This window comes from Paraburkholderia susongensis, from assembly GCF_900177725.1.
Taxonomy (GTDB): domain Bacteria; phylum Pseudomonadota; class Gammaproteobacteria; order Burkholderiales; family Burkholderiaceae; genus Paraburkholderia; species Paraburkholderia susongensis.
On sequence record NZ_FXAT01000001.1, the window covers coordinates 514451 to 572121 of the forward strand.

49 protein-coding genes and 1 pseudogene (2 of these 50 running past the window's edge) are annotated in these 57671 nt (G+C 63.9%); 25 read left to right on the forward strand and 25 right to left on the reverse strand.

The features are described 5' to 3' along the window. The 5 genes from B9Z01_RS02335 to B9Z01_RS02355 form a co-directional block, all read right to left on the reverse strand. A protein-coding gene (locus tag B9Z01_RS02335) for a GH92 family glycosyl hydrolase (protein ID WP_143808784.1) crosses the window boundary here: on the reverse strand, positions 1-277 show its start. Its footprint begins 2642 nt before the window's first position; only the first 277 of its 2919 coding nucleotides appear in the window; it begins with the start codon at positions 275-277; the stop codon falls past the left edge of the window. A 517-nt stretch (positions 278-794) separates the two neighbouring features. After that, positions 795-1634 carry a competence/damage-inducible protein A gene (locus B9Z01_RS02340; protein ID WP_085480642.1) on the reverse strand — a complete coding sequence of 280 codons (840 nt, stop codon included), beginning with the start codon at positions 1632-1634 and terminating at the stop codon, positions 795-797. 21 nt (positions 1635-1655) lie between these two features. Further along, on the reverse strand, positions 1656-2489 hold the full coding sequence (locus B9Z01_RS02345) for an EI24 domain-containing protein (protein ID WP_085480643.1): 834 nt from the start codon (positions 2487-2489) through the stop codon (positions 1656-1658). A gap of 203 nt (positions 2490-2692) precedes the next feature. Further along, entirely contained in the window at positions 2693-3691 is a 999-nt protein-coding gene (locus B9Z01_RS02350) for a sterol desaturase family protein (protein WP_085480644.1), read from the reverse strand. Positions 3692-3729: 38 nt separating this feature from the next. Next, on the reverse strand, positions 3730-4749 hold the full coding sequence (locus tag B9Z01_RS02355; protein WP_085480645.1) for a YVTN family beta-propeller repeat protein: 1020 nt from the start codon (positions 4747-4749) through the stop codon (positions 3730-3732). Positions 4750-5357: 608 nt separating this feature from the next. On the opposite strand from B9Z01_RS02355, the gene B9Z01_RS02360 reads away from it, so the two are divergent. Further along, a complete protein-coding gene (locus B9Z01_RS02360; RefSeq protein ID WP_244195906.1) occupies positions 5358-7265 on the forward strand; it encodes a YadA family autotransporter adhesin in 1908 nt (635 codons plus the stop codon). Between the two features lie 244 nt (positions 7266-7509). Here the strand turns inward: B9Z01_RS02360 and hrpA are convergent, their stop codons facing one another. After that, entirely contained in the window at positions 7510-12048 is a 4539-nt protein-coding gene (hrpA, locus tag B9Z01_RS02365; RefSeq protein WP_085480646.1) for an ATP-dependent RNA helicase HrpA, read from the reverse strand. Positions 12049-12071: 23 nt separating this feature from the next. Here hrpA and argA point away from each other — a divergent pair, with 23 nt between their 5' ends. The 3 genes from argA to proP all read left to right on the forward strand — a co-directional run bounded on the left by argA (position 12072) and on the right by proP (position 16072). Further along, the gene (gene argA, locus B9Z01_RS02370) at positions 12072-13460 is read left to right on the forward strand and encodes an amino-acid N-acetyltransferase (protein WP_085480647.1); all 1389 of its coding nucleotides are present in this window, start codon (positions 12072-12074) and stop codon (positions 13458-13460) included. Positions 13461-13580: 120 nt separating this feature from the next. After that, entirely contained in the window at positions 13581-13853 is a 273-nt protein-coding gene (locus tag B9Z01_RS02375) for an oxidative damage protection protein (protein ID WP_026228676.1), read from the forward strand. 755 nt (positions 13854-14608) lie between these two features. Beyond that, positions 14609-16072 carry a glycine betaine/L-proline transporter ProP gene (gene proP / locus B9Z01_RS02380; protein WP_085480648.1) on the forward strand — a complete coding sequence of 488 codons (1464 nt, stop codon included), beginning with the start codon at positions 14609-14611 and terminating at the stop codon, positions 16070-16072. Between the two features lie 172 nt (positions 16073-16244). Here proP and B9Z01_RS02385 read toward each other — a convergent pair whose 3' ends face one another. From B9Z01_RS02385 to B9Z01_RS02430, 10 genes and pseudogenes are all read right to left on the reverse strand, one after another. Beyond that, the gene (locus B9Z01_RS02385) at positions 16245-16748 is read right to left on the reverse strand and encodes a metallophosphoesterase family protein (protein WP_085481153.1); all 504 of its coding nucleotides are present in this window, start codon (positions 16746-16748) and stop codon (positions 16245-16247) included. Between the two features lie 25 nt (positions 16749-16773). Continuing rightward, positions 16774-17580 (reverse strand): hypothetical protein, encoded by an 807-nt coding sequence (locus B9Z01_RS02390; protein ID WP_085480649.1) that lies wholly within the window; start codon positions 17578-17580, stop codon positions 16774-16776. Positions 17581-17582: 2 nt separating this feature from the next. Further along, positions 17583-18158 carry a TMEM175 family protein gene (locus tag B9Z01_RS02395; RefSeq protein WP_085480650.1) on the reverse strand — a complete coding sequence of 192 codons (576 nt, stop codon included), beginning with the start codon at positions 18156-18158 and terminating at the stop codon, positions 17583-17585. 130 nt (positions 18159-18288) lie between these two features. Continuing rightward, positions 18289-18693 (reverse strand): cupin domain-containing protein, encoded by a 405-nt coding sequence (locus tag B9Z01_RS02400; protein WP_085480651.1) that lies wholly within the window; start codon positions 18691-18693, stop codon positions 18289-18291. A gap of 22 nt (positions 18694-18715) precedes the next feature. Then, on the reverse strand, positions 18716-20116 hold the full coding sequence (locus tag B9Z01_RS02405) for an FAD-containing oxidoreductase (protein ID WP_085480652.1): 1401 nt from the start codon (positions 20114-20116) through the stop codon (positions 18716-18718). A gap of 327 nt (positions 20117-20443) precedes the next feature. Continuing rightward, positions 20444-20632, reverse strand: a complete 189-nt coding sequence (locus B9Z01_RS02410; RefSeq protein ID WP_085480653.1) for a hypothetical protein — start codon at positions 20630-20632, stop codon at positions 20444-20446. 300 nt (positions 20633-20932) lie between these two features. Then, positions 20933-23284: a putative bifunctional diguanylate cyclase/phosphodiesterase gene (locus B9Z01_RS02415; RefSeq protein WP_085480654.1), complete on the reverse strand. Its 2352-nt coding sequence runs from the start codon at positions 23282-23284 to the stop codon at positions 20933-20935. A gap of 200 nt (positions 23285-23484) precedes the next feature. Then, complete coding sequence (locus tag B9Z01_RS02420; protein WP_085480655.1) at positions 23485-24282, reverse strand: SH3 domain-containing protein; 798 nt, start codon at positions 24280-24282, stop codon at positions 23485-23487. A gap of 670 nt (positions 24283-24952) precedes the next feature. Beyond that, positions 24953-25213, reverse strand: a pseudogene (locus tag B9Z01_RS36030) (ArsR family transcriptional regulator); the annotation flags it as partial. A gap of 90 nt (positions 25214-25303) precedes the next feature. Further along, positions 25304-26752 (reverse strand): aminotransferase-like domain-containing protein, encoded by a 1449-nt coding sequence (locus tag B9Z01_RS02430; RefSeq protein ID WP_085480657.1) that lies wholly within the window; start codon positions 26750-26752, stop codon positions 25304-25306. Positions 26753-27010: 258 nt separating this feature from the next. Between B9Z01_RS02430 and B9Z01_RS02435 the strand changes: the two genes are divergently transcribed. Next, positions 27011-29362, forward strand: coding sequence for an FdhF/YdeP family oxidoreductase (locus B9Z01_RS02435; RefSeq protein WP_420814640.1), 2352 nt, complete (start codon positions 27011-27013; stop codon positions 29360-29362). 29 nt (positions 29363-29391) lie between these two features. Here B9Z01_RS02435 and B9Z01_RS02440 read toward each other — a convergent pair whose 3' ends face one another. Together B9Z01_RS02440 and B9Z01_RS02445 are read right to left on the reverse strand one after the other, a co-directional pair. Then, positions 29392-29907: a M48 metallopeptidase family protein gene (locus B9Z01_RS02440; protein ID WP_085480658.1), complete on the reverse strand. Its 516-nt coding sequence runs from the start codon at positions 29905-29907 to the stop codon at positions 29392-29394. Between the two features lie 94 nt (positions 29908-30001). Beyond that, a complete protein-coding gene (locus B9Z01_RS02445; RefSeq protein ID WP_085480659.1) occupies positions 30002-31132 on the reverse strand; it encodes an MBL fold metallo-hydrolase in 1131 nt (376 codons plus the stop codon). A gap of 84 nt (positions 31133-31216) precedes the next feature. On the opposite strand from B9Z01_RS02445, the gene B9Z01_RS02450 reads away from it, so the two are divergent. Next, a complete protein-coding gene (locus B9Z01_RS02450; protein WP_085480660.1) occupies positions 31217-31831 on the forward strand; it encodes a TetR/AcrR family transcriptional regulator in 615 nt (204 codons plus the stop codon). A 72-nt stretch (positions 31832-31903) separates the two neighbouring features. Here B9Z01_RS02450 and B9Z01_RS02455 read toward each other — a convergent pair whose 3' ends face one another. Further along, positions 31904-32395: an Lrp/AsnC family transcriptional regulator gene (locus B9Z01_RS02455; protein WP_085480661.1), complete on the reverse strand. Its 492-nt coding sequence runs from the start codon at positions 32393-32395 to the stop codon at positions 31904-31906. Between the two features lie 114 nt (positions 32396-32509). Here B9Z01_RS02455 and B9Z01_RS02460 point away from each other — a divergent pair, with 114 nt between their 5' ends. From B9Z01_RS02460 to B9Z01_RS02490, 7 genes are all read left to right on the forward strand, one after another. Continuing rightward, the gene (locus tag B9Z01_RS02460; protein ID WP_085480662.1) at positions 32510-33544 is read left to right on the forward strand and encodes a histone deacetylase family protein; all 1035 of its coding nucleotides are present in this window, start codon (positions 32510-32512) and stop codon (positions 33542-33544) included. Positions 33545-33646: 102 nt separating this feature from the next. Beyond that, on the forward strand, positions 33647-34780 hold the full coding sequence (locus tag B9Z01_RS02465) for a branched-chain amino acid ABC transporter substrate-binding protein (RefSeq protein WP_085480663.1): 1134 nt from the start codon (positions 33647-33649) through the stop codon (positions 34778-34780). Positions 34781-35043: 263 nt separating this feature from the next. Further along, the gene (locus B9Z01_RS02470) at positions 35044-36108 is read left to right on the forward strand and encodes an ornithine cyclodeaminase (RefSeq protein ID WP_085480664.1); all 1065 of its coding nucleotides are present in this window, start codon (positions 35044-35046) and stop codon (positions 36106-36108) included. A 193-nt stretch (positions 36109-36301) separates the two neighbouring features. Next, positions 36302-36535 (forward strand): hypothetical protein, encoded by a 234-nt coding sequence (locus tag B9Z01_RS02475; protein WP_085480665.1) that lies wholly within the window; start codon positions 36302-36304, stop codon positions 36533-36535. Positions 36536-36562: 27 nt separating this feature from the next. Next, positions 36563-37534: an aliphatic sulfonate ABC transporter substrate-binding protein gene (locus B9Z01_RS02480; protein WP_085480666.1), complete on the forward strand. Its 972-nt coding sequence runs from the start codon at positions 36563-36565 to the stop codon at positions 37532-37534. Beyond that, a complete protein-coding gene (locus B9Z01_RS02485; RefSeq protein WP_208625833.1) occupies positions 37503-38486 on the forward strand; it encodes a lysozyme inhibitor LprI family protein in 984 nt (327 codons plus the stop codon). Before B9Z01_RS02480 ends, B9Z01_RS02485 begins: the two co-directional genes overlap by 32 nt. A 173-nt stretch (positions 38487-38659) precedes the next feature. Further along, positions 38660-39946 (forward strand): hypothetical protein, encoded by a 1287-nt coding sequence (locus B9Z01_RS02490; RefSeq protein WP_143808788.1) that lies wholly within the window; start codon positions 38660-38662, stop codon positions 39944-39946. Between the two features lie 48 nt (positions 39947-39994). Here the strand turns inward: B9Z01_RS02490 and B9Z01_RS02495 are convergent, their stop codons facing one another. After that, positions 39995-40708 carry a hypothetical protein gene (locus B9Z01_RS02495; RefSeq protein ID WP_143808790.1) on the reverse strand — a complete coding sequence of 238 codons (714 nt, stop codon included), beginning with the start codon at positions 40706-40708 and terminating at the stop codon, positions 39995-39997. Beyond that, entirely contained in the window at positions 40686-41588 is a 903-nt protein-coding gene (locus tag B9Z01_RS02500) for a LysR family transcriptional regulator (protein WP_085480670.1), read from the reverse strand. Before B9Z01_RS02500 ends, B9Z01_RS02495 begins: the two co-directional genes overlap by 23 nt. Positions 41589-41724: 136 nt before the next feature. On the opposite strand from B9Z01_RS02500, the gene B9Z01_RS02505 reads away from it, so the two are divergent. The 10 genes from B9Z01_RS02505 to B9Z01_RS02550 all read left to right on the forward strand — a co-directional run bounded on the left by B9Z01_RS02505 (position 41725) and on the right by B9Z01_RS02550 (position 52445). Beyond that, positions 41725-43053: an MFS transporter gene (locus B9Z01_RS02505; RefSeq protein WP_085480671.1), complete on the forward strand. Its 1329-nt coding sequence runs from the start codon at positions 41725-41727 to the stop codon at positions 43051-43053. A 90-nt stretch (positions 43054-43143) separates the two neighbouring features. Beyond that, on the forward strand, positions 43144-44124 hold the full coding sequence (locus tag B9Z01_RS02510) for an amidohydrolase family protein (RefSeq protein WP_085480672.1): 981 nt from the start codon (positions 43144-43146) through the stop codon (positions 44122-44124). Positions 44125-44139: 15 nt separating this feature from the next. Then, positions 44140-45423: an amino acid permease gene (locus B9Z01_RS02515; RefSeq protein ID WP_085480673.1), complete on the forward strand. Its 1284-nt coding sequence runs from the start codon at positions 44140-44142 to the stop codon at positions 45421-45423. Between the two features lie 261 nt (positions 45424-45684). Continuing rightward, entirely contained in the window at positions 45685-46668 is a 984-nt protein-coding gene (andR, locus tag B9Z01_RS02520; protein ID WP_085480674.1) for an anthranilate 1,2-dioxygenase regulatory protein AndR, read from the forward strand. 208 nt (positions 46669-46876) lie between these two features. Then, positions 46877-47827, forward strand: a complete 951-nt coding sequence (locus tag B9Z01_RS02525; protein WP_085480675.1) for a PDR/VanB family oxidoreductase — start codon at positions 46877-46879, stop codon at positions 47825-47827. A 25-nt stretch (positions 47828-47852) separates the two neighbouring features. Continuing rightward, entirely contained in the window at positions 47853-49178 is a 1326-nt protein-coding gene (locus tag B9Z01_RS02530; protein ID WP_085480676.1) for an aromatic ring-hydroxylating dioxygenase subunit alpha, read from the forward strand. Beyond that, positions 49178-49711, forward strand: coding sequence for an aromatic-ring-hydroxylating dioxygenase subunit beta (locus tag B9Z01_RS02535; RefSeq protein ID WP_085480677.1), 534 nt, complete (start codon positions 49178-49180; stop codon positions 49709-49711). The genes B9Z01_RS02530 and B9Z01_RS02535 overlap by 1 nt, the downstream gene beginning before the upstream one ends. Then, positions 49711-50352 (forward strand): cysteine hydrolase family protein, encoded by a 642-nt coding sequence (locus B9Z01_RS02540; RefSeq protein WP_085480678.1) that lies wholly within the window; start codon positions 49711-49713, stop codon positions 50350-50352. Before B9Z01_RS02535 ends, B9Z01_RS02540 begins: the two co-directional genes overlap by 1 nt. After that, positions 50349-51173 carry an SDR family oxidoreductase gene (locus B9Z01_RS02545; protein ID WP_085480679.1) on the forward strand — a complete coding sequence of 275 codons (825 nt, stop codon included), beginning with the start codon at positions 50349-50351 and terminating at the stop codon, positions 51171-51173. Before B9Z01_RS02540 ends, B9Z01_RS02545 begins: the two co-directional genes overlap by 4 nt. A 48-nt stretch (positions 51174-51221) precedes the next feature. Beyond that, on the forward strand, positions 51222-52445 hold the full coding sequence (locus B9Z01_RS02550; protein WP_085480680.1) for a dienelactone hydrolase family protein: 1224 nt from the start codon (positions 51222-51224) through the stop codon (positions 52443-52445). Between the two features lie 17 nt (positions 52446-52462). Here the strand turns inward: B9Z01_RS02550 and B9Z01_RS02555 are convergent, their stop codons facing one another. Together B9Z01_RS02555 and B9Z01_RS02560 are read right to left on the reverse strand one after the other, a co-directional pair. Next, positions 52463-53764 (reverse strand): MFS transporter, encoded by a 1302-nt coding sequence (locus B9Z01_RS02555; protein WP_085480681.1) that lies wholly within the window; start codon positions 53762-53764, stop codon positions 52463-52465. Positions 53765-53939: 175 nt separating this feature from the next. Then, complete coding sequence (locus B9Z01_RS02560) at positions 53940-55115, reverse strand: M20 aminoacylase family protein (RefSeq protein WP_085481155.1); 1176 nt, start codon at positions 55113-55115, stop codon at positions 53940-53942. Between the two features lie 116 nt (positions 55116-55231). On the opposite strand from B9Z01_RS02560, the gene B9Z01_RS02565 reads away from it, so the two are divergent. Continuing rightward, entirely contained in the window at positions 55232-56182 is a 951-nt protein-coding gene (locus tag B9Z01_RS02565; RefSeq protein WP_085480682.1) for a LysR substrate-binding domain-containing protein, read from the forward strand. Between the two features lie 48 nt (positions 56183-56230). Here B9Z01_RS02565 and B9Z01_RS02570 read toward each other — a convergent pair whose 3' ends face one another. Further along, a complete protein-coding gene (locus tag B9Z01_RS02570; RefSeq protein ID WP_085480683.1) occupies positions 56231-56428 on the reverse strand; it encodes a tlde1 domain-containing protein in 198 nt (65 codons plus the stop codon). Beyond that, positions 56428-57201, reverse strand: a complete 774-nt coding sequence (locus tag B9Z01_RS02575) for an IclR family transcriptional regulator domain-containing protein (RefSeq protein WP_085480684.1) — start codon at positions 57199-57201, stop codon at positions 56428-56430. The genes B9Z01_RS02570 and B9Z01_RS02575 overlap by 1 nt, the downstream gene beginning before the upstream one ends. 143 nt (positions 57202-57344) lie before the next feature. Here B9Z01_RS02575 and B9Z01_RS02580 point away from each other — a divergent pair, with 143 nt between their 5' ends. Further along, positions 57345-57671: the 5' end (the start) of a shikimate dehydrogenase family protein gene (locus B9Z01_RS02580; protein WP_085481156.1), read on the forward strand. It continues 483 nt past the right edge of the window; the window shows 327 of its 810 coding nt (coding positions 1-327); the start codon lies at positions 57345-57347; its stop codon lies off the right edge, out of view.

The following is a 57671-nucleotide window of genomic DNA, read 5'->3' on the forward strand; positions in this document are numbered from 1 at the left end:
CGCTGCCCGCCTGCCCTGCCGGCACGGGATTCGGGGAGTCGCTCGCCAACGTGCCGATGAGCGGATTGACGTATTGGGTCAGACGCATGTTGCCGTGATCGGCTGCGGACGCTTGCGCGCTGTCGTTTGCAGCGCTCGCGCCCGACTGAGCCGCGTCATGAAGCTGGTCCGCCGCCACCGCAGCAGAGCCGGCCTGACTGCCCGGGCCATCTCCTCCGCAACCTGTCAAAGCACCAATAATGGTCAAAGCAACCGAAAGACGGCGTATATCTATCACGGCTGTCTCCTTAGCATTGTTTAGTTAACAGAATTATCCATCGGCAACAGGGTCATTGACCGCAAGCCATGCTATAGAGCCGTTCCAGACGCGTCAATCGATTATCTATTGCGACTTAAGTTTATTTTGTTTTACTAAACAAACTAAAATGCTTACCAAAAATAATAATTAATTGGTTTGATTGAGCCAATGAAATACACCGGATCGGCAAGCGCGATCCGAATATGCATAACGCATTTTATTTGGCGAAAAACCGGAAATGAGATGAATGCCGCGATCGAATGGAATCGATGTCAATCCACAAGAAGCAGCGGCTATTGGACGGAGTTGCGAGGAAGCGGCGATGGTTCCTCGCAATTGCCCGCAGCCCTCGTCATGGGGATGGACGAGAGCCGGACTGTCGTGTTCGCACTGCGTGCGCGTTGATACCGATACAGCGGCGCACGCGCACCGTGCGCGGGATCCGCACGTCCAGGCGCGCGTACGGCACGGCGCGGCTCAGGAGAGCCGCCGCCGCTCAGTTGCGCGGCTTGCCCACGGACGCCGCCGCCACCTCCGGCTCGACGATATCGCCGCCGAGCAGATGCACCCCTTCGCGCAGTTTCACGAATGCCGCGGCCACGGCTTCCGGCTCGCCTTTCACGCCGAGATCGATGTGATGCCGCGCATAGACGCCGCCGCGCTCCGCGTCGCCGACGCTCGGCAGGCTGAATACGCGCACACCCGGAAAATCGCGTTCGATTTTCTCCATCAGCGGCGCGAGGCGCGACTCCGGCAGCTCGAACACGAGCAGCGACTTCTCCGCATGCGGCATCGCATGATGCAGATGCGCGTACTGCGTATCGAGCACCCATTCGATCATCGGCCAGGCCATCACCGGAAAGCCCGGCACGAAATGATGCTGACGGATCGAAAAGCCCGGGATCTTGTTGTAGCCGTTCGGAATGATCGCGGCGCCCTGCGGATACGTGCCCATGTTCAGGCGATGCCGGTTTTCGGGCGAGTTCAGATCGAGCGGCGTCGGCGAATTCGCCGGATACATGTCGCGAATGCGCTCCTGGATCAGCTTCGCGGCCTCCGGGTGCAGTTCGAGCGGCACGCCGAGCGCGGCAGCCGCGCACTGGCGCGTGTGATCGTCGGGCGTTGCGCCGATGCCGCCCGTCGAGAAGACGATGTCGCCCGAGGCGAACGTGCGCCGCAGCGTCGCCGTGATGCGCTCGGGGTCGTCGCCCACGTACTCCGCCCAGCCGAGCGGCAGCCCGCGCGCGCCGAGCAATTCGATGAGCTTCGGCAGGTGCTTGTCGACACGTCTGCCCGACAGGATTTCATCGCCGATGATGATGACGCCAAATGCCATTGCCGCCTCTTCTGTTTGATCTCAATAGGGAACCGGCGCGGTCTGACGCGCGCCGCCGTGCTCTTCCGCCCGCATGCGCTGCAGCGCGCGCAGGCAGTAATAGCCGAACCACAGCGCCGAGAACACGAGGATGAACGCGTAAATCCAGATCGTCACCGCGGTGATGACCGGGAACAGCACGATCAGCCACACCGACGACGCCCACAGCAGCGTAGGCAGCGAACCCAGCAGGCCGCTCGCAATGCCGATCAGAAGCAGCGGTAGCCGATAGCGCCGCACCAGCTCGCGCCGCTCGTCGCGCGTCGCGTGCAAGGCCAGCGCGTCGTAGCTCATCAGGCGGTAAGTCAGCCAGCCCCACAGGAGCGGGGGAATCAGCGCGAAGAACGGCGGCACGAGCCACAGCGGCAACGTGACGATCAGCAGCACGAGACACACGAGCGTGGTCCACAGCGCCTGGCCGAGGCTACCGTACCACGTTCCGCCGTGGCGCATTTCAAGGCTGGCGAACTGGCGTGCCGCGAGAAAGCGGATCACGGCCGGCATCGACAGCGTGGCGATCAGCAGCAGCACCGTGACGACGATCAGCGGAATCGCCATCGCGATCACGATGAACGGTGCAATGACCGCATGCAGCGCCGAAAAACCGAGCCAGTCGAACAGATGGTAGAGCGTGACGGTGAACGACCAGTCGTCGAGCCACGTGCGGGTCGCGCCCGTGAGCGTCTGCCAGGAAAACCACAGGATCACGCCCCAGCCGACCGTCGCGACGATGAACGGTTTGAAAGTCAGCCAGAGCATGCGCGGGTGGAACGTGCTTGCGAGCGCGCGCCCGAACGAGCGCAACAGATCATTCATGCGAGCCAATGCCTGCGAACGAAACGATGGTAGGGAAAACGCGCCGCGCGCGGGCCGGACATGCTGGGGCACGGGAGCGTACACACGAACGTGCACAGGATAAACCAGGGGACGCGCCGCCGGGGGAAGCTGGCGGCGTGGCAAAGCGCATGCTCAACCGGGCTTGAATGGAATCAGGCGGGTTCAAGCTGGTTCAAGCGGACTCAAACCGCGGCCGCATCGTTGCCGGACTCGCGGCGCTTCGGCGTCAGGCGCCGCGCGATGCGCACGACCGCAAGCCAGTGCTGCGCCCAGAAGCCCTCGCCATAACGACGGCCTTCGAGCTGGTCGCTAATGCCGGTGGGCTCCATCTCGCGGCTCCACGAGACGCTGCGAAACAGCATGTCCCACCACGGAAACAGCACGCCGAAGTTGCAGCCGTACTTGAGCCCCTGGTGACCGTAGCCGATCGCATGATGACGGCGATGGAACGTCGGGCTGACCAGCAGCCGCTCGCCGAGCCAGCCGTAGTAGAGCCGGATGTTCGCATGCTGCACGCTCTGCGCGAGGTTCGTGATCGCGACGAGCACGACGAACTGCGACGGCGGCACGCCGATCACGAGCGCGATCACCGCGAAGAACGACGCCTGCAGCAGATCGTCGAGCAGATGATTGCGGTCGTCGGACCAGAGCGACATCTGCCGCTGGCTGTGATGCACCGCGTGCAGTTCCCACCACACGCCGATGCGATGCTGCCAGCGGTGATACCAGTAGCCGGCGAAGTCGAGCACGAGAAGATACATCACGAACGTGACGAGCGGCTGCGTGGTCACGCCGGGCCATAGATTGTCGAAGTTGACATTCGCGATGCCGTGCATGCGCAGCCAGCCCTGCACGTTGTCGAAGAACGGTTGCAGCGCGAAGAAAAAGAACAGATTGAGAATGCCGAGCTTGGCGATCCACGTGTAGAGCACGTCGACGCGCACCGCCTTGCGGTTGTCCCACCGCTCGACGGGACGCAGCGCCTCGAGCGGGCGCAGGATCGCGTACATCGCCAGCACCTCGAGCACGCCGACGATGACCCAGTACAGGCTGTCGTACGTGTCTTCGTCGTAGTCCATCAGGTTGAGGCGGTACAGCAGCGGCTGCACCACGTCGACATACAGCCACGTCTGCAGGGTCGAGACGAAGCTGTCGAGCGAAGAAAAAATCAGATGGAACATGGTGCTGGTCTGGTTACTTCATCCGGTCACGACGCCGCTCAGGCTCCGTTCGGCGCCGTAACCGGCGCACGATTGAAGAAATAGATGCCGTGCGGCGAGCGGCCCACCGCAATGGTCTGGATCAGCTTGCGCGTGTTCAGGTCGATGATGCCGACGTGCTTCGCGAAGCGGAACGTAACCCACAGATAGCGTTTGTCGGCGGAAAGTTCCATGTCGTCCGGCCCCGGCATCAGGCCGGTAATGTCGCCGACGTTGGTGAGCGTGTCTTCGTCGATGATGCTGATCGTGCTCGCCACCCGGTTCGACACCGCGACATGCCGGCCGTCGTCGAGCGAGCGGAAATTGTGCGCGCCCTTGCCCGTGTGGATGGTCTTGACGACCTTCTGGTTGCGCCAGTCGACCACGGCGACGTAATCCTCGCCGGTCATGCCGACGAGCAGGTACTTCTCGCCCGGCGTCATCCACAGGCCCGCCGGCACCTTGCCGACCTTCATCTTCCACTTCACGGTTTGCGTAGGCAGGTCGATCGCGGCGAGCTCACCCGACACCTGCAGTGTGACGAACACCGTTTTGCTGTCGGTCGTGAACGCCATGTGGCTCGGCATGACCGCGAGCGGCAGGCGCGACGCCAGCGTCATCTGGTTCTTCTGGCTGTCGTAGTGATAGATGTCGAGACGATCGAGCCGCAGGCCGGTCGTGACGAGCCACTTGTGGTCGGGCGAAAAGCCGATCTGATAGGGGTCTTCGATGTTCTCGACCCAGCGTTGCACCTGCCCCGACTTCGGATCGACGAACATCAGGTTGTTCGACACCGAATTGGCGACGATCAGCGAAGAATTGTCCGGCGTGACCATCAGATGGTGCGGCTCCTTGCCGGTGGGCACGGTGCCGACGACCTGGTGGCTGTTCTCGTCGATCAGGCTCAGCGTGGCTTCGCCGGAATTGAGCACGATCACGTTATTAGCGTGAGCCGCGGGAGAAAAAAAGCCTGCGGCGGCGGCGAGCGCCACACTCGCAGCGAAGGTGGCAGTCAAGCCGGGAAGAAAAAAATTACGCATGAAAACTCGCTTCGGAGAACAACCGTCATTGTAGAACGTTTGCCGGGCCGCGCGGTTGACGCAGGTCGCCGCTGAGCATAGGAAAAATGGAGGGCGCGATGAGTCGTGGCGGCGGCGGGCACGTGGCTTCAATGGCGCTTCGCACGACATTTTCCGGTGCGGAGCCGATGTACCGCCCCCTCACCCCAGCCATAAACGAGATTATTCCTGGAATTCGCCAAATCATTATGAGAGGAAACAGGAATATTCCTATTTTCCGACGCCCTCCTTTTATTCAGATTGCTTACGATCTTTCTGCATTTCGGAGTTCTCTGATATCCGAACACCACGGCAAGACCGGACACTTCTCTTCAGCGCACTAGCGCTCGCGTCAGTGCTTCCCGTATCGCTTATCCCATGAACTTCAGCGCGTGACGCGGGTGTTCGGGTATGCCCGAACACAAAAGCGAAAGAGCCCGGCGAAGAAATCGCCAGGAATCGTGCGCGTTTGATTTTCATATTTTCGCGATTTACCGGGCTATCAACCCGACCATTTACTGCCCGACTTATTCGCGCGCCGTGCGCTGAAACACGCCGTGCGCCGAAGCAATTAACGTGGAGATGTTGAATTGACGAGAAGAAATATCGCAGTGATTTGCTGTACGACGCCGCACACGGGGCCAGCCGCGCCACCGGTCGCCAACCTCAAAAGAAACCCCGCGGCAGCGCGCAGGAAAACCATCGCTCAGGCAGCACAAAGCGCAGTCGGGGTGGCGGTGGCCGCGGCAGCGCTCTACGTCACGGACGCGACTGCGGCCGGCGCCAATGCATATCAATCAGATACGGCCAACGCATCGGGCGATTTCTCGATCGCGATAGGCGATCAGGCCAGCGCATCGGGCAATTTCTCGACGGCAATAGGCGACCAGGCCAGCGCAACCAATGAGTCCGCGCTCGCAATCGGCAGCGGGGCCAATGCGCAAGGCCAAGCCAGCCTGGCAGTTGGCCAGAGCGCCAGCGCGCAAGGCGCTTCCTCGAGCGCCGTGGGGATGAACGCGAGCGCGCAGGCCGACCGCTCCACGGCGGTGGGTCTGAGCTCCACGGCACTCGGTCTCGACTCGATCGCGGCAGGTTCGGGCACGACAGCGGCGAGTGCCGCCGCATCCGCCTTCGGTTCGCTCGCCACCGCGGCGGGCATCGGGTCCACCGCGCTCGGCTACGGCTCGCAAGCCAGCGGCAACAGCGCGCTCGCAACCGGAACACAGGCCTCGGCAACGGCGGACGCTAGCGTCGCGATCGGTAGCCAGGCCGTTGTCAGCGGCGTGGGCGGCATTGCGCTCGGCGCTAACGCCGAGGCCGGCGCGACGAATGCGCTGTCAATAGGCACCTCCGCCTCGGCGTACGGCGCGAACGCCATAGCGTTCGGCGCGTACTCCGCCGCGAGCGACGATGGCGCCATCGCACTCGGCTACGGTGCAAACGCCGCAGCCGCGAATGCGCTTTCGCTCGGCTATAACGCCAGTGCGCTCGCCATCAACTCCGTCGCGCTCGGCCAGGGCTCCGTCGCCGATCGCGCGGGCACGGTCTCGGTCGGCTCCGCCGGCAACGAGCGCCAGATCACGAATGTCGCCGCAGGGTCAGCCAACACCGATGCGGTCAACGTCGCTCAACTGAAGGCGGTCAGCGACCAGAGCGCGGCGACGGCCGCGAAGCTTGACGGCGCGGTCATGTACGACACGAATGCCGACGGCAGCGTCAACCGCAACAGCGTCACACTCGGCGGCGACCCGACGAGCGGCACCGTCATTCACAACGTCGCCGATGGCGTGCTGGCGTCCGACGCGGTCAATCTTGGCCAACTGAATGAGGCGCTCGGCAGCGCGATCAATAACGCCGTGGCCGACTCGGCCAACGCATTTTTCAGCGCGGACGGCAGCCGCGATACCGAAAGCGCGGTGTCTTCGGGCACGCACTCGATCGCGGCCGGAGCGAACGCACAGGCCTCCGGTGCGAACGCGGTCGCGATCGGCGCCAATGCCGTTGTCAGCGGAAACAATGCGACAGCGCTAGGCACGGCCGCGAACGCGAGCGCCGACAATTCGGTGGCGCTAGGTCAAGGCTCGGTCGCCGATCGGGCGAACACGGTATCCGTCGGCGCGGCGGGTCAGGAGCGCCAGATCGTCAACGTCGCACCCGGTGTGCAAGGCACCGACGCGGTCAACGTCAATCAATTGCAACAAAGCGTGGGCGGCGCGGTCAGCCAGGCCAATCAATACACCGACGACCAGATCCGCTCGGCACGCCGCGACAGCTACGGCGGTACGGCAACCGCACTAGCCATGGCCGGCTTGCCGCAAGCAGTCCTGCCGGGACGCGGCATGGTTGCTGTGGCCGGTGGCACCTATGGTGGTCAGTCGGCCTTTGCGATCGGCGTGTCCCAGCTATCGGATACGGGCAAATGGGTCTACAAGGTTCAGGGCAGTGCCGACTCGCGTGGTCAGCTCGGCGCCTCGATCGGCGCGGGGATGCATTGGTAGGATATTTCGCGAGGGTTTCGACCAGGGCGAGTCGTAATAGTGGCCCGCCCCGGTCATCACAACCGCGAACGCAGTGACTGGCAAGGCCTGAGCAGCCGGTGCGCGACATCGTTCTCACGAGCGTTGCGCGCCGGCCGCTGCAAGCAACGGCTCACCGCACCATTCACCGCCGCTCACCACCGCACCACTCGCCGCATCATCGTGCCCCGCCGTCCAGAACGGCACCCACCACGGCGCTACGCACTCAGCGCTGCATCGACTCCCACACCTTATGCAGGCGCCTCACCGAAACCGGCATCGGCGTGCGCAGCTCCTGGGCAAACAGCGAGATCCGCAGTTCCTCGAGCAGCCAGCGGAATTCCGCGAGCCGCGGGTCCAGCACGCCGCCGCGCTGCGACACCGCGCGCTGGTAGTGTTGCAGCAGCGGCTGAAGTTCGGCGAATTGCCGTGCGTCGCGCGTGGGGTCCGCGCGCAGCTTGTCGATACGCAGCACCATCCCCTTTAGATAGCGCGGGAAGTGCGCAAGCTGCGCATACGGCGTATCGACGACAAAGCGCTTGCCGATCAGCGCGTCGAGCTGATTCTGCAAGTCGGCATGCGCGGCCGCGAACGGCTTCGATTGCAGGAGCTTTTTCGTCACGCTCGCGTATTCGCCGAGAATCTGCCCGACCAGCCGCGAGATTTCCTGCGCCAGCAGCGTGAGGCGGCTGCGCCCTTCGTCGCGTCGGGTGTGAAAACTCGCATCGTCGTCGGGCAGCGGGTCCTGCAGACAGGCTCGGTCGAGCGCGGTATCGATCAACTGATCGCGCAGTTCCTCCTGCGTGCCGCGCGGCATGAACTGCATCGCCATTTCGCGCAGGCCCGGCAGATTCTTCTCGAGGTACTTGATCGGCTCCTTCAACTGCAGCGCGAAAAGCCGGCGCAATCCCGCACGATGAATCCGCGCGGCTTCCTCGGGCGAATCGAACACCTCGACATCGCAATGCGTGCCGCGATCGACCAAAGCCGGATAGCCGAACAGCGTCTGGCCGCCCCGGCGGATTTCGAGCAGTTCGGGCAACTTGCCGAAATTCCACGTCGTCAGCTTTTCATACAGCGCAGTGCCCGCCGCCCCATCCTGCGGCGTGGTCTGCGGGGCGGATGCGGCAGCGCCCTTGCCGCGCTGCGTGGCGCCCGGGCCCGAATCCGCGGCTTGCGAAGGCGTCGCGACGCCGCCGCCCGCACCGGCCAACGCCGCGCCCGCCGCGCTCGACACGAGCTTCTGGAAATGCTGTTGCGCCTGGCCGCCGAGTTCAGCGCGCAGTTGCGACAGATTGCGGCCCATCGCAAGCTGCCGCCCGTGCTCGTCGATGACCTTGAAGTTCATGAACAGATGCGCGGGCAGCGTCTCGAGCTTGAAGTCGGACTGCTTCATCGCGATCTGGGTCTGCTCGCGCACATCGGCGATCAACGCTTCGAGCAGGCCGCCCGCGCCGAAGCGCTGCGCGCCGTGCCGCTCGGCGAACCCGGCCGCGTATTCGGGCAGCGGCACGCAATGCCGCCGCAGCTTCTGCGGCAACGACTTCAGCAGCAGTTGCGTCTTCTCCTTGAGCATGCCGGGCACGAGCCACTCGCAGCGGCGCGCGTCGACCTGATTCAGCGCATACAGCGGCACGGCGAGCGTCACGCCGTCGCGCGGCGTGCCCGGCTCGAAGTGATAGGTGAGCGCCATCTCGATGCCCGCCATCGTCAGCCGCTTCGGGAATAGATCGGTCGTGACACCGGCCGCCTCGTGCCGCATCAGATCGTCGCGCGACAGGTACAGCAGCCGCAGCTTGTCTTCCGGCTGGCCGCTCTTTTTCACCTCGTCGCGATACCAGCGCTCGAACGACGCACCGGTGTAAATGCCCTCGGGCACCGCCTGATCGTAGAACGCAAAAATCAGCTCGTCGTCGACCAGCACGTCCTGGCGGCGCGACTTGTGTTCGAGCTGTTCGATGTCGGCGAGCAGCTTGCGGTTGTGCGCGAAGAACGCGAGCTTCGTATCGAACTCGCCTTCGACGAGCGCGCCGCGAATGAACAACTCTCTCGCCCGCGCCGGGTCCTGCTTGCCGAAACTCACACGCCGCCGGTGATAGATCGGCAGGCCGTACAGCATCGCGCGCTCGAACGCGGACACCTGCGCCGCGCGCTTTTCCCAATGCGGCTCGGAGAGCGACTTTTTCAGCAGATGCGAGCCGACCTTCTCGATCCACTCCGGCTCGATCTTCGCGATACAGCGCGCGTAAAGGCGGCTCGTCTCGACGAGTTCGGCGGCCATCACCCACTTGCCCGCCTTCTTCACGAGCGCCGAGCCCGGCCACAGATAGAACTTGATGCTGCGCGCGCCGAGATAGTACGGCTCGTCGTCGGCTTTCAGGCCGATGTTGCCGAGCAGGCCGGTCAGCAGCGCGAGATGGATCTGCTCGAACGTCGCTTCCGCTTCGTTCAGGCGCCAGCCGTGCTCGCGCACCACCGTCAGCAGTTGCGAGTGAACGTCGCGCCATTCACGCAGCCGCAACTGTGACAGGAAGTTCTTGCGGCACTCGTCCTGCAACTGGCGGTTCGATTTCTTGTGCGCGATCGCTTCCTCGAACCAGTTCCAGATTTTCAGCCACTGCAGAAATTCGGAGCGCTCGTCGGCGAAGCGGCGATGCGCCTGATCGGCTTGCTCCTGCGCCTCGATCGGCCGGTCGCGCGGATCCTGCACGGACAGCGCGCTCGCGATGATCAGCACCTCCTTCAGCGCCTGCTGATCGCGCGCGGCGAGAATCATGCGGCCGACGCGCGGATCGAGCGGCAGGCGCGCGAGTTCGCGGCCGAGCGGCGTGAGGTGGTTGTCGTCGTCGACGGCGCCGAGTTCGTTGAGCAACTGGTAGCCGTCGGAGATGGCGCGGCCCGGCGGCGGCTCGATGAACGGGAAGGTTTCGATCGCCGTCAGATGCAGCGACTTCATGCGCAGAATCACAGAGGCGAGCGACGAGCGCAGGATTTCCGGGTCAGTGAAGCGCACGCGGCCCTGGAAGTCGCTTTCCTCGTACAGGCGGATGCAGATGCCGTCGGCGACCCGGCCGCAACGCCCGGCCCGCTGGTTCGCGGCGGCCTGCGAAATCGACTCGACCTGCAACTGCTCGACCTTGTTGCGATACGAGTAGCGCTTCACGCGCGCGAGCCCGGTGTCGACCACGTAGCGGATGCCCGGCACCGTCAGCGAGGTTTCGGCGACGTTGGTGGCCAGCACGATGCGGCGCGCGTTCGAGGTGCGGAACACGCGCTCCTGCTCGGCGGCGGAGAGCCGCGCGAACAGCGGCAGAATTTCCGTATGCGGCGGATGGTGCTTGCGCAACGCCTCGGCGGCGTCGCGAATCTCGCGCTCGCCGGGCAGGAAGACCAGCACGTCGCCAGGGCCTTCGCGGCACAGTTCGTCGACGGCGTCGACGATCGCTTCCATCAGATCGCGATCGGTTTCGCGCTGCGTTTTCGGGCGCTCGCGCCCGGAGGACGAAGCCGACGGCGCGCCGCCCGTGCCTTGCGCCGCCTTCACCGCCGGACTGTCCTCGACGACCGGCCGGTAGCGCACCTCGACCGGATAGAGACGGCCGCTCACCTCGATCACCGGCGCGGGCTTCTCGTCGCTGCCGAAGTGGCGCGCGAAGCGGTCGGCGTCGATCGTCGCCGAGGTCACGATCAGCTTCAGATCGGGCCGCTTCGCGAGAATTTCCTTCAGATAGCCGAGCAGAAAGTCGATGTTCAGGCTGCGCTCGTGCGCCTCGTCGATGATCAGCGTGTCGTACGCCTTGAGCAGCGGATCGGTCTGCGTTTCGGCGAGCAGGATGCCGTCGGTCATCAGCTTGACCGACGCGCCCGGCGCGAGGTTGTCGTTGAAGCGCACCTTGTAGCCGACCACTTCGCCGAACGGCGTGCCGAGTTCTTCGGCAATGCGGCGGCCCGTCGCCGACGCGGCGATCCGGCGCGGCTGCGTATGACCAATCAGGCCGGTGCCGCCCGCGCCGAGGCCGCGGCCGAGCGTGAGGCAGATTTTCGGCAACTGGGTCGTCTTGCCGGAGCCGGTTTCGCCCGAGACGATCACCACCTGGTTTTCGGCGATCGCGCGCGCGATTTCGTCGCGGCGGCCGGAGACCGGCAGTGCTTCGGGGAAGGTGATCGGCGGGATCGGATTGGGCGTGACGGCGCGTTGAGGGCGCGGTTCGCGCCGTTCGCGCGGAGCGCGGGGTTCGCTGGGTTCACGCGCTTCGCCCGCGGGCGGTGATTTCCGCGCGGGGTCACCTTGCGCGCGACGCGGCTCGCCGTCTCGCGCAGGCGCTCGATTCTGTTGCCGATTGTCACGGCCGGTGCCGCGCCGGGTTTGCGCCGCCGAAGCCGAAGGCGCGGCCGAAGCCGAAGGCGCGGCCGAAGCCGAAGACGCGGCCGGAACCGAAGCCGCCGAAGCTGTAGCCGAAGCCGCCCCCTGCGCGCGCCCTACCCGCCGCTCGCCGCCACCGCCCTGTTTCACCTCGGCACCGCCCACGTCGCGATGCACCTCACGCGCCAGCGACAGATTATTTTTCAGTGCGGACAACTGCTCGGAAATCAGCGCGGCAGACGGCTCGACCTGTACCGCGCGGCGCGATTCGCGCGCCGTTTGCGGTGCGTTGGGCTTCGCGTCCTGCGCAGGGCGGCGCCCGGCATCGCCGGAGTTCGCCTGATCGGCGGCCGGCGCCGGTTTCTCGTTCGCCGTAGCGGGACTTTTGGGTACATTCGACATGGGGGCGCATTATAATCCCCGGCATGAATTCCCAAACCGACCTCGTCCCCGCGCCCGCGAGCGTTCCGGCCCCCGCCGTAGCCACGGAAACCCTCGCCCAGCATGCGCAATTCGTCGACTGGATGCGCTCCGTCGCGCCTTATATCCATGCGTTCCGCAACAAGACATTCGTCGTCGGTTTCGGCGGCGAAGTGGTGCATGACGGACTCCTGAATGCGCTCGTGTCCGACATCGCGCTCCTGCAGGCGATGGGTATCCAGATCGTGCTCGTGCACGGCTCGCGCCCGCAGGTCGAGGAGCAGATGAGCCTGCATGGCGTCGAGTCCGAGTTTTCGCACGGCATGCGCATCACCGATGCGCGCGCGCTCGAATCCGCGAAGGAAGCGGCCGGCGAAGTGCGTCTCGACATCGAGGCCGCGATCAGCCAGGGCTTGCCGAACACGCCGATGGCGCATGCGCACATCAGCGTCGTGTCGGGCAACTTCGTGACCGCGCGGCCGGTCGGCATTCTCGACGGCGTCGATTTCCAGCACACGGGCCTCGTGCGCAAGATCGACGCGGATTCGATCCGCCACTCGCTCGCGAGCCGCAAGCTCGTGCTGCTCTCGCCGCTCGGCTTCTCGCCGACGGGCGAGGCGTTCAATCTCTCGATGGAAGACGTCGCCTCGGCCGCCGCGATCGCGCTGCGCGCCGACAAGATCGTGTTTCTGACCGAAACGCCGGGCCTCATGGAAGCCCGCGAAGAAGGCGCCGAGCTGATCCGCGAACTCTCGCTCGACGACGCCTACAAGCTGCACGAAAGCGGCGAAGTCACCGGCGACGCGGGCTTCTACCTCAAGCATTCGATCCGCGCCTGCCGCGGCGGCGTGCCGCGCGCGCACATCATCCCGTACGCGCTCGACGGCAGCCTGCTGCTCGAACTGTTCCTGCACGACGGCGTCGGCACGATGATCTCGTACGAAAACCTCGAAAGCCTGCGCGAAGCGACGCCGGACGACGTCGGCGGCATTCTCTCGCTGATCGAGCCGCTCGAAGCGGACGGCACGCTCGTGCGGCGCGACCGTCACCAGATCGAGCGCGACATCGACCATTTCTCGGTGATCGAGCACGACGGCGTGCTGTTCGGCTGCGCGGCGCTCTATCCGTATTCGCAGGAGCGCATCGGCGAAATGGCGTGCCTGACGGTCGCGCCCGAGGCGCAAGGCACCGGCGACGGCGAGCGTCTGTTGAAGCGCATCGAGCAGCGCGCGCGGGCGCGCGGCCTCACGCGCATTTTCGTGCTCACCACGCGCACCGAACACTGGTTCCTCAAGCGCGGCTTCGTCAAGGTCACGGTCGACGACCTGCCTGAAGACCGCCGCCGGCTCTACAACTGGCAGCGCAAATCGCTCGTGCTGATGAAACAGCTCTGATTGGCCCCATCTGATCCGGATAGCGGTCTGTCCACCCCACATTTGATACAGCAACCATTTTTCATGGGACCGGAGTAAGTGCTAAAGCACTAACTCCGGTCGACACAGGAGAAGCACAGCATGACTCGTATGGTTCAATGCGCGAAGCTCGGCAAGGAAGCCGAAGGCCTCGATTTCCCGCCGCTGCCGGGCGAACTCGGCAAGCGGATCTACGAAAGCATTTCGAAGGAAGCGTGGCAGGCCTGGTTGAAGCAGCAGACCATGCTGATCAACGAAAACCGCCTGAACATGGCCGATCCGCGCGCGCGCCAGTACCTGATGAAGCAGACCGAAAAATTCTTTTTCGGCGAAGGCGCGGATACGGCGTCGGGTTACGTGCCGCCGTCGGCGTAAAGCGTTTCCTGTTCGCCCGGTTCCGGGAAAGGCGCGCATCGTCACGACGAGCCGGCGCCTGTACCGATACCTCGATACCTGCCCCGACACGAACAATCCGCGCCGCGAGCGCGGATTTTTTTCGCCTGAACCTTGCCCGGACAGCCGCCCGGCAATGTTCTAAGCAGTCCGTTTTCCGGGCCGTTCCGACCCCGCGCAATCCCCTGCCTGGCAAGGGATTGGGCGCCTCGCAGTCTCTCGGGCGAAAGCCCGGTTTGCACGATCCTCTGTCATCGTGCTATCATGTGCGTCGTTTCAACAGCAATTCACCTTCATTCGCGTTCTTTTCAAGCTGCTCCGCCGTGCGCTTTGCGTGCCTGTTTGCGCACCTGAGCCATCCTGAATCGAACTGTTTTTAAGCAAGAAGGCTCGTCGGTCGTTTCCCCGCGTCATGTCAGTCCATGAGCGGCAAATCAAGACCGGCCTTTTTCGTTTCAAGCCTTCAGCGGCGCACGGGCCGGCTTCCCGCCAACCCAGCGTCCTTCATGCATCTGCCCCCCTTCCACGGCCACGCAGGTGCAACAGTCAGCACAATCTAGACGAGTGTTTTTTCGCGACGGGGTCGCGAGGCACGGGCGTTTGCTTTTTTTCGCCCCCTCTTCCGCCGCCGGGCAACCAGCGTCGCGGATGCCATTGCCGTGCTCGCGAAATTGCACTTCCCAGCAACCGTGGCGGAACGCATCACGAGTTTCGTCGCAGTCATTGGAGTTTCAACCTTGACCGCTTCCAGCAACGGCTTCTGGCGACATCACCAAAAAGAACAACGCCTGTCCCTCGACGACATCACCGTCGTCGATCACTCACTCCTGAAGCGTGCCGTCGGCGCGATGGCGCTCGGCAACGCAATGGAATGGTTCGATTTCGGCGTGTACAGCTATATCGCCGTCACGCTCGGTAAGGTGTTCTTTCCCTCGTCGAATCCGTCCGCGCAGCTGATCGCCACGTTCGGCACGTTCGCCGCGGCGTTCCTCGTGCGGCCGATCGGCGGCATGGTGTTCGGACCGCTCGGTGACCGCATCGGCCGTCAGCGCGTGCTGGCGATGACGATGATCATGATGGCGGCCGGCACCTTCGCGATCGGCCTGATTCCCGATTACTCGACGATCGGCATTCTCGCTCCGGTGCTGCTGCTGGTCGCGCGTCTCGTGCAAGGTTTCTCGACCGGCGGCGAGTACGGTGGCGCGGCGACCTTCATCGCCGAATTCTCGACCGACAAGCGCCGCGGCTTCATGGGCAGTTTCCTCGAGTTCGGCACGCTGATCGGCTACGTGCTCGGCGCGGGCACGGTCGCGCTGCTCACCGCGATGCTTTCGAGCGACGCGCTGCTCTCGTGGGGCTGGCGCGTGCCGTTCCTGATCGCCGGTCCGCTCGGTCTCGTGGGTCTCTACATCCGCATGAAGCTCGAGGAAACGCCCGCGTTCAAGAAGCAGGCCGAAGAGCGCGAAGCGGAAGACCGCGCGCTGCCGAAGCAATCGTTCCGCCAGCTGCTCGCGCAGCAATGGAAGCCGCTGCTGCTGTGCGTCGGCCTCGTGCTGATCTTCAACGTGACCGACTACATGGCGCTGTCGTATCTGCCGAGCTATCTGTCGGCGACGCTGCACTTCAACGAGACGCACGGCCTCTTCCTCGTGCTGCTCGTAATGATCCTGATGATGCCGATGACGCTCGCCGCCGGCCGCCTGTCCGACACGGTCGGCCGCAAGCCGGTCATGCTGCTCGGCTGCGTGGGCCTGTTCGCGCTGTCGATCCCGGCGCTGCTGCTGATCCGCATGGGCACGGTGCTGCCGGTGTTCGGCGGTCTGATGATTCTCGGCATGCTGCTCTCGTGCTTCACCGGCGTGATGCCGTCGGCGCTGCCGGCGCTGTTCCCGACGAAGATCCGCTACGGCGCGCTCGCGATCGGCTTCAACATTTCGGTATCGCTGTTCGGCGGCACGACGCCGCTCGTGACCGCATGGCTCGTCGACCACACCGGCAATCTGATGATGCCCGCGTACTACCTGATGGGCGCATCGCTGATCGGCATCGCTTCGGTGCTCGCGCTGCGCGAAACCGCGCGCAAGCCGCTGCTCGGCTCGGGTCCGTGCGTCGCGACGCGCGCCGAGGCGCATGCGGTGCTGCGTGGCGAACGTGAGGCCGAAGAGATGGATGAGCTCTATGCGGCAACGGCGCGCGCATGACGGTGCGCGGCGCGCCGCTCGGCTCGCAAGCGGGTGACGGTTGAATGTGGACGGATCGCGCAAGCGACACGGTTCGTATCCAGAGAAGCGCTGTGCGCGCACTCCGCGGCAACCACCTCGAGAGCAGTTCCCTCGAAACGGGCCGGCGAACTCCGCCGGCCCGTTTTTCATGTCACGTCAGCAGCGCATCGAAACTCGCGCTGACCTGTGCTCCGTCGACCATCAGCCTGCCCGCGCACACCGGCAACTTGAACCGCCGTGGCCCCGCGCTACCGGGATTGACGAACAGCACGCCGTCGCGCTCGCTGATCGACGGCTTGTGCGAATGACCGCTCACCACCACGGCAATGCCTTCGTCGCGCGGCTCGCAGCCGAGGTCCGCGATATCGTGCACGACGAGAATCGTCACCTGCTGCACGGCGAGTCTTGCGTGCGTCGGCAGCGGCGCGGCCCAGGCGCCGGTGTCGTTGTTGCCGCGCACCGCCGTGACCGGCGCGATTTGCGCGAGCGCATCGAGCACCGCCGGATTGCAGATGTCGCCTGCGTGAATGATCGCGTCGCAGCCGTCGAGATACTGGAGCGCTTCGGGACGCACGAGATTGTGCGTGTCGGAGATGAGCCCGATGCGGTTCACGCGCGAAGAGGAATGCAAGTGCGGGTTGTGCGAAGAAGTCATGTGATCCGGCATCGCTCGAAGTACCTCATTCGGCCTGCGGCCCGGCCAGTTCGCGCGCCTCGGTCTCGCTGCGCCGCGGTGCGCCGAGCATGCGCCGCGTCAACCCCTGCACGGCGACCGACACCAGCGCCGCGCACGCGAAGCTCGCCACCACGCCGTATTGCGGCAGCAGGGTCGCGGTCACGGCGAAGAACGCCGCGAACGAGCCGCGCCCGACCACCATGCCGCGCATCAGCAGCGCGACGAAGTCCGCGCCGTGCGCCCGCTGCGCCGACACCGCCAGCACGATGCCGAGCAACGGAAACACCGAGAGCACCCCGCTCCACACCGCGCCCATCGACGCGGACAGCGTGGTCACCGCCACCGTCAGCAGCGCGCCCGCGAGCATGCGCACGGCCAGATCTGCGAGCCCGGCGCGCGCCGCGGGCACGTGGCCCGTCACGCGCGGCAAGCTGCTCCGCGACACCGCGACGGCCACGCAGGCCGCCGCCACGGCCCAGCCGAGCGAGCCGGGCAGCCGCACGAGCAACAGCGCGGCGCCGAGCCAGCCGGCCATGCCGGCGAGAAGCGCGAGCGGCCAGCCCGTGCGCCGGCAGGTCCACGCGTAGGCGAGATTGAACGCTTCCGACGCGGCGATCGCCGCAATCGACGCCGCCGACGCCTGCGCCGCGAACGACGGCCCGCGTTCGAGCGCGAGCAGCAGCACGATCGGTCCGGCGACGAGCGGCAACCCCGCGAGCCATCCCGCGACCGAGGGGCCCCACGCGCGCGCGGCCGCCGTCAGCGCGGCAAGAAAGGCCGGCACCAGTACGAGCTTGAGCGCGAGCAGCATGCTCAGCCCTCCAGCACGTGTTCGATCCGCCGGTCCGGCACGAACCACCATGCGGCGGCAAGCGCGTAGAGCGCGGCCGACACCCACGGCACGACGAACGCGAGTCCGATGCCGAGCAGATAGATGACGACGGAAACCTTGCCCTTGAAGTCGTTGCCGATCGCCTTGGCGATCGCCGAATCGCGGCCGTGCTCGTCAATCAGCGCGTGGGCCAGAATGAAATACGCCACCGCGCACATGAACAGCACGACGCCGTACATCGCGGTCGGCCACGCGGTGAGATGGTTTTCGCCGGCCCAGTGCGTGACGGCCGGCAGCAGCGACAGCCAGAACAGCAGATGCAGATTGGCCCACAAGACCCGGCCGTTGACCTTCTGCACCGCATGGAACATGTGATGGTGATTGTTCCAGTAGATGCCGACGTAGATGAAGCTCAGCACGTACGCGCAGAACACCGGGATCACTGGGCGCAATGCCGCGAGATCGTGACCTTCCGGCACCCTCAGCTCGAGCACCATGATCGTGATGATGATGGCGATTACGCCATCGCTGAAGGCTTCGACGCGTCCCTTACCCATGCGAGGTCCCGGAGATGAATGCGATTGGGCGCACAGACCGTCCGCGCCGTGCGGACGAGCCGCGCCGCTGCCGATTATCGGCGATGCTGTAAGGCTTTGTCGATGCGCGCGAGCGGACCGCCTGGGCCGCTCAGGCCGCGGGAACACCCGGGTAATGGACCGCGAGCCAAACGCTCGGCTCCGTGTCGCTCGTCCATGCGACGCGATGCCGGCAATGCGCTTCGATCAGCACATGGTCGCCTGGATTCATGGGATGCGGCGCCGTATCGCCTTCGAATTCGAGCACCGCCGCGCCTGCGAGCAGCACGACCCATTCGGCGCGCGGACTGTCGTACCAGAAGCCGGGCGGGCTCGCCTGCCCGGTCGAGACGATCCGCTCGATCGTCACGCCGCGCTGCTCGACGAGCGTGTCGAAGTGCTCGCCGGACTCCGAGCCGGACTCCGAGGCGGCGGCAGAGGCAACAGCAGCAACAGGGGCGAACAGATTGCCGCTCGCGCGCGCGGGTTTCGGTGCGGGTTTCGGTGCTCGTGTCATGGATCGTCTCCGCGTGCGCCGCTCACTGCATCGGCTCGAGTCCGTCGAGCAGCGTCGGCACGAGCTCGCTGATCGTCGGATGCACGTGCATCGCGAACTGCAAGGTCGGATACGGCGCGCCCGCGGTCATGATGTCGATGAACGTATGGATCGCCTCGTCGCCCTCGGTGCCGTGAATCGCCGCGCCGAGAATCTGCTTGCTGTGCGCGTCGGCGAGCACCTTCATGAAGCCGTCGGTTTCGCCGCGCTCGCGCGCGCGGCCCACGCGCGACATCGGCATCGTGGCGATCAGCGCGTCGCGGCCGCTCCTGCGCACCTCGTCCTCCGACATGCCGACGCGCGCGAGCGGCGGATCGACGAACACCGCGTAGGCCATGATCCGCGTGTCGACGCTGCGCGCGGCGCCATCGAGCAGATTGGCCGCGACGATCTGGTAATCGTCATAGGACGTATGCGTGAAGGCGCCGCGTCCGTTGACGTCGCCGATCGCCCACACGCCCGGCACGCTGGTGCGCAACTGGCCGTCGACGGAGATCATGCCGTGCCCGTCCGTTTCGATGCCGGCGGCTTCGAGGCCGAGGTCGTCGGTATTCGGCCTGCGGCCGGTCGCGAACAGCAGGTGCGAGGCCTCGAGCGCCGGAATGTTCTGCTCGAAGCCGATGCACACCTCGTTCGCGCGATGCGGATGCGGCTCGACCCGTGTCGGCTGCACGCCGAACTGGAACTCGACGCCATCGCCCGCGAGCACCTTGCGCACCGACTCCGAGAAATCCGCATCCTCGCGATTGAGCACTCGCTCGCCGCGCACGAGCACGGTCACGCGGCTGCCGAACCGGCGAAACACCTGCGCGAATTCGAGCGCGATGTAGCTGCCGCCGACGATCGCGAGATGGCCCGGCAACTCGGCCAGTTCGAGCAGCGTCGAATTCGTGTAGTACGGAATCCGCTGAATGCCTTCGAGCGGCGGCACGACCGCGCGCGTGCCCGTGTTGATGAAAATCTCGCCGGCGCTGAGCTCTTCGAGCAACTGGCCGTCGAAACCGGTGATCGCGAGCGTATGCGCCCCGGTGAAGCGCGCGTGGCCGTTCAGTACGGTCAGGTTCCTCGTGCCGCGCAGCCACTTTTCGACGCCGCTGCGCGACTGTCCGATGATCTGATCCTTGCGCGCCTTGACCGCCGCCAGATCGACGCTGACCGGACCGCCCACCCGCACGCCGAGTTCGGCCGCATGGCGCGCCACATGCGCCGCGCGGGCGCTTGCCACATACGATTTGGTCGGCGTGCATCCGACGTTCACGCAGGTTCCGCCAAACTCCGCGCGTTCGATGACCGCGGTTCGACGGCCGCTTTGAGCGAGGCGCACGGCAAGCGGCGAGCCGCCTTGTCCCGTGCCGATCACGACTGCGTCGAAGTGCTGTGGCATGGCAATTCTCCCGGGGCGGGGTGCAGGTCGTAGCATCTTACGCTTTGTGCTACGCGCTGCCATGCCGGGTTGTGCGCTGAATGTGCGCTGATTGCGTGCTGGCTGCGCACTGCCTGGGCGCTGATTACAGCCTTGATTGTGGCCCTGATTGCGGCCCCACCACGCGCTTCGATGCGCGTTGCGCGCTTTGCCGTACTGAGGGATGTGCCGCGTTGCGCGGCGTTGAGTATGCTGTGGAGCCCGTGCAAACAGCCACCCGCCGCCTGGCGGGAACGTTACGAACGGGTACGAACGACTACGAGTGGCTACGCACGCCCCATATGCCTCTTACGCGTGGCAATGCGCCGCGCAGATCAGCTCGCGCGAGCGTTGCAGCGCGGCCTGCGCACCACGAGCCGCGAACACCCAGCCCACCTGGCCGAGATTGAAGTCCTGCGACACCATCACCTGCATGAGCGCGACCATCGGCAGCACGACCGATGGCCGGTAAAGCTGGTTTCTGATCAACTCTGACATGACGAACTCCCATCGCGCGACGCCGCTTCGGCACCACGCCTGATTACGTTTCGATGGAAGCATTCTAGGGAGCGCGCCGCCGCCGATAAATACCGGCAACGCGAAGTCACTTGTTCAGCAATCTGAACAATCGTGTTCCGGGCTTGCCGCCGTGACGGCTTGCCCGCGCGGGACAGGCCCGGCGAGCGCCGGGACAGCGGCGGGACAGCCCTATGGCAGCGCCGGGACGGTGCCACGGTAACGCCAGGACAACGCCACGGCGCTGCCCGGGCAGCGCCTGAAAGGCGCACCTGCGGCACCTCAGGACGCCTTCGCCATCCCCACCATCTGCGCGTCGCCCAGACTGCGCGCATAGGCGCTCGCGCCGACCGGCCGGCTATACAGATAGCCCTGCTGCTTGTCGCAGTCGATCGCACGCAGAAACGCCGCCTGCTCGGCGGTCTCGACGCCCTCCGCCGTCACGTTCATGCCGAGCGAGTGCGCCATCGCCACCACTGCCTGCGTGATCGCGATCGAATCGCGATGATCGGGCAGCCCCGCGACGAACGAACGGTCGATTTTCAGGTTATGCAGCGGGAAGCGCTTCAGATACGACAGCGACGAATAACCGGTGCCGAAGTCATCCACCGAAATGCGCACGCCCATCGCGCTCAGCGCGCTCAGCATCGGCAGCACGGTGTCGCTGTCGCTCATCAGCAGACGCTCGGTGATCTCGAGTTCGAGCGCCACCGGCTCGAGCCCGGACTGCGTGAGGCAGCGCTCGATGCGCTCGAGCAGGCCGTCGTTGAATTGCCGCGGCGAGAGGTTCACCGCGACGATCAGATGCGGCGCGAGCGTGCGCCGCCATTGTGCGACCTGCTCGCAGGCGCGCTCGAGCACCCAGTCGCCGATCTCGACGATGAGCCCGGCGTCTTCGGCGACCGGAATGAATTCGCCCGGCGACACATTGCCGAGTTCGCTGTTGTACCAGCGCAGGAGCGCTTCCGCGCCGATCGTGCGGCCGTCCTGGCTGTCGACGATCGGCTGGTAGACGAGGCTCAGCTCGTCCGCGGCGAGCGCGCGCCGCAGCGACTGCTCGATCGTGAAGCGCCGCTGCAGATGCTGGTTCAGCTCGGCGGTGAAGAACTGGAAGTTGTTGCGGCCGCGCTGCTTCGCGTGATACATCGCCGAGTCGGCGTTGCGCATCAGCGTGGCGACGTCCTGGCCGTCCTCGGGAAAGAGGCTGATGCCGACCGACGCGCCCAGGTAGTACTCGTTGCCCGCCACCGCAAACGGCACCGCGATCATGTCGAGGATCCGGTGCGCGAGGGCGATCAGCTCGCCGGTATTCGCGTACGCGCTCACCACGATCACGAATTCGTCGCCGCCGACCCGCGCCAGCGTATCGCCGCGCCCGACGCAGGCGGACAGCCGCTCGGCGACGCTGCACAGGAGCGCGTCGCCGGCTTCGTGGCCGGCGGTGTCGTTGACCTTCTTGAAGCCGTCGAGATCGACGAACAGCACGGCGACGCTCGCGAGCGCGAGCGCATCGTCGCTGATGCCGCGCGGCTCGAACAGGTCGCGCATCCGCTCGGTCAGATAGGCGCGGTTGTAGAGGCCCGTGAGCGAGTCGCGAGTGGCGAGAAACCTGAGCTGGCGCTGCGCCTCGCGCACCGGGCCGATGTCGGAGAACGAGATCAGCACCGAGTCCGGTTCGCCATCGCCGGGCCGCACGATCGGCACGACGTTCTCGGTGATCCACACAACCTCGCCATCGGTCAGCTCGACGCCGATCGTCACGCCGAGCATCGGCTTGCCGGTCGCGAAAACCTGCTCGGTGGGGCGGTGCGCATCGGGAATGAACGAGCCGTCTTCGTTGAACGCGCGTGTTATCACGGTGGCAATGCGCTGGCCGACGATCTGCGGCGTGACGCGCAGCATGCGTTGCGCGCTCGGATTGCAGGCGAGCACCACACCGGTGCGCGACTGCACGACGATGCCCTCGCTCAGATGATCGACGACGAGCCGGTGCCGCTCCTCGCTATGCGCAAGACGCTGCGTCATCTCGTCCTGATGGACCGCGAGGCCGACGCTGCTGCCGATGTCGCGCAGCATCGCTTCTTCTTCGGGGGTGGGGCGCCGCGTGCTGCGGTAGTACACGGCGAACGCGCCGAGCACGACGCCGGCGTCGTTCTCGAACGGCACGGACCAGCACGCGCGCAGGCCGTGCGGCAAGGCGAGATGCCGGAAGTCCTCCCAGAGCGGATCGGTTTCGATGTCTTCGACGATGACGAGACGCCGGTCGAACATCGCGGTGCCGCACGACCCGACTCGCGGGCCGATCTCGGCGCCGCCGATCGCCGCGCTGAACGCGGGCGGCAGCGACGGTGCGCCGCCCACCCGCAGGTGCACGCCGTCGGGGTCGAGCAGCAGGATCGAGCAGGATGCGCCTTCGCCAAGCAGCGCCTCGGCGCGGCGGCATACCTCGTCGAGCAATTCCGGCAGCGGCGTGTTGCGGGTGATGAGGCGCAACACGCTGCGCTCCGACGCGAGCACCTCTTCGGCCCGTTCCGGCCGGTAGCGGGCGCCTTCCGGGACACTTTCAGCGGCGCCTTCCAGGGCGCCTTCTGAAGCAGCTCCCGTCCTGCCACCTGACGTCGCTTCGCCAATCATATATGAGCCCCCAACCCAACATCGGCAACTTAGTGTACGCGGCACAGCAGGGTTGAAGTGAACCCGGCGTGGAATATCTGCAACGTATCGCATGCGTGTGGCGGCGCGACGGGGTGCGCTGGCGCCGCCCGCCGCCGCGCCATCATTGCATCGGGGCTACGGCCTTGGAGATGCCCAACGTCTTCAGCGCGTCAGCCGACTCAGTTGCCGCCACCGCCGCCAGGAGGCCGCGGTCCGCCTCCCTGCTGACCGCCTTGAGGACGATTACCGCCCCCGCCTTGCGACCCGCCGGGTGGCCGTCCACCCGCATTGCCCGGCGGCGGTCCACCCGGCGGCCGTCCTCCCGCATTGCCCGGCGGCGGCCCACCCGGCGGCCGTCCGCCCGCGTTACCCGGCGGCGGCCCGCCCGGCGGCCGTCCGCCTGCATTGCCCGGCGGCTTTCCACCCGGCGGCCGTCCGCCCGCATTGCCCGGTGGCGGCCCGCCCGGCGGCCGTCCACCCGCGTGACCCGGTGGCCGTCCGCCATGCCCCGGCGGCGGCCCGCCCGCATGGCCCGGCGGACGCCCCGCGCCCGGTCGCGGCGGAGGCGGCGGCCGATGGTGCGCCCAGCGCGATTGCTGGTTGTACCAGGGCCGGCCGCGATAGTAGTTGCCCCAGTAATCAGCGATCGAGAATCCGAGAATCGGCAAGCCAATTGCAGCGCCGTAATTCATCAGCGAGACATTGCCGCCCTGATACGGCGAGCTGAGCCGCGACGCATACACCCAGCCGCGCAGATTCGGCGCCGCGACGTCGCACCACTGGAAGTTGCCGAGACAGCCCATCACCGTCACCGGAACACCGGCCGGCAACTGCGTGACGATCGGATAGTCGGATGCGGGGCCGGCGCGCACGTTGACCAGGCTCGTCGTGTAGGCCTGTGACTGCGCGCTGGCCGCGACAGGCAGCGCCAGCAGGCCGGCCGCCATGTAAAGACCCAGAACGAATCGTTGTTTCATTCTTCCTCCCGTTTTCTGCCCGTTATTGTCCCGCCTGGAGACCTGCTTTCCACTGGCCGTCCGATAGGCGCCCCCACGTCATATTTATATATACACGTTGCCTCTGTTGCATGACAGCCGCGCGAACCTGCACAGCCTCGGGTCCCGGCCGCGCCGCTGCAGCGCACTTGCAGCCGCCCTGCCGATGCACGGTCACGCGCGGCAGGCCAGCAATCGTTCGCGCAATGCCCCACATTGGCGGCTGCCCGCTTGCCTCGGCCCCTCGCGGCACATTCGATCTCTTCGAATGAATGCATCGGAAAAATTGTACGGCATGCACGTTCATGACGCGCATCATCCCTGACATCCACCCTTCACACTCTTTCGGAGAAGGGACATGACTCGTTTCCAGAATACCTTGGTTCCCGGCGACGGCATCCGCAACGGTGCGGTGCAAACGTTCATCCGCGAAGTTGAGCCAGCTTTGAGTGAGCTTTGAGCCAGCTTTAGCCAGTACCTGGCGGGCCGCGTGTTAGTGCAGGTTTCGCGGCGGCGCGGTGTCGTCGTCGGCCGAGGTATCGTCGCGGTCGCCGGGCACACTGCCGCTCTCCCCGTCGTCACCGCCGGCGTTGCCGTTGCCGTTGCCGTTGCCGTTGCCGTTGCCGTTGCCGTTGCCGTTGCCGTTGCCGTTGCCGTTGCCGAACAGCTCGGCGCACAGGTCCTCGCCGGGTTCGCTCAGGCTCGCGGCTCCGGTGCCGTCGTCGTGGAACGCGGTGCTCACGAGACCGCCGTCCGACAGCGCGGTCAACTGCCGCCGCAAGCTGCTCATCGGCACGCCCGCCTGCTTCGACAGCTTCGCGAGCGACCATGCGCGCCCCGGCGTTTCGCGATGCGCTCGCCATAGTTGCGCGAGTATCGCGACAAGCTGCGGATCGATGTCGTTGTCATCCATAGGTGTGTCCTCGTGCGGTCGTGTCGTTCACGCTCACCTGGCGCTCACTCCCTCGTACGTGCTTGGCCTTCATGTTCACCTCGTGTGCGCTCACCTCGCCCGCTCCACCATCTGCGCGACCAGCTCACCGAGCGTCTTCAACGCCGTCTCGGCCTGCCCGGTCCACGGATAGCTGTAGTTGAGCCGGATGAAATGACGAAAATCGTTGCTCGTCGAGAACATCATCCCCGGCCCCACCGTGATGCCACGCGCGAGCGCGGCCTGATAAAGCCGCATCGAATCGATCCGGCCGGGCAGTTCGACCCACAGCACGTAGCCGCCCTGCGGCGCCGACACGCGCGTGCCGACCGGAAAAAAGCGCAGCACGAGCGCCGTCATGATGCTCGCCTGCTGCCGGTACACCTTGCGCACGTGCCGCAGATGCCGGTCGTAGCCATCCTGGCGCAGATAATCGGCCACCGCGACCTGGGGCACCGACGGCGTCGTCAGCGTGTTCAGGAACTTGAGCTTCTCGACCTGCGCGCGATAACGCCCCGGCAGCGCCCAGCCGATCCGGTACGACGCCGTCAGGCTTTTCGAAAACGACGCGCAGTGCAGCACGAGCCCCTTCGTGTCGAAGGTCTTCAGCGCCGAGGGCCGCGTGTCGCCGAAATACAGTTCCTGGTAGACGTCGTTCTCGATCACGGGAATCTCGTGCGCGGCGAGCAGTTCGACCAGTTGCCGCTTGCGCTCGTCGGACATGCGAAAGCCGAGCGGATTCTGGAAGTTCGGCATCACCATGCACGCGGCGATCTTCTGCCGCTCGATCACGCGCGCGAGCGCGTCGATGTCGATGCCTTCGACCGGATGCGTCGCGACCTCGATCGCGCGCATGCCGAGGCGCTCGATCGCGTGCAGCATCGCGTAGTAGGTCGGCGATTCGACCGCGACCGTGTCGCCCGGTTTGGCGACCGCCTGCAGGCTCAGGTTGATCGCCTCGGTCGCGCCGAGCGTGATGACGATCTCGCCCGGATCGACCGGCAGGCCGTTCTCCGCATAGCGCCGCGCAATCTGCCGGATCAGCTCGGGGTTGCCCGGCGGCAGATCGTCGATGAGGTTCCAGCTCGCGTGACGCCGCGCGATCGCGTTCGCGTACTGGTTGATGCGCCGCCACGGGAACAGCGAAGGATCGGGATACGGCGAGCCGAACGGCACGGCGTCGTGTGCGCGGATGCTGCGCAGCGTCGACAGCACGAGCCGGCTCACGTCCACCGTTGCCGGCACTGGCGCGGGCGCCGCGGACTTGCGGCCCGCGCGCGCCGTGGCGGGCGCCGGCGCGAGCGCCTTCGCCGCCGCGTCGCGCACGAAATAGCCGGACTGCGGCCGCGTCTCGACGATACCCCGGCTCTCGAGCAACGCATACGCGTGCAGCACCGTCTTGATGCTGACGCCGTGCTGCTGGCTCGCCTGGCGCACCGACGCAATCCGCTCGCCGGCTGCGAACACGCCGCGGCGCACGGCTTCGGTGATTTCGTCGGCGAGTTTTTCGTAGAGTTTCAAGGGCGTGGGGAGGCCTGAATCGCGGGCTGAGTAACGAGCTGAACAGCGGGCTGAATCGGCCCGGGTTCGCCCGGGCTGGGCCTAGGGAGGCGGCTCTCACGTCAGTGTATGGCAAAAGCCGCTCAACTGTACTCCTCTTCTTTCCATTTTTCTGTATCCAGCATGTTTTTGGGAACACAGTACGCTTGCGAGTACCGGCTCATATCGAGCTGAAAAACCGACCTGAAAAGCGTCCGTCGCCTGACCCGCTGCCACCTCATGATGAAAAACGAAGTCCGCCCTGACTCAGGGATCGAAACCCGCGCCGAACCCCGCATCGAACCCTACAAGCACGCCGCTGCCGGCTGGGGCGCGCTGAAATACGTCGCGCTCAACCTGCTCAAGGAAAAAGTGGCGGGCGGCAACTACCGCACGCTGCTCAAGCAGAACCAGCCGGACGGCTTCGACTGCCCAGGCTGCGCGTGGCCCGATCGCGAGCATGCGTCCACGTTCGAGTTCTGCGAGAACGGCGCGAAGGCCGTGGCCGCCGAAGCGACCAGCAAGCGCGTAACGCCTGCGTTCTTCGCGCGGCACAGCGTCGCCGAGTTGATGACGCAATCCGATTTCGAACTCGAACAGCACGGCCGCCTGACCGACCCGCTCGTCTACGATGCGCGCTCGGACCACTACGTGCCGATCGGCTGGGACGAAGCGTTCGAGCTGATCGCGCAGCATCTCAAACGCCTCGGCGATCCAGACCGCGCCGCGTTCTACACGTCCGGGCGCGCGAGCAACGAAGCCGCGTTCCTCTATCAGTTGTTCGTGCGCATGTACGGCACCAACAATTTCCCCGACTGTTCGAACATGTGTCACGAAGCGACGAGCCGCGGCCTGCCGGACACGGTCGGCGTCGGCAAAGGCACCGTCACGCTCGACGACTTCGAACACACGGACACGCTGCTGCTGTTCGGCCAGAATCCCGCCACCAACCATCCGCGCATGCTCGGCGAACTGCGCGAATGCGCGAAGCGCGGTGCGACCATCGTGTCGATCAATCCATTGAAAGAGCGCGGACTCGAACGCTTTGCGAGCCCGCAGCATCCGGTCGAGATGCTCACGCTCGGGAGCACGAAGATCAGCTCGGTGTTCATCCGCCCGAAAGTCGGCGGCGATTTCGCGCTCATCAAGGGCGTTGCCAAACGTGTCGTCGAACTCGACGACGAAGCGCTCGCGTCGGGCCTCGAACGTGTGCTCGACGTCGACTTCATCGCCGCGCACACGGTCGGCTTCGATGCGTTCGCCGACGATCTGCGCGCCGAGCGCTGGGACACCATCGTCGCCGAAGCGGGCGTGCCGCTCGACGACGTGCTCGAGCTCGCCGACATCTACGCGAAGGGGCGCGCGGTGATCTCGACGTGGGGCATGGGCCTCACGCAGCACAAGAACTCGGTCGCAACGGTGCAGTTGCTGTCGAACCTGATGATGATGCGCGGCAATATCGGCCGGCGCGGCGCGGGGCTGTGCCCGGTGCGCGGCCACTCGAACGTGCAGGGCGACCGCACGGTCGGCATCGAGGAAAAGCCGGCCGAGGCGTTTCTCGACAAGCTCGGCGCGGCCTACGATTTCGAGCCGCCGCGCGAGCACGGTCTCGACGTCGTCAACACGATTCAGGCGATGCTCGACGGCAAGGTGAAAGTATTCATCGGCCTGGGTGGCAATTTTTCGATCGCGACACCCGACACGCCGCGCACGTGGGACGCGATGCGCGCGTGCGATCTGACCGTGCACGTGACGACGAAACTCAATCGCAGCCACCTCGTGCATGGCCGCGATGCGCTGATTCTGCCGACGCTCGGGCGCACCGAGATCGATCTGCAGAACGGCGTGCCGCAAGGCGTGAGCGTCGAGGACTCGATGAGCATGGTGCACATCTCGTATGGCATGAACAAGCCGGCCTCAGATAATCTGCTCTCCGAAGTAGCGATCGTCGCGCGCATGGCGCACGCGGCGTTGGGCAGCGCGAAAGTGGACTGGCTCGCGCATGCCGCCGACTACGCGCTGATTCGCGACGGCATCGCGAAGGTGATCGACGGTTTTGCGGATTACAGCGAGCGGTTGAAGAAACCCGGTGGCTTCCATCTCGGCGTGGCGTCGCGCGAGCGTATCTGGAAAACGCCGAGCGGCAAGGCGCAGTTCCTCGTTCACGCCATCGCGCTCGACACGCCGATTCATCAGGCGCGCGAGAAGCACGGCGAGCGGCTCATGACGCTGATGACGACGCGCTCGCACGATCAATACAACACGACGATTTACGGTCTCGACGACCGCTATCGTGGCGTATATGGACAGCGGCGCGTGCTGTTCGCGCACAAGGACGATATCGCGATGCTGGGGTTCACCGCCGGTCAGCGCGTCGATATCACGAGCGTGTGGGCCGATGGCATCGAGCGTCGCGTGGATGGGTTTCTGCTCGTGGAGTACGACATTCCGCGCAGCTGCCTCGGCGCTTACTATCCGGAGACGAATCCGCTCGTGCCTTTATCTTCCGTTGCGGATGGTGCCGGTACGCCGACTTCGAAGTCGATTCCAGTGTTGTTGACGGCATCGGCGGCGGAGGCCGTGGCGGCTTGAGGACACGCGTTGCATGTGCGTTACGTGCGCTACGCGCGCGCTCCAGACGGCTTTTTCATCAGATCGCGATGCGTCAGATACAGGCGCAGATCGAATTCGATCTGATGGTAGCCCGGCTGCATGAACTCGCAGAGGCGGTAGAACGCCTTGTTGTGATCGCTCTCCTTCAGATGCGCGAGTTCGTGCACGACGATCATCTTCAGAAATTCCGGCGCCGTCGACCTGAATAGCGACGCAATGCGGATTTCCTTCTTCGCCTTGAGCTTGCCGCCTTGCACACGCGAAATACTCGTGTGCAGCCCCAACGCGTGACGCACGACGTCGAGCTTGCTGTCGTAGGTGACCTTGTCGATCTGCTCGGCGCTGCGCAGGTGTTCGCGTTTCAACTCGGCACAGTACGCGTAGAGCGCGCGGTCGGTCTGCACGTCGTGCGTGTCCGGATACTTCTGCGCGAGATAGGCGCCGAGCCGGTCTGCGGCGATCAGTGTTCTCACCTTCTCCTGTAGAGGCGCGGGGTAGCCGGTGAGGTATTTCAGGTGGGGCATGGAGTAACAGGCTCGGGAAACACGTGGTGGGGACCGGACTCGAATACTACCGCACGGCCCCTCACCCGCCATTCAGATCCGCGCCCGCTGCGGATCAGGAAGACGCCTCGCCCCCTGCATTGCGCGACGAGCACAACCGCCACGCCCCCTTCGGCGCGGCGACGGTTTCCACGACGTCGCGCCACCAGCGTTCACCGCGATGCACGGCATTCAGATCGAGCCGCTCGCCCATGCGCGGCGTCGACAGCTCGACACCGCGCGCAAGAGCCAGTCCCGTCACCCTTTCGAACGGCTCCTGCCAGCGGTGCATCGCGAGGTCGAAGGTGCCGTTATGAATCGGCACGAGCCAGCGGCCGCGCAGATCGATATGCGCCTGCACGGTTTCTTCGGGCTGCATATGAACGTACGGCCACAACGCGTCGTAGGCGCCGGTTTCGATCAGCGTGACGTCGAATGGTCCGAGGCGCTCGCCGATCGTTCTGAAACCGTCGAAGTAACCGGTGTCACCGCTAAAGAAAACGCGCAGATCGTTATCGACGATCACCCACGACGCCCACAACGTGCGGTTGCCGTCGAACAGGCTGCGGCCGGAAAAATGCTGCGCGGGTGTCGCGGTGAACTGGATGCCCTCGACCTCCGTGCCCTGCCACCAGTCGAACTGCCGCACCTTTGCGGCGTCGATGCCCCATTCGATCAGCCGGTCGCCGACGCCGAGCGGCGTCAGAAATACAGCGGTGCGCTGCGCCAGCGCAAGCACGGTTTCGCGGTCGAGATGGTCGTAATGATCGTGCGACAGGATCACGCCGCGAAGCGGTGGCAAATCGGCGAGCGCGATCGGCGGCGCATGAAAGCGCTTCGGACCGAGATGACGGAATGGCGAGGCGCGCTCGGCGAACACGGGATCGGTCAGCCAGAACTGGCCGCGCAGCTTCAGCAGCATCGTCGAATGACCGAGCCGGTAAAGGCTGCGCTCGGGCGCCGCGTCGAGTTGTGCACGCGTGAGCGTTTCGACGGGCAACACGTCTGCCGGCACGGTGCCGCGCGGCTTGTTGAACAGCACCGTCCACGCCACGCCGAGCATCTTGCGCAGGCCTTCCACAGGACGCGGCTTGACGTTGTGGAAGCGCTCGCCGTCATGCTGCGGCGAGAGGTTGAACAGCGCGCGGCTACGTTGCGCGGCGCTCACGCCGAGCATACGGCGGACACGGGCGGGAAGCGACGTCATGAAATTGACCTTCCGGAGAAAATGTACACTCGCCAGTGTAGTTTATTTCCGAGAAAAGTAAACTGACCAGTGTAAAATCCTCTTATGGAATCCGGTTCTACACATCAACGTCTGACTGACCGTAAGCGTGTTGCGATCATCAACGCCGCGATCGAGGAATTCCTCGCGACCGGCTATGACGCGACCAGCATGGACCGTATCGCCGCCCGCGCGAACGTCTCGAAACGTACGGTCTATAACCATTTCCCGAGCAAGGAAGCGCTTTTCGCCGCGATTCTCCATCAGTTGTGGGACGCGACCCATGACGGTGACGCGCCCTCCTATCAGGCCGACAAGCCATTGCGCGCGCAGTTGCTCACTCTGCTGGAACGCAAGCTGCGGCTGCTTGCCGGCGAGTCCTTTTTGTCGCTTGCACGGGTGGCGATCGCGGCCGGCATACATTCGCCGGAGCGAGCGCGAGATATGGTCGCCCGCATGGGGGAACGCGAAGAGGATCTGACGGCGTGGGTCCGCGCGGCTGCCGCGCACGGTCGCATCAAGACCGATGATCCCCTCTTCGCGGCAATGCAGTTGCAGGCGCTCGTCAAGGCGTTTGCGTTCTGGCCGCAAGTGACGATGGGGCAAGTACCGCTCGATGGCAAAGAGCAAAAGCGGATTGCGGAAGCGGCCGCCGACATGTTTCTTGCACGGTATGCGTGAGCCGGTTCGCCAGATTAAGGGGTTAAGGGTTAAGGCCCGACGCCACGGCTATCGAACGGCTCCCCCATCGCTTCACTGCTCGGCAGGCATGGGAATGCGGGAAGAGAATTTCACCTCCCGCAACGCGAGGCTCGACTGGATGGTGGAGATGCCCGTCTGGTGCCTTAGCACCCGCTCGACAAATTCACCATACGAATCCAGATCGGTCGCGACCACCTGAAGCAGATAGTCCGCGCTTCCCGTGATCTTGTGGCAGGCCAGCACCTCCTCCCGGTTCTTGATGATGGCCTCGAAGTTGTCCGCCGCCTTGTCGGAATGCATGTTGAACGTCACGAGCACGAACGCGAAGACGTCCATGCCGAGCGCGCGCCGATCCACAGTCGCCTGATACCCGGTAATCACGCCCTCGTCCTCCAGACGCTTGCGGCGCCGCCAACACGGCGTCACGCTCAACGAGAGCTTCTCGCCAAGCGCCGCGTTGGACAGCGAACCATCCTCCTGAAGCAGATGAACCATCGCCTTGTCGACGGCGTCCAGCTCGACCCTTGGGCTTCTTTTGCTCATTTTTCAATTTTCGTAGACAGTTCGTACAAATTCTAGTCATCAATCAGGACATATAGCAAAGCTTTTGCCTTTTCCGCCCAATAGACTGTTCTACACCCAACGCAACGGTCCATCATGCTTACCATCTACAGCAGCGATCATCACCTGCATCTCGGCGTCGAACTGAAGGACGGTGTCATATCGGACTCGTTCGAAACCCCCCTCCGCGCGGAAACGGTGCTTGCACGGGTCAAGGCCACCGGTCTCGGCGACGTCATTTCTCCCACGTCATTCGATCGGCGTTGCTACGCGGCAGCGCATAGTCAGCAATACGTCGATTTTCTGGCGAACGCGTGGGACGAGTGGCGCGCAACCGGCCGAACGTGCCAGGCATTGCCGCTCGTTTGGCCCGTGCGCGCGATGCCATCGAACGCATTGCCGCCGTCCTTCATCGACGGCAAGCTCGGCTTCTATTCGATGGATGCGGGCGCTCCGATCAACGCCGGTACATGGGCCGCGGTGAGTTCGAGCGCCAACTCGGCGCTGACCGGCGCAGACGCCGTTTCAAACGGCGCACACGCCGCGTTCGCGCTGTGCCGGCCACCCGGCCACCATGCCGGGCGCGAATACATGGGCGGCTACTGCTACCTGAACAACGCCGCCATTGCCGCGCAACACGCAATCGCACAGGGCGCGCAACGCGTCGCGGTCATCGACGTCGATTTCCATCATGGCAATGGCACACAGGACATCTTCTACGACCGTTCCGACGTGCTGTTCGTCTCGATCCATGGTGAGCCGTCCGTGTCCTACCCGTACTTTTCCGGGCGTGCGGATGAACGAGGCATTGGCGACGGCACCGGATTCAACCTGAATCTCCCGCTTCCCAAAGGCACGCTCTGGAGCGGCTACGAAGCAGCATTGAATCGCGCGTGCGCGGCGGTTGCGGCGCACACGCCCGACATGCTCGTCGTCTCTCTGGGCGTCGATACCTTCGAGCACGACCCGATCAGCCATTTCCGCCTGCGCACCGATGACTACCTACGCCTCGGCGAAGCGCTGGGACGCCTGCAAGTCCCGACGCTGTTCGTGATGGAGGGCGGATATATGGTCGACGAGATCGGCATCAATGCCGTCAACGTGCTGCTGGGCTTCGAAGGCCGACGCTGACCGCCTTTCGCCTTCCGCCTTGCCCGCAGCGCCCGGCGGCTCTCCGCGAGCGTCGCCCACGCAGGAACAACCGACAATCAAACCACAGCAGGAGCACAGGAGATGATTCGAAACACAGCGACATCGATTGCCGCGGCCATTGGCATGGCTTGCGCGCTTTGCGCACACGCGGACGAGATCGTCCGCATCGGCCACGTGGCGCCGTTGACGGGCGCCATTTCCCACCTCGGCAAGGACAGCGAAAACGGCGCACTGCTCGCTGTCGAAGAGGTCAACGCCAAAGGCCTGGTCGTCGCCGGCAAGAAGGTCACCCTGCAACTCGATCCGCAAGACGATGCAGGCGATCCGCGCACCGCGACCCAGGTCGCGCAACGGCTCGTCGACGACAAAGTGGCCGGTGTCGTCGGACATTTGAATTCTGGAACATCCATTCCGGCTTCACGCATCTACCGGGACGCAGGCATCGTGCAGATTTCGCAGGCCGCGACCAACCCCGCCTATACGAAACAGGGCTTCAATACGACGTATCGGGTCGTCGCCACCGATGCACAACAGGGCCCGGCGCTCGCCGCCTACGCGGCGAAGAATCTGGGAATCAGGACGGTCGCCGTCGTCGACGATTCGACCGCCTACGGCCAGGGGCTCGCCACCGAATTCGAGAGCGCCGCCAAAGCACTTGGGCTGAAGATCGTGTCGCGTGACGCAACCAACGACAAGGCGATCGATTTCCGGGCCATCCTCACGAAAATAAAAGGCGAGAATCCGGACGCGGTGATGTACGGCGGCATGGACGCGACCGGCGGACCGCTCGCGAAGCAGGCAAAACAGCTCGGCCTGCGCGCGAAGATTCTGAGCGGCGACGGCGTGTGCTCGACCGATTTACCGAAACTCGCGGGCGCCGCGTCGGATAACGTCGTGTGCTCGGAAGCAGGTATCGCGCTCGAGAAAATGCCGGGCGGCGCATCATTCGCGCAGAAGTACGCAGCGCGTTTCCATCAGCCACTTCAGGTCTATGCACCGTTCTCTTACGACGCTGTCTACATCATCGTCGACGCGATGAAGCGAGCCGATTCGACTGCCCCCGGCAAGATTCTGGCCGCGATGCCGGCGACGGATTTCCACGGCGTGATCGGCGAAACCAGCTTCACATCGCAAGGCGACGTGAAACACGGGGCCATTTCGATCTTCTCGTATAAGGACGGAAAAAAGACCCTGCTCGACGTAGTCAGGCTGTGAGGCCCCGTGTCCGGCTCAGGCGCGAAGCCCATTCGCCCATTCGCCCATTCGCCCATTCGCCCATTCGCCCATTCGAGCCGGACATTGTCCCGTTGGCGGATTCCTATACTTAAACGAAGACACCCCATGGACGCCCGCATCGCACGGCTCGACGCGGACACGGCCGCGGGCGAACACGACTGCGCAGAGTCGAAACGCTCGCGAGGCGAATCGTTGAAATCGATTCCGGCCGAGATTGCGCCCATTGACTCAAGGAGATTCCCATGACTCGCTTCGTAGATGTTCCTACCATGTCCCGCCTCGTCGAAACGATCGGCGTACCCAGATTCATCGACGAACTCTCGAACACCATTCGCGACGATTTCATCAATTGGCCGGAATTCGACAAATCGGCACGCGTGGCTAGTCATTCCGATATCGGCGTGATCGAACTGATGCCGGTCTCCAATGCACAGCGCTACGCATTCAAATACGTGAACGGTCATCCGAAGAATACGCAACGCGGCCTGTACACGGTCATGGCATTCGGCGTGCTGGCCGAAGTCGACACCGGATACCCGATTCTTCTGTCCGAACTCACGGTCGCCACCGCGCTGCGCACGTGCGCGACGTCGCTGATGGCCGCACGTGCGCTGGCCCGCCCCAATGGACGACGCATGGCGCTGATCGGAAACGGCGCGCAAAGCGAATTCCAGGCAACCGCTTTCCATTGCCATCTCGGCATCGACGAAATCGCCGTGTACGACGTCGACGCCCATGCAACGGAGAAGCTGATCCGCAACCTCGCCATTTTTCCGTCGCTGAAGCTCATCCGCGCAAATTCCGTGGAGGAAGCCGTCCGCGGCGCCGACATCGTCACGACCGTGACAGCCGACAAGGCTCACGCCACAATTCTGACGCCCGACATGATCGAACCCGGCATGCACATCAACGCGGTCGGCGGCGATTGCCCCGGAAAGACCGAATTGCATGCCGACGTGCTGCGAGCCGGCCGGGTGTTCGTCGAGTACGAGCCGCAGACGCGCATCGAAGGCGATATCCAGCAGATGCCAGCGGACTTTCCCGTCGTCGATCTCTGGCGCGTGCTGTCGGGAAGCGTACCCGGCCGCGAAAGCGCCACGCAGATCACGATCTTCGATTCAGTCGGTTTCGCACTCGAGGACTACTCGACGCTTCGCTATGTGCATGCGCAAGCGGAAGCGCTCAATCTCGGCATGGGCGTCGAACTCGTTCCGTGGGGCGAACATGACGACGACAACGATCCGAAGGATCTGTTTCGCTATACCCGCGCGGGCAAATCGCGCAAGACAGTGCGCCGGATCGCCTGATTCCTTCAGCCGACGGCGCCGTCACGAGCCTGTGCGAGTCCGCGCGCGTGCCGTCCGCATTGATATCGCGCATTGATATGCCGCATTGATATGGATATCTGATTTCGTTCGTTTGAGGTGCCTGCCCGCGTCAATAGAATGGGCCGATCCATCATCGTCGCGCCTCTGCGCACACGCACGACCGAGATCATCCATGCCCCGCCCCATTCATCTCAATCTGTTCATTCACGGCCGCGGACATCATGAAGCGGGTTGGCGCCATCCGGGCGCGACGCGCAAGGCGCTGACCGATATCACCTATATCTTCGTCGATCACGTCGTGCCGATCCTGCAAAAGCGCGGACTGTTCCGGCGTGAATACGAAGCCGACACGCTGCGCGGCCACTACGGACTCGCTCGCCCCGCCGATCCGTATTTCCAGAACTGACCTCGAAACTACCCTGATCCCGCCATCATGTATCCACTGCACCGCCTGTGGCGATCTCTCGTGGCGCTCGCAGCGCTCGTCGCCTGCTTCGGCTTGCCGACCTGGGCTCACGCCGGCGACACGTGGCCGGCAACGATCGACATCGGCATCCAGAAGGGCGATCCGCTCGTTGCTTTGCGCGCATCCGGCGAACTGGAAAAGGCGTTTGCGCCGTATGGTGTTGCGGTCAAATGGAAAGAGTTCGTCTATGGCGCTCCGCTCGTCGAAGCGATCAACACAGGTGACGTCGACGTCGGTGCAGTGGGCTCAACGCCGCCCATCCTCGCGCAGGCAGGCGCGGCGCCCGGTGTCGTGTATGTGGCGTTTGCACCGCCTCTGCAAAAGAGCTATGGCCTGATCGTGCCGGCGAATTCGCCCGTACGGCGGATCGAAGATCTGAAAGGCAGGAAGATCGCCTTCGCGAAGGGATCGCAAGGTCATCTGTTCGTACTGAAGGCGCTCGCCGATGCGGGCGTGCCGGCATCGGCGGTGCAGTTCGTCTACCTGAGCTACAGCGATGCACGCGCTGCATTCGAACGCGGCTTCATCGATGCGTGGGCGGTGCCCGACCCGCGCTATGCCGACACCGAACTCGCGACAGGCGCGCGCACGATCCTCTCGATCGGTCAATTGTCGGTGCCGCAGTATGGCTTTTACATCGGCTCGCGCGAGTTCGCGCGCCGTTATCCCGCCGCGCTGCGTCTGCTGTTCGATGTGCTCGACCGGCAGACGGCGCTGGAACTGGCCCATCCCGCGCAGACAGCGGAGTTCCTGTCGCAGAACACGGGTGTGCGGCTGGAAATCTGGTCACGCGCGCTGCCGCGGCTCGAATGGGGTGTCCACTATCCGCTCACCGACGAAGTCATCCGGGCGCAGCAGGACTCGGCCGATCTCGCTTACCGTGAGCGCGTCATCCCGCGCAGGATTGATGTGCGCGAAATCATCGTCGATATCCGGTAGTTCGCTGTTTGTAATTGCCACAGCGGTAAAATGGCAAGCAGACGAAAGTGGAATTATTGCCAGCGCCGACAATTCGCGATCCTCACGATGTCTGTGCTTCACTCCTAACTGGCCGCGTCCGCTACGCCGAACCCACAACCCGCCCGACAAGGCTAAAACCGTGCCCCGCTTCCGCCGCCTTTGTCCTGCCGTCGCCGCAATGGGTATCGCGCTGTCCGCGCACGCCGCAGCTATCGACTGTTCCAGCGCGAACACGCGCACCGACCGCCTGATCTGCGGTAACGACGCGCTTGTTTCGGCGGACAGTTCACTAGCAGCCGCCTATGACCATGCCGTCGACATGGCCGAAGACCAGGATGCAGTGATCCGGTCGCAACACGCGTGGCTAAGGCAGCGAAACGCGTGCAGCGACGTCGCTTGTATCGCATCTGCCTACCGCGAACGTATCGACGCGCTGAAACGGGTGAAGCACGCGTCGTGGACAACTTATTCCAATCCGGCGCTCGGCATCTCGTTCGAGTACCTCGCGAACCGAAAGGTGAAGACACCGTGTCCGGTACTCGGTGGCGACCACTGCGTTGCGATAGTCGGCCGCAACATGTGGAATAGCGATTATTTCATCGCGTTCGAGATTTTCGACGGTACGCTCGAGGCCACCGCGGAAGACCAGGCCGTGTTCGACCGCGATGAAGACGGCAAATGGATCACGAATGCCGGGCCTGGGCCCAATGTGAAGGCCGAGAGCTTCTCCGGGCCTGGCTGGAAAGGCCTGCGGGCAACAATCGTGTGCGGCATCAACGATCCGGCAACCGGCTTTCATGCGGTTGCCGGCAACTGTTACTGGGCTGTGCTCAGCAATGGCAAGCGCTCCGCCGTAGCGGACACACAGGGAATCGTCGGAACGGACGATGCCACGCTGCATAGCGTTGCAACATTCAGATTCAACCGGTGACTCGAGCCGCACGGCGCCGCACGCGCTGAAGCCGACAAGATCCTGCACGAAGCTGAAGCCTTCGATATCGGGACCGCAGCCGAGACCGCCCGTGCGAAGTTCGTCCGATTACGTTCGTCAGCGGGACATCATTTATGTATTATCGGCTGCGATAGCATGCATGGAGAGCGATCGTGCAGAAATGCGTCAGTCGATACCTCACTGTTGCCGTCGTTCTGGTAACCCTGTGCTCGAATCATCCGGCCCGGGCGGTCACCACGACGGCCTCGACCGAACCGGATATCCCCGCTGGCGATATGTGCGGCCCGGTGCAGAACCGCGATGTTTACGCGCTGATTGCGTCGCCCGGCGACAGCACCTTCTCAGTCGACTCCAGCCGCACCGAAGCCGGCAAGCTGACCTGCGCCTGGTCCGCTCTGAAGGCCGGCACACAGGAAGGTTCGGCGGCCGACGCGACGCTCACGCTCGATCTCTATCATTTCGCGAACGCTGCGCGGGCACGGGCCGAATTGCGCGGCTTCAACGTCGCTCCGCACGCACCGCATGCCCGAACCGATGATCCGGACGACGAAGTGATCCAGCTCTCACCGGACATGATGGCTGCCCGTCACGGCGAGAACGTTGCGGTCGCCCGAGCATCGGTGCCTCAGTCCATTTCGCGTCGTTCGAGCTGGAATTCGCAGTTCGAAGCACTGACGTTGACTGGTGCCAAGGCCCAGCTGCTGGCGCCGCCGGAACCGCCTGGAGCCGCCTCCGCCGCGGCGTCACCGGCAGCCGTACCCGATGCATGGCGTCCCCCGGAACGTCGTCTTCCGGCAAACAGTGCGATGTTCGTCCCGGTCGTGCACGTGATCTGGCTGCTGACGCGCTGGTCCTTCGAATTGGTGCCGGTCGCGATACTATCGTCGATCCTCATCTGTTTCATCGCGGTTCGCCTGCGTCGGCTGGCGCTTATCTGGCTCGTGCCGCTCATCGTCGGATACGCATTCCTGAATCTGGCCTTCGGCAAGAGCTGGGGCGTGGCACTGATCGACCGCTTCGGCATTCAGGCGCCGGCCACCATCACTGGGAGGTTCCCGACCAACGACATTTATAACAATCAGAATGTCGTCGGCTATCACGTCCTGATTCGCTCTCTCGACGGAGCCGTCGTCGAGACCACGTTCCGGACCGACGACTTCAATGTCTATCCTTCGCGCAACGCTACACGTTACCCCGCGAGCGGCGATGTCTTCACCGTTCGGTATCTGCACGGTTATCCGGACGATTTCGTAATCGTCAGCAACGATGGGAGCCCATGGAGCAACCGGCTACGCTGTGAAGCCCTGGCCGTTTCCGCTGGCCAGGCAGACCAGAAGGTCCAGTTTGCGCCGGAGAATCCATCCTTCCAGCAAGCGGCGCAGGCCGCTCATGCTGCCTTGCAGTCGGCCGGCTGTCAGGTGGACGATGATTCGAACTGACGCGGACCGGGTTTGTACAAGGGACGGCCGACTGCAACCGTTAGCACTTCATAGCGGTTTGCCGAGCTTCGCATCGCAACGCCAGTTTCTTTCACGTATCGCGCCGATCCGCGCGACGGGCGGGCTGCGCCATTCGGGCGGCAACTGGCAGACACGACGCTCAGCGCGCTTTGCGGGCGCGTCCTCTTCGCGCGGGTCATAGCTGTCGTGCACGTCTCCAGTCAGCGCATTGACGCTGGTGTGGAATTCTCCGCCGCCCTCCGCGGCGCGATGCATATCCAGGCTATCTTCGTCCCAGCCTGCCACGATCCATTGCCCGTTACGTATCGTCAGACGCCATGTCTCACCCCAGCGCAACGGACCGCCGCCGCCATAGTTCCGCACGACGAGAGAGCCGTGACCGAGTTCGAGAGGCTGGAACGGATCGCCCATTTCACCTCCGTCAGAGGGTCCCAGCGCAACGGCATCGTTCGAGAGCACCCGCTTGCCGTCAACAAAAATACGCAGCCGTCGCGATCCGTCCTGCTGCGGCTGCAACACGTCGACGCAAGCGTTCACGGGGCGGTTTGAACCAAGCGGGCCGCGCACGACGTCATCGAGTACGTATCCCGCGTCGACCTTTGCGCAAGGCTGCGCTGCGCCCGCTGCCCGTGAAATGGCGCAGCCGGCCAGAAGCACGAACGCAAGCAACGCACGCGCGCGGCATGCCGCCTGGTCGCGGCGGGACGGTGTCCGGGAATCAGATTTCATCAGGCTTGCCAATGCGTTTGTACCAAAGCTCGATAAAAGACTCGGCGGCAGGTGAAAGCGAATGCTCCGCGCGCCGGATCAGGTTGACATCGCGTGTGATGACGGGCGCTTCGAGCTTGCGCGCCACGAGATCGCGGTGCGGAAACGACGCAAGCAGAATACCCGGAAAGATCGCGATGCCAAGGCCCGCTTGCGTCATGGAAAGGCCGGTCGTCATATAGGAAACCTCATATTCCAGCGACTTGCGCGTGCCGAGCGTAAAGAGCGTTTCATCGATCAGATTGCGGATGCCGCTCGTGGATTTGATGCCGATCCACGGATACTGCAGCGCATCCTTCCACGTCACGCGCCGTTTCTTCGCGAGCGCGGAATCCTTGCGGCAGATCGCGCACAGGTTGTCGCGCGCGAGGCATTGCAGCGTGATGCCATCCGGCTTGTCGCTGATCGTGCCGATGCCGAATTCCACGTCGCCGGTCAGTGTCGACGCGGTAAGCCGGTCGGGTGCGGCATCGTCGACCGAGACTTCGATATTCGGGTACAGCGACCGGTATTCCGCAATCAGCTTCGGCACGATCGCCGCCGCGATCGACGGCGTGACCGCGAAGCGCAGTTGCCCCCGCTCGCGCCCGGCCAGTTCCTTCACGCTCGACTGGATCGATTCCAGATCCCGCAGCATCCGCTCGACGGTCGGCAGAATTTCATGCGCGGCCGCCGTCGGCCGCAGCGAGCGAGACGTGCGATCGAACAGCCGCAGGCCGAGTGCCTCTTCCATCTGCCGAATCAACACGCTGACCGCGGGCTGCGTGATGAACATCTCGTCAGCCGCGCGCGTCAGCACGCCGAACCGGCATACCAGCGCGAACGCCCGCAGTTGCTTGATCGTTGGATTCATAAAGTTACTTTATGGGACCATTGATTTTGTTCGATTGTCTTCATGCCGACAGTATCCTACATTGCTTCCCTACGGCGGACGATGCGCATGCCCGTGCCGCCCAAAACTACAGGCGCAAAGCCGCAGGAGACAGGTCGTGACAGCAATCGATTCGCGCAAACGCTGGGTAGGCGCGGTGGCGTCGACACTCGGCAACGTGCTGGAATGGTACGACTTCGTGGTGTTCGGATTTCTGTCGATCATCATCGCGAAGCAGTTCTTTCCGGGCGACAGCGAGTACGCCGCGTTGATGCTCACCACCGCGACATTCGGCGCGGGTTTCGTCGTGCGCCCGCTCGGCGGCATACTGCTCGGCATGTATGCGGACCGTAAGGGTCGCCGGGCCGGCCTGACGCTCGTGATCGCGATGATGACGGTGGCCTCCGCGATGATCGCGCTCACGCCCGGCTACCAGCAGATCGGCCTCATCGCACCGGCTATCGTGCTGTGCGCACGGCTCTTGCAGGGCATTTCGGCGGGCGGCGAATTCGGCACGGCCACCGCCATGCTGATCGAGTACGCGCCGAAGGGGCGCCGCAATCTGTACGGTAGCTGGCAAATGTTCGCGCAGGCGTTCGGCGCGCTGCTGGCGGTCGCGATGGGCAGCGCGCTCACGCACCTGTTCACGCACGAGGCGCTCGAATCGTGGGCCTGGCGTATCCCGTTCCTGCTCGGTCTGCTGATCGGTCCGGTGGGCTTCTATATTCGCCGCAACCTGCCGGAAACCGAGGCATTCCAGAAGCTCGGCCAGCACGTGAAGGTACCGTTCTCGCACGTGGTGACGAACTATCCGCGCGAACTCTTCGTCGCGACTGCGCTGAGCGCCGCACTCAACGTGATGGCGTACGTGCTCATCACGTATCTGCCGATTTACGCGGTGCAGAATCTGCATATGCCGGTCACGCTGCCGTTCACCGTACTGCTCGCAAGCGTGCTGCTGCGCGTCGCGACGATTCCGCTGTTCGGCCATCTAGCCGACCGCGTCGGCGGCGAGCGCATGATTCGCGTGGCGCTCATCATATTTCTGATCGTGCTGTACCCGGCTTATTACTGGATCGTCAACGCGCCTTCGATGGTGTCGATCCTGACGGTCGAACTGAGCTTCGCGCTGCTGATCGGCGCATCGAACAGCCCGATTCCGACCGCGCTCGCGGGCCTGTTCCCGACCGAGGTCCGTTCGACCGGTCTCGCGATTTCGTACAACATCGGCGCGGCGATCTTCGGCGGATTCTCGCCGTTCGTGCTGACGTGGCTGCTGCATGTGACCGGCAACAACATGATGCCGGCCCATTTCTGCGCGGTGTTCTTCGCGCTGGGACTCGTCGGCGCGCTGATGCTGAACCGCCGCACGTCGCATATGAACGATTTTTCCGCGCAGCCGCCCTCCTCGCTGTCCTCTTTCCCGCACGGCGATTCGAATCGATAAGGATCGCGAATCGAATCCATCCCTGGAAGCCGGAAGCGCAAAGCCGGATGGCGCGCTTTCGCTTCATGACTCTTTTTCTGGAGATCTTGCATGCCTGTCATTGATGTTCATACACACATCTTCACGCACAAATGGCTCGAACTGCTGCGCGAGCGCGGCGCGCCGTACAACATCCAGACGCGCCCCGACGGGCAGAAGGAAGTGTTTCGCGGTAACACTCCGGTCGTGATTCCGCAGAAAGGTCACTTCGATTTCGACATGCGTATTCGCCAGATGGATGAATCCGGCATCGACATCTCGGTCGTCTCGCTGACCTGCCCGAACGTGTACTGGGGCAACGAGGAAATCAGTTGCCTCGCCGCGCGCGAATCGAACGATACGATTGCCGAGGCTCAGGCCACCTACCCCGATCGCATCCGCTGGTTCACGTCGCTGCCGTGGGAATATCCGCAAGCCGCGCTCGAAGAACTCAGGCGCACGTGCGACAACGGCGCGAGCGGCGTGATGGTGCTCGCGAACATTGCCGGGCGCAGCCTCACCGATCCCGCGTTCGCGCCGATCTGGGCCGAGATCGACCGTCGCAAGCTGCCGGTGCTCGTGCATCCGACCGATCCGCCGGGCGCGGAGCTGATGGACATGACGAAGTACGACCTGAGCTGGTCCGTCGGCTTCATGTTCGACACGACGCTCGCCATCACGCGCATGATCTTCGACGGATTCTTCGACCAGTATCCGAATCTGAAGATCATCGCGTCGCATGCGGGCGGCGCACTGCCGTATCTGGCCGGGCGTTTCGGCAAGGGCGACGACGTCGAAATTCCGCAGCGTCGCAAGATGAAGCGCAAGCCGATCGACTATCTGCGCCATATCTACTACGACTGCATCACGTACAGCCCGGCTTCGCTGGAGTTCCTGATCTCGGTCGTCGGCGCGGATCAGGTGATGTTCGGCACCGACTGGCCGCATCAGGTGCACGACATTCGCGGCGCGTTCGCGAACACCGCGCGTCTGCCGAAGGAGCAATGCGACGCGGTGCGCGGCAACAATGCGCTGAAGGTGTTCGGCTTCTGACCGGGATTGGCACGCATGGCCTCAGCATCGACGCATGCATCGGGCGCGGGACGACTATCCGCGATGCAGGGGGCCGCGCTGTATGTCGGCGCGGTGCTCGGCACGGGCGTCATCGCGTTGCCGGCGCTCGCCGCCGAGGTGGCGGGCCCCGCGTCGTTGCTCGCGTGGCTAGCGCTCGTGCTGATCTCGGTGCCGCTCGCCGCGACGTTCGCGGCGCTCGGCGCGCGCTATCCCGACGCGGGTGGCGTCTCGACCTACGTGCGCAACGCATTCGGTGCGCGTGCCGCCGCCGTGGTCGGCTGGTGCTTCTATTTCGCGGTGCCCGCGGGCGGCGCCGCCGCGGCGGTGTTTGGCGGCAATTACGTCGCAGCCGCGCTGGGCGGCGGCGAGACCACCGTGGTCGCCACGGCCGCCATGCTGATCCTGACCGTGACGGCCGCGAATGCGTTCGGCGTCAGCGTATCCGGGCGTCTGCAACTGGGGCTCGCGGCGGTGCTCGTCGTGCTGCTGCTCGCGGCGGTCGGGGCATCGGCGCCGCATGCGCGGCTCGCGAATCTGCATCCGTTCGCACCGCACGGCTGGACCGCGATCGGCCCCGCCGCAGCGCTGCTGGTGTGGAGTTTCTCGGGCTGGGAAGCGATCACCCATCTCGCCGCCGAATTCCGGCATCCGCAGCGCGATCTGCCGCTCGCGGCGAGCATTGCGGTTGTCGTCGTCGGTGCGCTGTATCTTGGCGTGGCGGGCGCGAGCGTGCTCGTGCTGGGACCGGCGGCGGGCTCGACGCGCGCGCCACTCGCGGAGCTGCTTGCGCGCGGCTTCGGCGGACAGGTGCAGGTGCTCGCCGCCGTCATCGCGCTGTTGCTCACGCTCGGCGCGATGAACGCGTATTTCGCCGGTGCGGCCAAGCTCGGCGCCGCGCTCGGGCGCGACGGCGCATTGCCCGCGTGGCTCGCACGCGGCAGCCAGGCCGGCGATGTGCCGCGGCGCAGTCTGCTGCTCGTGGCCGTGCTCGCGTCGATTGCGCTGTGCGCCGTGGCGCTGACGGGCGTCAATCCGCGCCCGCTCGTGCTGTTGACGACCGGTTCGTTCGTTACGGTCTATGCGCTTGGCGTCGCGTCCGCGCTGAGGTTGCTGCCGCGCGGCAGCTGGGCGCAACGTGGTGCGCGGGTTGCGCTTGCCGCAGTGATCGGGCTGTGTGTTGCGACAGGGTGGTATCTGCTCTGGCCGCTTGCGATTACCGCCGGTGCGTTGTGCTATCTGCGCTGGCGCGAGCAGGTTGTTGCCGATGTTAAATCGTAGCGGCGGTTCACAGGCAGCGCTCTTATGGAGCGCCACCGTCGCGCCATCTTCAGATCGCAATCGTTGCAATGGGTCGACTGGTTCAATCAGCGGCGTAAAGCACACGGCCACCTCTGGCAAGCGCCCGCAATCGGTCAAAGCCCTGTTTTTGACTCGGGTCATAAAAAGGTAAAGTGGCAGTCATCATCGGGACAGATGCGCAAAAGACCGTAACTTTGCTCACGCCTCGCTCCCCGCAACCTGTTGACGAGTGCCCATCTGATGCTGCCAGTCCCCTTACAGATCGCGCCGGCCGCCCTTCGCAAGTACCGCTATTTCGAATCCACGGATGTCGACGACACACGCCAACGCATCGCGACCGTGTTGCAACCGCATCGGCTGATGCCGGGTCCGTCGCAGCCCGGTCATTCGGCGTACATGAATTACGTGCGGCTCGAGAATCTCGCGTTTGGCTCGCTCGGCTATGCGGGCGCGATGAGCGTCGAAGCGGGCGAGATCGAGGATTACTACCTCGTGATCCTGAGCCTGAGCGGCTATGCGGACGTGTCGGTCGGGTCGCGCCGCACCATCATCGGGCAGTCGCAAGGCGTCGTGGTCGGTCCGTCGACGCGCTTCGGCGGCACGTTTTCCGGCGACTGCGAACAGTTTTTCGTGCGCGTCGACAAACAGGCGATCCTTGCGCATTCCGGCTTCGAGCATCTTCAGATGGAGCCGGTCATCGACCTGTCGCGACCGGAACTCGCGCCGTGGCTTGCGCAATTGCAGTGTCTGACGTCGTCGCCGGAGACGGTGGCGCTGGCACAGCGCGACCGGCGCATCGCCGTCGAGATCGAACGGCTGCTGGTCATGCTGCTGCTCACCGGACAACCGCATCACAGCCAGGAACGCGCGCAGTCGTCGGTGCTGCTGCCGCGTACCGTGCGCCGCGCCGAAGCCTATATCAGCGAGCACGCATGCGAGCCGCTGACGCTGCCGGATATCGCCGACGCGGCGGGCGTGCCGGTGCGCACGCTGCTACACAGCTTCCGCCGGTTTCGCGGCGTCAGCCCGATGCAACTGGTCCGCGAAGCGCGCATCGAGCGCTCGCGCGAAATGCTGATGCGCGCGAGCGACACCGATCGTGTCGCGGACATTGCGCTGAGTTGCGGCTTCGTCAATCTCGGCCGCTTCGCCAATGCGTACCGCGAGAAGTTCGGTGAAACCCCGTCCGACACGCTGCGCGCGTCGCGACAACGTGGCGTTTAAACGTCGCAGTACAAGGTCTCTCTTTCCGCGATTTGCGCGATTTCCCCCTCGCCACCCGTCGCGCGAGGGCGCCTGCATGCGCCGCGTCTCTGACCGAAACAAACTTGCGCATTCTGGATAACGGCTGCGATCCACGGCTATAGGCCAAAAAAATGCTGTTTTACAGTCGATTCGACTGACCCGCAATGCAATCAAAGGAGTTTCACGGATGACAACGCTGCGCATGCGCGTTGCGCGTATCGACGCCTTGACGCCGACCATACGGCGTTTGCTGCTCGTCCCCATCGACGGCGCGGCGCTTCCCGCCTTCAGCGCGGGAGCGCATATCGGCCTGCACGTGCCGATCGACGGCCGCACCCAACGTCGCGCGTATTCGCTCGTCAACGCGCCCGATCACACCGGTCATTACGAAATCGCCGTGCAACTGGAAGCGGCGAGCAGCGGCGGCTCGCGCTGGGTGCATCAACTGCGGATCGACGCCGAACTCGACGTCAGCGTGCCGCGCAACGATTTCCCGCTCGACGCCGCGACACGACATGCGCTACTGATTGCGGGCGGTATCGGCATCACGCCGATCCTTGCGATGGCCCGCGCGCTGGATGCGAGCGGGACCGCGTATGCGCTTCACTACGCGGCGCGCGAAGCCGCGTTGATGGCGTATCGCGACGAGGTGCTCGCCATGCCCGCCGCGACCTGCTGGCTCGACGGCGGCGATCCGCGCAATGGCATGCCGCTCGCCGACACGATCGGTGCACCTCAAGCTGGCCGCCATCTGTATGTGTGCGGTCCGCGTCCGTTGATCGAAGCGGTGCTCGCGCAAGCGAAGACGCTGGGCTGGCCGGATTCGCACGTGCATAGCGAACTGTTCGCCGCCGATCAGGACAGCACCGCCGACGCCGCCTTCGAGGTCGTGCTGAAAGCCAGCGACATGACGCTGACCGTGCCGGCGGACAAGACCATTCTCGACGTGATGATCGACGCGGGACTCGATCCGCTCTTTGACTGCCGGCGCGGCGATTGCGGCGTTTGCACGACTCAGGTGATCGACGGTACGCCGGATCACCGGGATATCTGCCTGTCGAGCCAGGACCGCGCGCGCGGCGATTTTTGTCCGTGCGTATCGCGCGCGGCCTCGTCGCGAATTGTGCTCGACCTATAACTCCCTCCCCGTTCAAGGAAGCCGAATGAGCCTTACCAACGAGACCCTCGCGAGTCTGGTACGCCCGGACAGCGTGCATAAGCGCGTCTACACCGACCCGCAGATATTCGAGCTTGAAATGAAGCGCATTTATGGCCAGGCGTGGATTTACGTCGGCCACGAGAGCCAGGTGAAGCACCCCGGCGACTATCACACGACCCGCCTCGGCGATCAGGACGTCGTGATGGTGCGCGCCACCGACGGTCAGATTCAGGTGGTCTACAACCGTTGTCCGCATAAAGGCGCGAAAGTCGTACCCGACGGCGACGGCACGACCGGCAGGTTCTTTCGGTGTCCGTATCACGCATGGACATTCAAGCTCGACGGCACCCATCTGTCCGCGCCGCTGAAAAACGGCTTGCAAAACACCTGTTTCGATCCGAAGCATCCGGATTTTTCAATGCGCAAAGTGGCGCGCGTCGGTGTATATCGCGGCTTCGTATTCGCCAGTCAGGCGGCCGAAGGGCCAGGGCTCGAGGAATTCCTGAACGGCGTCGCGTCGTCGATCGACAACCTGTGCGACCGCTCGCCGGTCGGTGAGGTCGAAGTGGCAGGCGGCGTGTTCCGCGTCCTGCAACGCTCGAACTGGAAAGTGTTCTACGAGAATCTGCACGACACGATGCACGCGCCGGTGACGCACGAATCGTCGGTGGTGTCCGCGCGGTCGCAAGCGCAGGAGCAAGGCTCGCTGCCGTTCGAACTGCTGATCATGGAAGGCAACGGCGAGCCCTACGAATTTTGGGAAAAGCTCGAACTGCGCGCGTACGACAACGGCCACGGCTATATGGAAGGCATTTTCGATCCGGCCGCGGCGGAACGCGATCCGGTTTCCAGCGCGCATTTCGTCGCGTTGGCCGAAGCGTATGGCGAAACCCGCGCACGCGAAATTCTCGGCATGAACCGGCACAACACCGTGATTTACGGAAGCGGTTCGCCGCATACGGTGTTCCAGCAGTTCCGTGTGATCCGTCCTTTGTCGGTGGATAGAACGCTGGTCGAAATTCAGACCTTCAAGCTCAAAGGCGCACCGGACTCCGTATTCGAACGCGCGCTGACGTACGCGAACGTGATCAACTCGCCGTCGTCGAACGTGATGCCGGACGACGTCGAAGTCTATGCGCGCTGCCAGCAAGGCAATATGACCAACGGCGGCGACTGGATCAGTATGCATCGCTACGCAGGCACCGATCGCCAGGTCGAAAACGGCATGGTGTCGATCAATGGCACCAGCGAGTTGCCGATGCGCAACCAGTTCGCGGCGTGGAAACGCTTCATGCTCAACGAAACCGCCGCTGAAGAAGGAGCGCGCTGATGCTGTTCGACACCACCTTCGATCTTTCGACTCAGGCCGCCCATCCGGTTCGCGTGACAGACGCACTTCGCGCCGATGTCGAACAGTTCCTGTTTCACGAGGCACGTTTGCTCGACACGCGTGCATTCGACGGCTGGCTCGATCTGTGGACGCCCGACGGCATGTACTGGATGCCGCACGAGTCCGGCCAAACCAGCCCGCGCGACCATATTTCGCTGTTCTGGGAAGACGCGACGCTGCGCGAAGTGCGCGTGCGCCGTATCACGAATCCGCGCAACTGGTCGCAGCAGCCGGTGACGCGCACCGCGCGCGTGATCGGCAATGTGATGATCGACGGCACCGACGACGCCGGCCGCCTGATCGTCCATTCGACCTTCATGCTCGCCGAATGGCGCAACGCTCAGCGCCAGCTTGCGGGACTGACGACGCACAAACTCGTCGCGCAGGAATCGGGCGGCTGGCAAATCTATCTGAAGCGCGTCGATCTGATCAATGCAGCGGATGTATTCGCGAACCTGGAAGTGTTCGTGTGATGGTCAGGTCGCCCGCCCTTTCGTCAACGCCCCCATTGCATCGCACCGCCGTGCTTGCGTTGCATTATCAGAACGACATACTGCATCCGGACGGCAAGATCCGCGTCGGCCTTTCCGCAAGCGACCCGGCGCGCGACCGGGTGATCGCCGCCGCGGCGAAGCTGATCGCGGGCGCACGACACGCCGCGTTGCCGCTCATTCACGTGCGCATCGCGTTTCGTCCGGACTACGCGGATCTGACACAGAACTGCTGGATTTTTCGCAAGACGGCCGAACTCGGCGCGGTGCAGGAAAACACGTGGGGTGCCTCGTTTTACGAGGCGCTCCAGCCCGACGAAACGCGCGAGCACGAACTCGTGATCCGGCATCAGCGGACCAGCGCGTTTATCGGCACGCCGCTCGAACAGATCCTGATGAAACTCGGCGTGCGTCATCTGATCGTTGCGGGCGTGGCGACGCATTCGGTCGTTGAGATGAGCGTGCGTCACGCGGTCGATCTCGGCTACGAAGTCACGGTCGCCGCCGATGCATGCGCAGCCGCCGATACGAAGATTCACGATGCGTCGCTCGACAGCATGCGTTTGCTCGCGGAAATCGCTGACGTCGATACCGCGCTCGCCCAACTGGAGAAGCACGCATGAGCACACCCCATTCCACGTGTCCGAATGGCAGGCTGGCCGGCAAGGTCGCGATTGTCAGCGGCAGCACGCAAGGACTCGGCGCGGACATCGCGCGCGCTCTGGTGGCGCAAGGCGCATGCGTGATGACGCTCGGACTCGGCGCGCAAGCGGGCCAGGCCGTCGCGGATTCGCTCGGCGACGCGTGCCGTTTCATCGAAACCGATATCACCGATGATGCGCAGATCGATCACGTGATTTCAGCAACGTTGAAACATTTCGGCCGCCTCGATTTTCTGATCAATAACGCCTGTACATATGCGGACTCCGGTCTTGCTTCGACGCGCGAACAGTGGCTCCATCTGCTGAACGTCAATCTGGTATCCGCTGCGATCTTCGCGCAGAAAACCGCGGCGCATATGACGCGCGGCGGCGTCATCGTCAATCTGGGCAGCACGGGCGGCAAGTTCGGTGCGGCCGGTCGCGCGCTGTATCCGGCGTCGAAAGCGGCCCTGCAGCAGTTCACCCGCAATCTCGCCGTCACGCTCGCGCCCGAAGGCATTCGCGCAGTGACCGTATCGCCGGCATGGACGTGGTCGCCTTCACTCGAACAGCTTGCGCAAGGTTCGATCGATGCCGCGGATCGCGTCGGGCGTGAGCTGCATCCACTGGGACGCGTCGGCCGGGGCCATGAAATCGCACAGGTGATTGCCTTCCTTTGCTCCGCCGAGGCGTCGTGGATTACCGGTGTCGATATTCCGGTCGACGGCGGATTTTCGATTCTCGGACCCGACCAGGGCCGGTCGCCTCGCGACTGGTTCAGCCGCGTCGGCAACGCTGGCTGACACGCTGCACTCCCCCACATTCAACCTTTGACCCACGAAGGAAACCTCATGTCGAAACAGATCAGGATCACGTCGAATGGCTCTCAATTCGATGCGTATCTCGCGTTGCCGGAAGCCGGCAGCGGACCCGTCGTCGTGTTGTTGCAGGAGATTTTCGGTGTCAACGCGGACATGCGCGAGGTGGCCGACCTCTATGCCAGCGAAGGCTATGTCGTGCTGGCGCCGGATCTGTTCCATCAGTTCGAGCCGAACATCCAGCTCGGCTATGGCGAGGCGGATCATGCACTGGCCTTCGATTATTACCAGCGTTTCGACGTCGCGCGCGCACTCGACGATATTCGCGCGACAGTTGAATTCGCGCGCTCGATGCCGCAATCGACGGGCAAGGTCGGCGCACTCGGCTTCTGTCTCGGGGGCAAGCTCGCCTATCTTGCAGCCGCGGACTGCGGCGTGGATTGCGCCGTCGGCTATTACGGCGTCGGCATCCAGGACGCGTTGGATCTCGCGGCAAAGATCGATTGTCCAGTCGCGCTGCATTTCGGCGCAACCGATCCGCTGAATCCGCCCGAAGCGGTCGAATCGATCAAGACCGCGCTCGGCGACAAGCCGAACGTGAAGCTTTACGTGTATCCAGAAGCCGGTCATGCATTCAATCGCAGCGGCCCGACTTTCGTCAAAACCGCGGCGATGCCCGCGCATACACGCAGCCTCGATATTTTCCGCAAGACGATGGGCCCGGACTACGATCTAAGCGCCTTGGCGGACCATCACTTCTACCTGGAATTCGCCGCGCGCGACCCCGAAGCGACGATGCAAACGATGGTGCCGCAACCCTACGTGAACCACGTCCCGACGATGACGGGCGGCACCGGCTACACCGAGCTCAAACGCTTCTACGCGAACCATTTCATCCACAACAATCCCGCCGACACGAAGATGGTGCCGATCTCGCGCGTGGTCGGCGTCGACCGGATGGTCGATGAATTCATCCTATGTTTTACGCACGATTGCGAAATCGACTGGCTATTGCCCGGCGTCGCGCCGACCGGCAAATACGTCGAAATTCCGATGCTGGTGGTTGTCGGATTTCGCGGACCGAAGCTCTACAACGAGCATATCTACTGGGATCAGGCCAGCGTGCTCGTGCAGATCGGTCTGCTCGATCCGACCGGTCTGCCGGTGTCGGGCATCGAAGCCGCCCGCAAGCTGATGAACGAAAAGTTGCCGTCGAATACCTTGATGGCGCGCTGGAAAGACAGCGCGCCGGCTTGATGCAGCAATCCGCGGTGTCAATCAATCGGCCGGCCTGCTGTCTCTCTCATGAACGGCAGCGGTGTCAGGGACAGGAGGCCGCAGCCGATCAGATACCACGCGGGTGAGAACACATTGCCACTCAACTGAATCAGCAGAGTCGCGAAGAATTGAGCAAATCCGCCGAAGATCGAGGCGCCAGTGCAGTAGACGATCGACATCCCCGTTACCCGCACGTTTCGAGGAAACAGTTCAGGCTGAAGCACGAGACCAGGAACGATGGTGAAGGTCGACAGGATCGCAAGAACCGTACACACGCTGACGAGGACGAACAGCGTCGGCACCGCATGGATCAGTATGAAAGCGGGATATATCACGGCGATCAGCAACAATCGCGAAATCGCCAGAACTGGCTTGCGCCCGACGCGATCGGACAGTATCCCGGCGATCGGTGCGCAGACCACCATGATCGCCGCTGAAGCAACTGGCGCCCACAATGACAGCGACATCGGGAAGTTCAGCACTTGCACCGCGTACGACGCGATGTAATAGACCACGATATAGTTGGCCGCCGTGCCGCCGATCGTCGTCAGGATGCCGATCGTCAGACCCTTGGAGTGGTTTCTGAAGACCTCCGTGATGGGCTTCGAGAGTTCGATCGCTTCCGAACTAACGGCCTCAGGCAGTGTTTCCCGAAGATTCCGGCGGATATAGATCGCGACGAGCCCGGCAGCCACACCGATCACGAATGGCACTCGCCACCCCCAGCTCTCGAGCGCGTTCTGCGACAGCAAAGTACTCAACGTCACCGCCAGCAGCGCACCACACACCGTGTTGATGCCCTGGCTCAGGATCTGGAAACTGCCGTACAACCCGCGCTTCCGATCGCCACCGAACTCCATCAGCAGCGTGGTCGCCGAGCCGACCTCGCCGCCGAGCGCGAACCCTTGCAGCAATCGCGCACCGAGTATCCACATCGGCGCGGCGAGACCCGCGGACGCGTAGGTCGGCGCAAATGCAATGAGTGCTGAACCCAGAGCCATCAGTGTCAGCGTGAGATTCATCGCCGCTTTACGGCCCGCACGGTCCGCATAGGCGCCGAGGACGAGGCCGCCGAGCGGTCGCGTGATGAAGCCGACGCCGAACGATCCCGCAGCCAGCAGCAACTGCGTCAGATGATCCCCGGTGGGGAAGAACAGCTTGCCGATGATCGGAGCGAAAAAGCTGTACGTCGTGAAATCGAAAAACTCGAGGCCGTTGCCGAGCGTGATCGCCGCGATCGACTTCGCCTTGCGGAGACCACCCTCACCCGCTCCGGCGGTCGCGGTTCCTCCGTCCATATTTAGTGTGTTTCGCAAACGCGCATCTTCCATGATGTTGTTGTCTCCAAAGGTGTTCGGTCACCGATGATTGTTTTGATAGTTGATCTACTTCCCGCTTTGAACGATGGCCGGCCGCACTGAAGCCGGCACGCCGTTCAAACCGCTTGTTCAAACCGCCTGCGCCAGCCGATTCCTACACGAGAAACTTCTCGGCAAGCTTCACCCAGAACGCGGCGCCCGTTGTCAGACACTCGTCGTTGAAATCGTAATGAGGGTTGTGGTGCGACATGCATCCACCTTCGCCGTCGCCATTGCCGATGAACAGGTAACTGCCACGGCATTGCTCGAGAAAATAGGCGAAGTCCTCACTGCCGGTGACAGGATCCATGTCGACGACGACCCGATCCGCGCCAAGCCAGTCGAGCGCGACCTGCTGCGCGAACCGGGTCATCTCGGCGTCGTTGACCACCATCGGATTGCCGGTGCGGTAATCGATCGTTGCCGACGTTCGATGGACCGCTGCCTGCGCATACACAACTTCGGTAATGCGCTCGCGCAGAAACGCACGCACTTCGGCCTTCAACGCACGCACCGAGAGTCGCAGTTCCACCGTTTCTGGAATGACGTTAGGTGCGTCGCCGGCATGAAACGCCCCCACCGTGATGATCGCCATCTCAAGAGGCGCGACGGTGCGCGACACAATGGTCTGCAGCGCCACGACGATGTGTGAGGCGGCAACGATCGGATCGACTGCCTTTTGTGGCACCGCTCCGTGCCCTCCTCGCCCCTTGACCGTGATAATCACCGTGTCGGACGACGCCTGGATCGGCCCCGGCCTGAAGCCAAACTTGCCGGTGTCGAGCCCCGGAAGATTGTGCATCCCGAAAACGGCGTCGCACGGAAAGAGATCGAACAGACCATCCTCCAGCATCTTCTTCGCGCCTCCGAGTCCTTCTTCTGCCGGCTGAAAGATGAGATTCAGCGTGCCGTTAAAGGAGCCTTCTTGGGCGAGATACCTGGCCGCCGCCAGCAGCATCGTGGTGTGGCCGTCGTGACCGCATGCATGCATCTTGCCCGGCGTCTGGCTCGCATAAGGCAGGTTCGTCAGTTCGTGGATGGGCAGTGCGTCCATGTCGGCCCGAATACCGATACGGCGCTTTCCATCGCCGCGTTTCAGTTGCCCGACAACGCCCGTCTTGCCCAAACCCCGATGCACCTCGTAACCCCACTCCTGCAGCCGTCGTGCGACCAGATCGCTGGTCGCGAATTCCTCGAACCCGAGTTCGGGCTGCGCATGCAGTTGCCGCCGCAAGTCGATCATTTCCTGCTCACTTGCGCCGAGCCCCGGCGGAATGACTCCGTTTTCCATGTCACCTTCCGATTGATTCGTTTGATACGCGAGCATATTCAGAGTCGGCTTTGACCGGTAGCCAAGCAACGGTTAAAGTGCAAACCATTGGTTATCACTTACCGCGTCGCAGTCCAATGAAACTTCACCAACTCAGAACGCTGAATGCCGTCGTCAACACCGGCGGGATTCGGGCGGCGGCCCGTGCGCTGGGCGTATCGTCTACTGCTGTGACCAAGGCGCTGCAAGAACTCGAGGCCGATCTAGGCGTGCAGTTGCTGCATCGCCATTCGGGAGGCGTTTCGTTGACCGAGTACGGGCGTGCACTGCACGTTCACGCGAAATCAGTGCTGAAGCAACTCGAACGGGCCGATTCCGAGATCCGGATGATGCGCGGCGCGAACGCCAGCAAGCTGACGATCGGCGTGACACCGTGGGTCGCATTGACCTTTCTGCCGCCGACGGTCATCAAATTCCGTGCGTTGATGCCCGAGGTCAAGCTCGAGTTCTACGAGGGGCTACTGGCCGTCGTTCAACCATTGCTGCGCGACGGCACCCTTGATTTCTCGATTGGCCGTACACCCGACGAGCCGGTACGTTCCGAGTTCCAGACCGTTCCCCTATTTTCCAGTCAGGCGGCGATCGTCGGGCGCAAGGATCATCCGAAGCGGAACTGCCGAACGCTGCACGAGTTGACGGACGCGGAATGGTTGCTGACCTGGGATCCCGCCGGGGAAGCGCCGATGCTGGAGACGCTATTCAGGAAGCACGGAGTGCAGGTGCCTGAAACCATCCATCTTGCCCATTCCGTCTCGGTCGGGCTGGGGCTGCTCACGCAAACGGATATGCTGGGCGTCTATCCTTGGCCACTCGTTGAAATCGGCTTGATGCGAGACGAATTGGCCGCTTTGCCACTGCGGGAAGTCGTCGATCAGTCGACGGTTTGCATCATGTCACGGCGGGACGTGCGAATGAGTCCCGCCGCCAGTTACTTTTTCGAGTGCTTTCGCGAGGTGATTCACGAGATGGAGCGCTCAAGCGAGCCGAACAAGCGGCGGCTGTTTCATTCGCTGGAGGTACTTCTTTAGAGACTATGGAAGGAGCGCTGAAAAAAGCCGTGCATTACTGCACGGCTTTTAACTGACAACCGTAATGCAACCTTCGCTTAGGTGCTGTGGCCCTTCCGGATGAAGACGAAAATTGCCGCGCCAGATACCGTTAATCATGGTGGCGTCACCTGTCTTCGGGTTCCATAGAGCAAACCATTTCGTCCGGTCTGTTGTCCCGTATCCGTGTTCAGACCACCAGTCACGCGCCCACCGTCGCGCGTCCATCAGATATCGATGATGGGCCGCAATAGCGCCTGCCCTTCATATAGATATCGCAAATGGCGCTCACGGATGTCGGCGAGCGACAGCGACGACACCTGTGTGGTGATCGTGAGACTCGCGCGCATTTCGCCGGCGCGGTTCGTCAGCGGCACGCCGAGAATGCGCATTCCGACTTCGTACTCCTGGTCGAGCTCCGCATACCCCTGCTCGCGGATCTGCCCGACGATAGCCTTGATCTCGTCGACCGACGTGCGCGTGAAGGGCGTGAGCGGCTTGCGCTCGACCCGCGCGAGATACGCGTCCACCTCCTCGTCGGGCAACGAGGCCAGCCACAGGCGGCCGCTGCCGGTGCAGTACATCGGCAGTCTGTAGCCTTGCCGGATCGACAGCGACGACACATTCGCGATGCGGCTGCGCACGATATGCACCACTTCGTCGCCGTCGTGCACGGCGACCGACACATGCTCGCGCGTTTCGGCCGCGACCTTTTCGACGATCGGCCGCAGCATGCGCGGCAGAAGGGCCGAGTCCACGTAAGCCTGGCCCACGCGCAGCGTCTTGGCGGTGAGCCAGTATTTCCTGCTGTCGGTCTGCGCGTAGCCGTCATGCACGAGCGTGAGCAGAAAGCGCCGGGCGGCGCTGTGCGTCAGACCGGCAAGGCGCGCAACATCGGCCACGCTGAGCCGCGGCATGTCCTCGGTAAACAGCTGAATGATCGCGAGACCTTTCTGCAGACCGACGATCAGATCGCGTTCGTGAATGACGGGTGAAGCCATGATTTCGCCTGGGAACCGTAAAAACAATGCGATTATCGCATCGCCATTGCGCTAATTGGTCGATCCTCCCGATAACGGCATTGCCCGACGCCGGACCGGGTCGCAACATGAGTGCCGTTCGCAACAAACGTCCGGTGCAATTCATGATTAGCGGTACGACCGAGCTGTTGGCCATCGTAGGTTCCCCCATCTCGCAGGTGAAATCCCCCGAGAACTTCAACGCGTGGTTCGCGCGTCACAACAAAAACGCGTCGATGATCCCCATCGATCTGCAACGCGATTCGCTCGACGGCTTCGTCGACACGCTGCGCGCATGGCGCAATCTGCGCGGCTGCGTGGTCACCGTTCCCTACAAGCACGAGATCGCGAAGCGCATCGACGTGCTCAGCGAAAGAGCGCAGGCGCTCGCCTGCGTGAACGTGATCCGCCGTGAAGCCGACGGCACGCTGGTCGGCGACATGGTCGACGGC

What these genes read in the sequence shown, in the direction of transcription:
- B9Z01_RS02345 (WP_085480643.1), bottom strand. Translation starts at nt 2,489, where the DNA reads ATGAATGATCTGTTGCGCTCGTTCGGGCGCGCGCTCGCAAGCACGTTC.
- B9Z01_RS02480 (WP_085480666.1), top strand. Translation starts at nt 36,563, where the DNA reads ATGTATCCACTGCACCGCCTGTGGCGATCTCTCGTGGCGCTCGCAGCG.
- B9Z01_RS02435 (WP_420814640.1), top strand. Translation starts at nt 27,011, where the DNA reads ATGATGAAAAACGAAGTCCGCCCTGACTCAGGGATCGAAACCCGCGCC.
- B9Z01_RS02415 (WP_085480654.1), bottom strand. Translation starts at nt 23,284, where the DNA reads ATGATTGGCGAAGCGACGTCAGGTGGCAGGACGGGAGCTGCTTCAGAA.
- B9Z01_RS02545 (WP_085480679.1), top strand. Translation starts at nt 50,349, where the DNA reads ATGAGCACACCCCATTCCACGTGTCCGAATGGCAGGCTGGCCGGCAAG.
- B9Z01_RS02395 (WP_085480650.1), bottom strand. Translation starts at nt 18,158, where the DNA reads ATGGGTAAGGGACGCGTCGAAGCCTTCAGCGATGGCGTAATCGCCATC.
- B9Z01_RS02525 (WP_085480675.1), top strand. Translation starts at nt 46,877, where the DNA reads ATGACAACGCTGCGCATGCGCGTTGCGCGTATCGACGCCTTGACGCCG.
- B9Z01_RS02555 (WP_085480681.1), bottom strand. Translation starts at nt 53,764, where the DNA reads ATGGACGGAGGAACCGCGACCGCCGGAGCGGGTGAGGGTGGTCTCCGC.
- B9Z01_RS02500 (WP_085480670.1), bottom strand. Translation starts at nt 41,588, where the DNA reads ATGAATCCAACGATCAAGCAACTGCGGGCGTTCGCGCTGGTATGCCGG.
- B9Z01_RS02375 (WP_026228676.1), top strand. Translation starts at nt 13,581, where the DNA reads ATGACTCGTATGGTTCAATGCGCGAAGCTCGGCAAGGAAGCCGAAGGC.
- B9Z01_RS02420 (WP_085480655.1), bottom strand. Translation starts at nt 24,282, where the DNA reads ATGAAACAACGATTCGTTCTGGGTCTTTACATGGCGGCCGGCCTGCTG.
- B9Z01_RS02465 (WP_085480663.1), top strand. Translation starts at nt 33,647, where the DNA reads ATGATTCGAAACACAGCGACATCGATTGCCGCGGCCATTGGCATGGCT.
- B9Z01_RS02450 (WP_085480660.1), top strand. Translation starts at nt 31,217, where the DNA reads ATGGAATCCGGTTCTACACATCAACGTCTGACTGACCGTAAGCGTGTT.
- B9Z01_RS02540 (WP_085480678.1), top strand. Translation starts at nt 49,711, where the DNA reads ATGGTCAGGTCGCCCGCCCTTTCGTCAACGCCCCCATTGCATCGCACC.
- B9Z01_RS02575 (WP_085480684.1), bottom strand. Translation starts at nt 57,201, where the DNA reads ATGGCTTCACCCGTCATTCACGAACGCGATCTGATCGTCGGTCTGCAG.
- B9Z01_RS02510 (WP_085480672.1), top strand. Translation starts at nt 43,144, where the DNA reads ATGCCTGTCATTGATGTTCATACACACATCTTCACGCACAAATGGCTC.
- B9Z01_RS02560 (WP_085481155.1), bottom strand. Translation starts at nt 55,115, where the DNA reads ATGGAAAACGGAGTCATTCCGCCGGGGCTCGGCGCAAGTGAGCAGGAA.
- B9Z01_RS02565 (WP_085480682.1), top strand. Translation starts at nt 55,232, where the DNA reads ATGAAACTTCACCAACTCAGAACGCTGAATGCCGTCGTCAACACCGGC.
- B9Z01_RS02475 (WP_085480665.1), top strand. Translation starts at nt 36,302, where the DNA reads ATGCCCCGCCCCATTCATCTCAATCTGTTCATTCACGGCCGCGGACAT.
- B9Z01_RS02405 (WP_085480652.1), bottom strand. Translation starts at nt 20,116, where the DNA reads ATGCCACAGCACTTCGACGCAGTCGTGATCGGCACGGGACAAGGCGGC.
- andR (WP_085480674.1), top strand. Translation starts at nt 45,685, where the DNA reads ATGCTGCCAGTCCCCTTACAGATCGCGCCGGCCGCCCTTCGCAAGTAC.
- B9Z01_RS02530 (WP_085480676.1), top strand. Translation starts at nt 47,853, where the DNA reads ATGAGCCTTACCAACGAGACCCTCGCGAGTCTGGTACGCCCGGACAGC.
- B9Z01_RS02570 (WP_085480683.1), bottom strand. Translation starts at nt 56,428, where the DNA reads ATGGACGCGCGACGGTGGGCGCGTGACTGGTGGTCTGAACACGGATAC.
- B9Z01_RS02340 (WP_085480642.1), bottom strand. Translation starts at nt 1,634, where the DNA reads ATGGCATTTGGCGTCATCATCATCGGCGATGAAATCCTGTCGGGCAGA.
- B9Z01_RS02535 (WP_085480677.1), top strand. Translation starts at nt 49,178, where the DNA reads ATGCTGTTCGACACCACCTTCGATCTTTCGACTCAGGCCGCCCATCCG.
- hrpA (WP_085480646.1), bottom strand. Translation starts at nt 12,048, where the DNA reads ATGTCGAATGTACCCAAAAGTCCCGCTACGGCGAACGAGAAACCGGCG.
- B9Z01_RS02400 (WP_085480651.1), bottom strand. Translation starts at nt 18,693, where the DNA reads ATGACACGAGCACCGAAACCCGCACCGAAACCCGCGCGCGCGAGCGGC.
- argA (WP_085480647.1), top strand. Translation starts at nt 12,072, where the DNA reads ATGAATTCCCAAACCGACCTCGTCCCCGCGCCCGCGAGCGTTCCGGCC.
- B9Z01_RS02550 (WP_085480680.1), top strand. Translation starts at nt 51,222, where the DNA reads ATGTCGAAACAGATCAGGATCACGTCGAATGGCTCTCAATTCGATGCG.
- B9Z01_RS02470 (WP_085480664.1), top strand. Translation starts at nt 35,044, where the DNA reads ATGACTCGCTTCGTAGATGTTCCTACCATGTCCCGCCTCGTCGAAACG.
- B9Z01_RS02515 (WP_085480673.1), top strand. Translation starts at nt 44,140, where the DNA reads ATGGCCTCAGCATCGACGCATGCATCGGGCGCGGGACGACTATCCGCG.
- B9Z01_RS02410 (WP_085480653.1), bottom strand. Translation starts at nt 20,632, where the DNA reads ATGTCAGAGTTGATCAGAAACCAGCTTTACCGGCCATCGGTCGTGCTG.
- B9Z01_RS02440 (WP_085480658.1), bottom strand. Translation starts at nt 29,907, where the DNA reads ATGCCCCACCTGAAATACCTCACCGGCTACCCCGCGCCTCTACAGGAG.
- B9Z01_RS02455 (WP_085480661.1), bottom strand. Translation starts at nt 32,395, where the DNA reads ATGAGCAAAAGAAGCCCAAGGGTCGAGCTGGACGCCGTCGACAAGGCG.
- B9Z01_RS02445 (WP_085480659.1), bottom strand. Translation starts at nt 31,132, where the DNA reads ATGACGTCGCTTCCCGCCCGTGTCCGCCGTATGCTCGGCGTGAGCGCC.
- B9Z01_RS02485 (WP_208625833.1), top strand. Translation starts at nt 37,503, where the DNA reads ATGTGCGCGAAATCATCGTCGATATCCGGTAGTTCGCTGTTTGTAATT.
- B9Z01_RS02355 (WP_085480645.1), bottom strand. Translation starts at nt 4,749, where the DNA reads ATGCGTAATTTTTTTCTTCCCGGCTTGACTGCCACCTTCGCTGCGAGT.
- B9Z01_RS02350 (WP_085480644.1), bottom strand. Translation starts at nt 3,691, where the DNA reads ATGTTCCATCTGATTTTTTCTTCGCTCGACAGCTTCGTCTCGACCCTG.
- B9Z01_RS02390 (WP_085480649.1), bottom strand. Translation starts at nt 17,580, where the DNA reads ATGCTGCTCGCGCTCAAGCTCGTACTGGTGCCGGCCTTTCTTGCCGCG.
- B9Z01_RS02385 (WP_085481153.1), bottom strand. Translation starts at nt 16,748, where the DNA reads ATGACTTCTTCGCACAACCCGCACTTGCATTCCTCTTCGCGCGTGAAC.
- B9Z01_RS02460 (WP_085480662.1), top strand. Translation starts at nt 32,510, where the DNA reads ATGCTTACCATCTACAGCAGCGATCATCACCTGCATCTCGGCGTCGAA.